The following is a 45,639-nucleotide window of genomic DNA, read 5'->3' on the forward strand; positions in this document are numbered from 1 at the left end:
CGCTGAGCAATTGCTCGACGCGATCTGCCGCGTGACGAATGTGGAAGAGAAGTACGCCGGCCTGCCGAGCGGCACCCGCGCCACGCAGTTGCCGAGCCCTGACGTTGACAATTACTTCCTCAAGGTCTTCGGCCAGCCGGCGCGCGAAACGGCCTGCGCCTGCGAGCGAGCCGGCGAGTCGAACTTGTCGCAAGCGCTGCAAATGATCAACGGGCCGCTCGTGCATGGAAAGATTCGCGACGCGAAAAATCGGGCCCGCACCTTGGTCACCGCCGGTAAGAAGTATCCGGAAGTGATCGGCGAATTATACGTCGCGGCGTTTTCGCGCAAGCCGAGCGAACCGGAACTGAAAGCCGCGCTCGACCATATCGCCCGCTCGGCCGATCCGCAGCGCGGCCTTGAAGACGTTTGCTGGGCGATACTGAATACGAACGAGTTTTTGTTTCAACACTAAACCGCACGACGCTCTCTCGCGAGCTCCTGCTTTTTCCGATTCCATGAGGTTGCTGATGTTCTCGAACCGTCGCACGATGGCTGCTTGGGCTTTCTCCGCAATGCTGGGCTGCGCTTCTTTTGCAAGCGCGCCGGTAGCCGCCGCGGACAAGCCGAAGGAAGAGAAGAAGCCCGAGGCAACGAGCCCCGCCGTGAAGCCGGCGGAAGTAAAGAAGGAAGCTCCGAAGCCGGATGCTGCAAAGAAGGAGCCGGCGAAGGTCGAACCTGCGAAGCCTATAGCGAAGCCGGAAGCTACGAAGCCCGCTGCCGTGGCAAACCCGGCTCCCGCGAAACCGCAAGCAGCTCCCGCGGTCGTCGAGAAGAAGGAAGCGCCGAAGGTCGAGCCGGCCAAGCCTGTCGCTGCAAAACCGGAAGCGACCAAGCCCGCACCCGCTAAGACGGAAGTTGCCAAACCTGCCGCGAAGCCTGAAGCGCCAAAATCCGAACCCCCGAAGCCGGCTGTCGTTGCCAAGCCTGAGGTGAAACCCGCCGCCGCACCCGCCGCGCCGACTACCGGCAATGCCAAGCTCGTCAGCTTCAAGGCCGAGATCGCGCCGCTGTTGGTGAAGAACTGTCTCGCTTGCCACGGCGCAAGTGATCCCAAGGGAGACTACCAACTCCACACGTTCGCGCTGTTGATGAAGGCCGGCTCGGGCTCCGAGCCGCTCGTCGCCGCGGGCAAGCCCGAGAAGAGTGAGTTCTTGCGGCTGCTTACGTCTAAGGAGAAGGAAGAACGGATGCCGAAAGACGGCGACCCGCTTCCGGCCGAGCAAATCGCGTTGATCACCCGTTGGATCGCGGAAGGGGCTAAGTACGACGGCGGCGACGCCAAGGCCGAGCTCGTCTCGATCGTTCCGCGCAAGGCTCACGCGGCCCCTCCCGAGGCCTATCGCATGGCCGTGCCGGTCACGTCGCTGGCGTTCGACCCGAGCGGCAAGGAACTGGCCGCCGGCGGATACCATGAGATCACGGTTTGGAATCCGGTCGACGGCAAGCTCGTGCGGCGCATCAAAGACGTCGAGCAGCGCGTCTTCGGCCTCGCCTATTCGACCGACGGCAAGCTCTTGGCCGCCGCCGCCGGAACTCCCGGCGTCTCGGGCGAAGCGGCGTTATACGATCCCGCCAAGGGAACGCTCGTGCGTCGGTTGGGCTCGATGAGCGATGTCGCACTCGGCGTCGCCTTCTCGCCCGACGGCAAGCGACTCGCCGTCTGTTCGGCCGATCGTTCGATTCGCCTCTACGACGTCGCCTCGGGTGCCGAAACGTTGCTCATCGAAGACCATGCCGATTGGGTCATGACGGTCGCCTGGAGCGCCGACGGCACGAAGCTCGTGTCCGGTTCGCGCGATAAGACTTCGAAGCTGTTCGACGTCAAAACCGGCGACTCGATCACCACCTATCCCGGCCACGGCGAGACGGTCCTCTCGGCCGCCTTCGCACCCGACGGCAAGAGCGTCTTGACCGGCGGCTCCGACAAGAAAATCCACATTTGGAGTCCGACCGACGGCAAGAAGATCAACCAAATCGCGAGCGGCGGCGATGTCTATCGTCTGCAAATCGCCGATGGCGAAATCTGGAGTTGCTCGGGCGATAAAACCGCCAAGCGCAACAAGCTGACCGACTACGCCGCGATCGCGAGCCTGACGGGCCACGCCGATTACGTCTTCAGCCTCGCCTTAAGCTCCGCCACGAAGCGGGTCGCCACCGGCGGCTTCGACGGGGAAGTGAAAATCTGGGACACGGAAACGAACAAGCCGGTCGTCAGCTTCAGCGCCGCGCCGGGTTTGGTCGTCGCCGTTGCAACACCGGCGGCGACTCCGGTTACCCCGGCCGCTAAGAAATAAGCGCTCGTCGATTATCCGGCGACGAAGAACGGGACCGTCGCGAGCGCGGCGGCCGCGAGCCACAGCGCTGCGCGGGAGCTTCGGCCGGCGAGCAGGTCGTCGACCCGCAGGCCGACATGCACGATCGCGAGGCCCCAGATCGCGAGCAGAAACGCGGCCGTCAGCTTCCAACCTCGAACCTGCGAGGTGTAAGCCTGAGCGATCCGAACCCATTCCGCTTGCAGGTGAGCATCGAACTTCAATTGCACGTGTAGGAAGATTCGATCGGCGCCATCGACTCGGACGCGCTCTTCCCATCGTTCGCCGATGATCCGCCGCGCGAGATCTTCGTCCTTGAGCTCGACCGCGGTCGGCACCGACCCGCCGGCGGTCGCTTCATTCAAACGTTCTAAGTATTCCTGCACGGCGCTTCTCACCGCCGGCAAGACTTGCTTCTCGCACTCTTCGCGCGTGCTTTCGGGTCCGACGATCGTTTGCGTCTCATAAACTCCGTCGCGCAAGCCGGCCGGCGCGTCGACCCACGCCGGGCGATCGGCGGCCGGGGCCGTCGGCAACATCAGCAGCAACGTGAAGAGCGCGTTCATGCGAAGGTTCGCCTCGCGATACGGACGCCGCTTTTACGCGGCAGCGGAAAGGCGAACGGCAGCAAGAGCGCCGAGCCGGCGGGAACGAGCATGCCCCACGGTTGCGGAAACGGAAAGACGAGTTGCACCACGCCTGCCCAGAAGACGGCGACGAACACATCTCCCACGCGCCATCGGCTCGTCCGCTTGGGCAACGTCATGCCCCACCAATCGACCAGCAGAAACGAGAAGCCGAAGTAGCCCATGTAAGCGGGGTACGAAGGGCGACCGGAAACGTAACACTCGGGCCAACTCTCCGGTTTCACGCCGATCAAGAGCGTGCGAAACGACCCGTCCTGAAATGGAATGCCGAAACCGAGATACTCGGCATAGCCCCACGAAGCCGCGCCGGTCGCGATGCCGACGAAGAAGAACATCAAGCGTCGGCTCGCAGACTCGCGGTCGAGATAACGGACTCCTTTAATGACGAGGGTCGTCAGCGCGACGGCCGTAAAAGTCGTGGCCGAAGCCCAGAGATAGGTCGTCGTTTCCGGCTGATCGACAAGCAGCAACAACAGCAAACGGACGACGATCAGCGACGCTCCGAACAAGAGCAAGAGAGAACCGGTCGCGTCGATGGCGAACGGACGGAGCGCCGGCCGGTCGTTCGCCTCGACCGGAACGATCACTTGCGTGACGCGCTCGTCGTCGGCGATGACGACGGCCCGCGCTTTCCGACCGATGGCGAGCGTGAGCCCGACGACCGCACCGATCGCAACGACGGAGACCACTCCGAGGGCCGCAAGTTTCCTGCCGGAGATCGATGGAGCGCTCGGCGTCGAGAGCTGCGGCAAGCGGGCGCGAGCCGGATCAAGCTTCACCAAAGCTTCGTATTCCGCTCGTTCGGCAATCGCGAGTTGCTTCGAGCGCTCCGCATTTCGGATCCCGACGAAGGTCATCATGAGCAGACATAACACGAAAGCGCACGCGGAAACGACGGCGATCGCTCGACGGCCGAAGCGGCCCGGCGCCTCCCGGCCCGGAAACGCCTCGGTGGCACGTAGCGATAAGCGCTTGCCGTCGGCGAGCCCTTCGCCGGAGGCATCGCTACGGCGTAAATGATTACGAACGAACAAGAAGGCCGATGCGCCCCCCGTCAACAGGACCGCCAGCGCCGCAATCGAGAAGAACCACGGCACCGATTGGAGCACATGCCCGAGCTTGAATACGCTGCCGAGGACGAGCGCCACGACGATCGCCGGCCCGATGCTTTTGCGCATAAATCGCTCGGGACCGGCGCTGCGCGGCCCAGGCTTCAGCATCGTCTCCAGAGACCTTCGCCGCGCCGGACGAGCTCCGAGCGAGGTCGGATCGGCCGCTAAGGATTTCTTCGGAGCGGTAGCGACGAGCGCGGCGGCATCCGTCGTCGGGTCGATCGAATGCAAAAACGCTTCGACCGTTTTCGGCCGTTGTTCCGGGTCTTTCTTCAACGCCGCGCCGATGGCCGAGCGATACGGTTCCGCCAGCGGCGTCAGGTCGGGCTCAGCGAGCAGATGCTTCATCAAGATCTCGCCGACGCTCTCGCCGTCGAACGGCAGCCGACCCGTCAACAACTCGTAGAAGAGAATGCCGAGTGCGTAGATATCGATCTGCTTGCCGTAGCGTCCGTTGGCGATCTCGGGAGCCATGTAGTGAACCGTGCCGACGCTTTCGGTCTGTCCGCTTCGCCGGCTCGAAGAGATGAACTTCGAGAGCCCGTAGTCGCCGATTTTGACGAAGCCGTTTTCGACGAAGATATTCGCGGGTTTCAAATCGCGATGCACGATCCCCGCTTGATGCAGATAGCCGACGCCGGCACCGATGCCCCGGAGGATCGCGATCGCTTCGGCCGGCGGCATCCCCTCGGCGGAGCGCTCGATGATGTCGGTCAGTCGCTCGCCGGCGACGTATTCCATGACGATCCAATGGTTCTCTTCGGCGTCGACTCGAACGTCGTACAATGCGATGAGGTTCGGATGCTTCACGTTCAAGCATTGCATCACGCCGCGCAATTCGACTTCCAGATTGCGGCGCACGAGCTTGAGCGCCACATCCTTGCCGGCATCGCTCACGGCATAGTAGACCTCGCCGAAGCCTCCCTGACCGAGCCCTCGTTTGATCACGTAGCCGGCCAGCACGCGCGAACCGGGGCCATGCGTATAGGCCGGCCCGCGCGCCGCGGGAGCGCGCGCGGTGAGATTGCGCGAAGCCGGATTCTGCGGCTCGTCGCGCGCTGCGGGATTCGAAGGATCGGGTTGCACGGGATTCATAACGGCAGCGAGCGGAAGAAGCGTTCGAAGCTACGAAACTCGACTACGGGAGCGGTTCCAATTGCAGCGAAAAGTCGTCGGCGCGGATCCGCGCCGCGTGGTGGATCGTGACGGTGCCCGACGTGCGAGCACCGTCGACATCATACGAACCGTCGGCGCGAAACACCAAGGAGCCGTCGGGCCTGCGGTGTAAGACCAACGTGCGAGGCCAAGCGGGAGCCGACAGATGCGCATCGTTTTCGGGTCCGATCAGGCAGGTATCGGCAAGCAGCAGAATGCCGTCGGCATGGGGTTGCAGACGGTGCGAGCTAGCCGGATCGAGCCGCGCCGTCAGACCGAACGATTGCGGAAAGCGAAACGTCCAGCGCGGGCCTCGTCCCGGCTCGTCGCCGAGTTCGAGCAGAGCGCCGTCGCCGACCCAAGTCGACTCTTGCACCACGGCCCCGTCGACGAAACAGCCCTTCTTCAACGGGCGGAAGCGATAATGCTCGCCGACGCGTGCGAGTTCGGCATGCCGACGAGAGACGTCGGCCATCACCGCGATATCGACCTCGCTCCGCTCGCTCGAAAGCGAGGTCACGGATGGCAAGAAGGGGCGAACCGTCGACGACGGCCGTCCGAAGACGACCGCCGCCCGTTCGCAAACCAAATAGCCCCCGACGCCGTCGATCCACAGCATGAAGCGAGCTGAAGTAGGGAGCACGGCATTCATGATCGCAGCGGCTCTCGAATCGACGGTAAAGGGTTCATACCCGATCTTAGCGCTTCGTAACCGCCGCTTCGGCCGGAGCTTCGGTCGGAGCATCTTCGAGCGAGATCGCGACGATGTCGGACTTCGCTTGAGCGGTTTGCGGAGCGTTGAAGTAGGCGGTCACTTGTTCGACGATATCGCGGCTCGCGATGTCGCCGAGGGGAATTTCGTCGAGCGGTTTCGTTTCCGCGGCGACGAGCCTCTCGGAGACATCGAGACGGGCTTTGAGTCCGGCGATCAATTGCTTCGTCCGGCTGAGGCGGCCGTCGTCGAGGCAAAGGCTGCTCGTCGTTTGGGCCGCTTCGACCATCTTCAAGCGCGAATCCAATTGCTCGATCTCGACTTCTAGTTGCTTCTTCGCGGCGAGCATGCCGTTCATCTTATCATGAGCCGCCCGCAAACTCTGCTCGCGAGCCGTGTGCATTTTACGCAAGTTGTCGAGCGTTTCGTCTCCCGTCTTACGCCGCTCGAAGCGGCGTGCGAGATCGGTCTTCACGGCCTCGGGCGTATACGACTTGCCGGCATACTTGAGCGGCGTCGTGCCGCCGGCGGCGAGATCGTTTTTCAAGCGGAGAATATCGGCCGCATCCTTCTCGCGAACTTTCTCTTGCCGCTGGATTTCGCTCGTCAGCTGACCGAGTGCCGCCTCTTCTTGCGCGATCGCGACCATGTTCTTGCGGACCTCGGGAATGAGATCGTTCAGCATGGTCCTGGCCCGACGAATCTCGAAGTCGAGCGGCACCGACGACTGCACGGACTCGCGCACTCCGTCGACCGATGTTTTGACGTAACTCCAACAGTTCTTTCCCAATACGCCGAAGGTCATCAGCGTGCCGACGACGAACATTCCGACAAACTTGTGGCTCATAAAATCCCTCGCCCGGTTGAATTCCCCATTTTGCCCCCGGCCGAACGAAATGCACGGCCCCGGAGAGTTGTTCGCCGGCGGGATGCCGATCTTGGAAAAAATTCGGAGAGAATTTTCAGCACGCTTTTTCAGCGTCGACGTGGGCGGTCCATCATGAACAGGCCGGCCACCATGAGGCCGACGCCGGCAATCAGCGCCGAAGTCGAGGGCTCGTGAAAATAGAAGACGCCGGCGAGGGCCGCCAGCGCCGTTTGCGAAGCATTCACCACGTTGACATACGCGACCGGGATCAGATGAAACGCCTTCGTCAGTAGAAAAAACGCCACGGCATTGAAGATGCCGGCCCAGAGCATGACCTGAAAATCGTGCGAGGAGGTCGCTAAGATCCCGTCGATGCCGAGCCGCGCGACGGAAAACCAGCCGAGGCTGGTAACTCCGGCAATGCTAATCACGAGCAACACCGGTGCCGAGGCGGCCCCGCCGGTCACCATGCGGCGAATGGCGACCCCGAGGACCGCGTAGGCGATGCCGGAAAAGCAGACGACGCCGATCGCCACGCCGACCCAAAACGGCGTATAAGCGACCGTCTCATCGGGCTGTCGCGCTCGCGCCGCCTCGGCATGCATTCCCAACAACACGATCGAGACGCAAAGCGTCGCGATTGCGACGACCGAGCGCGGAGTGATCCCTTCGCCGAGCCAGAAGCGCCCCAAGAGCGCCCCGCCGACTAAGATCATGCTGAACGTCAGCGGCACGGCCGCCGCCAGGCCGACGATTCCCAAGCCCCATTGAAACGCGACGTTGCCGCCGATGTGCGCGAGCAGGCCCGTGAGCGTGAGCCAGAACCAACTCTTAGCGCTCAGCGCCATCGGCCGTCCGCGAGTCCGATCCCAGCCGACGATCACGCCGGCGAGAACGAGCGTCGGCACCGCTTTGAGACAGGCGATCCAATAGGGATCGAGGTTCGATTCCGACGCCGCCTTCAAACACATGTTCGTCACGGTATAGAGGACCGCCGAGACGAGCGCGAGAATCGTGCCGAGCAGCACGTCGCGCGTGTGCCGCGCATGAGCGGCGGCTTCGATCTCGACGGCAGTCTCGGGCTCGTTGCGATTTCGTTCGGAGTTGCTCAAGAGAGCTCGTCCGGCTGCGGCCACGAGGGGTTCAAGAACCGGCCGTTTTCGCTGATGAGCTCGTCGTCGACGAAGATGCGGCCGCCGTGGCGCAGATCGCAAACCATGTCCCAATGCAGGCCCGAATCGTTCTTGCCGCCGGTCTCGGGATACGAACTGCCGACTGCGGCGTGGAACGTGCCGCCGATTTTTTCGTCGAACAGCGTGTTCTTCGTATACCGCTTCACCGAGTAGTTCGTGCCGATCGCGATCTCGCCGAGTACGCGTGCGCCGGGATCTTGATCGAGCATAGCGATAAGAAACTCCGCCCCCTTCGAGGCCGACGCGTCGACGACTTTGCCGCCGCGAAACGTCAGCCGGATGCCGTCGCACTCGCGGCCGCCGTGGACCGCGGGGAAGCTGTAGCAAATCGTTCCTTCGACGGCGTCTTCGATCGGACCGGTGAAGACTTCACCGTCGGGAAAGTTTTCGTGCCCATCGCAATTGACCCAGCGCCGACCTGCGACGGCGAGCCGGATATCGGTCCCTTGCGGCGTGACGAAGCGAATCTCTTTTTTATCTTGCAGGTAATCGGCCAGCCGCTGCTGCCGCTCGCTCACGGCGCGCCACGCGGCGGCCGGGTCGTCGAAATGCAGCAATCCGGCTGCGAAGACGAAGCGCTCGTACGCGGCCAGCGACATCTCGGCATCTTGCGCGGCGGCATGGCAAGGAAACTGCGTACCACACCAGCGCAGCTTCCCTTCGGCGGCGCGCTGAAAGAATTTCGCCATCATCGGCCTGCGGCTCTGCCCGGCGAGCGCTTGCCGCGAGGCATCGATCTCGCTCAACGCTTTCGTATTGTCCTCGCCCCATAAGCTGATCGACACGTCGATCGCGTCGACCATGAACAGCTCGACGGGATTGGCGAACAGCAATTGCTCGTCCGAGGCTTCAAGCAAGCGGGTCTCTTGGCATTCGTCGAACGTAACGTTGAAGAACGGATGCCCGCCGGCTTTCACGACGGCCCGATAGAGCGCAGCCAGCAGCGGCCGCCCGACGACCGGCCCGGCGAGGCGTACCAAGTCGCCGCGCTTCACCTGCGTGGAATAGTTGACGATGACGTCGGCGAGTTTGTCGTAGCGAGGGTCGGTCATGAGGTTCGTAAGGGAAAGAGCGCGCCGACGGCTACCTTGCGGGCGTGGCTCTCCCCCAAACGGGCGTGCATCTGCGGGTATCCACGATTTGACGATTCTCCCTGAGCGAACTAGGTTTGACTAGAGACCTTATTCGCCCCCCGACATGCCTGGAAGGAGTTCGGACCGATGCTTAGCTTGCTCCGAAACCTTCGCTCGCGCATCTTCCGCTCGCGCACGAACCGGCTCATTCACGACGAGCAGGGGGCGACCGCCGTAGAATACGCCGTGATGCTGGCGTTGATTCTGTTGACGTGCTTGGCGTCGATCGTCGCCGTCGGCAACGCAACTTCTAGTTCGTTGTCCAACACGAACACCCGACTGAACAACGTCGGCTTCGGTTCCTAAGCGCCGTTGCTTCGAAGCCTTGTGCTTACGGTCGGCGAAACCGATCGTAGAACAGCAGCGCCGCCACTGTCTTCGAGTCTTCGATCTCCCCCCGCTGGAGCATCGCCAGCGCTTCGTCCCAACCGACGACCCAATTCTCGATCTCCTCCCCCGCCTCCCGGTGGGCATCGCCGAGGGTTAGGTCGGTCGCGACGAAGACGTGCATCCGCTCGTTTTGAATCCCGGGCGACATAAAGAACTTCGTGAGCGGCTCCATCTTGCCGGCCGTGTAACCGGTTTCTTCGATGAGCTCGCGGCGCGCCGTCTCAAGCGGGGGTTCGTTCGGCTCCAAGGTCCCCGCCGGCACTTCGATCAACGTCTTTTCCACGGCCACGCGAAAGTTACGAATCAGACATACATGGTCCGCATCGACCATCGGGATGACCGCGACCGCGCCGGGATGCACGACCACTTCGCGCTCCAACTTCGCACCGGCAGCGGTCGTTTGCTTCCTTCGCACGACGCGAAATCGCCGACATTCGAGTAACAATTCGTCGTCTGCCATCGAATCACCTCTTTGTTTGATCGTCGCCGATTCTCTTGGTAGGATAGCTCTGACGAATCGGCTCTCCAAGCCGGTCAGGCCGATCCCCGTTTTCTCTTCAGACGCGGCGCCTCGTTCGCCGTGCGTTCAGCCATGCGTGATTTGCTGAGCTGGAACGTTTCGCTAGGCCGTTGGGCCGACGTACAGGTACGACTGCACGTTTCGTTCCTCGTGCTCATCGTCGCCGTGTTGCATCTCAGCACCGCGCCGAACGACGCACGCATCGCCGTACCGACCATCGCCGGCCTCACCGTGCTGCTGCTCAGCGTCATCGCTCACGAATGCGGCCACTGTCTCGCGGCCTGGAAGTCGGGCGGCCGGATCGATCATGTCTTGCTCGCTCCTTGGGGCGGGCTGACGTATCTATGCCCTTCGCGGAATTGGCGCGTCGAGCTTGCGATCGCCTTGGTGGGCCCGGCCGTCAACTTGGCGATTTGTCTTGCCGCGACTCTCACACTAGTCGGGCTCGGCGCACCCGTCGGTGCCAATTTCCATCCGTTCGCGCTGCCGCCGTTGCACGACGAGATGACGGCGATCGATCTCTTCTCGCTGATCGCTTGGATCAACTGGCTGATCTTGCTGGTGAATCTGTTGCCGGCGTACCCGCTCGATGGGGCTCGCGCGCTGCGCGCCGTGGTGCGGCCTCGCTTCGGCTTTCGTACGGCGGTCGTCTTGTCGTGGCGAACCGGTATTTTCACCTCGGCCTGTCTGATTCTCGCCGCTTGGGCCCTGCCCGTCTCGTTCGAGAAGGCTGCGCTCGCCTGTAGTTTGCTCGGTATCTTTTTGTATTTCAGTAGTCGTCAAGAAGCGCAACGCCTGCACGAGGCCGATGCCGGCGACGACGAAGATCCGTTCGGCGACGCCGTCGACGAGCATGGCCGAGGCGGCGGAATCGACAATCCGCTCCGTCGCTGGTTCGAGCGCCGGCGAAGGTTGCGCATCGCCCAGCGAGCCCGGCAAGAACGCGACGAAGAATCGCGAGCCGACGACATCTTGGCTCGGCTCCATACGCTGGGTCCGCAAGCTCTGAGCGCCGACGACAAGGCCATCCTGCAGCGCGTCAGCGAGCGTTATCGGCAGCGCCAACAAGGCTGATCGCGAAGGCGTGTGCCAAGCCTGGCCGCCCTGCATTCTCTTCGCGCGAAGATCGCTCGCGCGAGCGCTCCGCTTGTAACGACCGTAGCGATTATCGGCGATCGCCTGCTCGCCGATCGCTCAAGAAATCGGCATTCTTCAGGTTCCATTTCGCGTGTTGCGGAGTTCCGCTCATGACCTAGAGTTGCATGGTCCGTTCCCTATCTCTCGTCGAATGTCCTTTTGGGGCAGCAACTCGTGACAGCAACCGTCATCGACACCTTCGTTCCGGTCGAATCCGCTGCCGAACGTGCGAAGCGTTCGGAAGTAGAGCAACATCGTGCGCAGCAATACTGCGCCGATCTGGCGAAGCGCTTTCAATCGCAGTTCGACATCATCGACCTCGCGACCGGAGAAGTTTTCGCCGGCCGCGCGCTGATGACGGCTGCCTTCGACGAATGCGCCGAGCAATGCCGCCGCGCCGTCGCGCACGACCGCCCGGAGCTGGTCGGCCGTAACGAGAACGCTTGGCTCGTCATTTTGCCGCTCGGGCGACAAGGCCTCAACGACTGGATCGCGATCGGCGAAGCCTCTTCTTCCGACGAGCGACTGCTGACCGCGATGGCCGAGATGTTCGTCGAAAGCGTGCAAGCCCGCCGCCGCATGCACGACCTGCAAGAAGAGTCGCGCAAGCTTTCGGCGCATATCGGCGCTACGTTCGAAGAAATCACGCTCATCTACCGACTCACGCAGAGCCTCTCCATTTCGCATAGCCCGCAAGATATCGGCGCGCAGGCACTCGAACGATTGCACGAAGTGATCGCCGCCGAAGGGTTAGCCATTTACTACAACTTCGCGTTCGATGAAGAGCTCTTCAAACACGGCGGCGAAGAGCAACCGATCTTCATCGTGCAAGGGAACGTGCCGACTACGGTCGATCGGTTCACGAAGCTTTCGGCGATCGTCGGCGAGGCCGATTCGCTCCGTCCGTACATCGCTAACCACGGCATCCCCAACGACGACGGCTCGTTCGACGACGTGCGGCAGCTCGTCATGGTTCCGCTACGCGAAGGGGAGCGGCTGTTCGGATGGCTCGCGGCCTTCAATCACAAAGACTCGCGCGAGTTCGGCAGCTCCGAAGCGAACTTGCTCGCCTCGATCGGCACGATCCTCGGCATCCACAGCGGCAACATCGACTTGTACAAACAACAAGCCGACCTCTTCGCCGGCACCGTGCGCACGATGAGCTCCGCGATCGACGCGAAAGACCCGTACACGCGCGGCCATAGCGATCGCGTGGCCCGCGTCTCGGTGCGATTGGCGCAAGCGCTCGGCTGCGACGACACCACGCTCCGCACGCTGTACCTCGCCGGCCTGTTGCACGACGTCGGCAAGATCGGCATCGACGACGGCGTGCTGCGCAAGCCCGGCAAGCTTACCGACGGCGAATACGAACACATCAAGACCCACGTCGAGATCGGCTACCGCATCCTCCGCGGGCTCAAGAAGATGGGCCATCTGCTCCCCGTGGTCTTGCACCACCACGAATCTTGGGACGGCAAGGGCTACCCCTTCGGCCTCGCCGGCACGAACATCCCGTATCTCGCTCGGATCGTCGCCGTGGCCGATGCCTACGATGCGATGGCGAGCGACCGTCCGTATCGCAAAGGGATGGAAGACGAAAAGCTCGACGCGATCTTCCGCAACGGGGCCGGTAAGCAATGGGACCCGGACGTCGTCGATGCGTTCTTCCGCGTGCGTGAAGACATCCGTCAGATTTCCATGCGTAATCCCGACCCGATCGACACCCTCGCGGTAGAATGGCGCCATTAAGTTCTCCGGCGTTCGACGGCGAGGCACGACTCGGGCATGGCGCGTGAAGAAGAAGACAAAGAAGATCTCCTGCGCGAGGCGACCGCGCTGGTCGAGCGCGTCGAGTTGCTGGATGCCTCACACGAAGGGGAGCCGCACTCGATCGTCGTCGGCTTCCGTCGCGACGGTGCCGCGAGCTACTTCTTCGGTTCCGATCCGGTCTATCAGTTCAACACCCGTCGCGAGCTGCGCCGCGGTTTCCATTCCGGCAAGTTGCTCAAGGCCGAGCGGGGCCGGCTCGTCGAGCTGACCCGTACGCGCACCGAGACCGAAACGGGGTTGGAACGGCGCGAGCTTTCCGAAGAGCACATGGGCGAGCTTCTCGACGACATCCGCCTTCGCCTGAGCGCTTTGGTCGCCCACTGGCTGCGCAACGGCTACTCGCTCGTCGGCCAAGTTCCGGCGGGAACGGACGTGATGAAGCGCGTGATCGCCGAGACGGAAGCGATCTTGCTGGAGGATATCGTTGTGGCCGATTCGCCGGGACTGCGGTGAACTTGTTAGGCGTTCAATAAAAAAAGCCCCGGCAATTCGCCGAGGCCCTTTGGGCTATTTCGATTTCGTTTCGTGTCGGCGAGAGCTATGCCGCGCGGCGGCCTTTGCGAAAGAAGCCGATTCCTTCGAGCGATTTATAGACCTCTTCCAAAGTCTTTTCGCCGAAGTTGGAGATGCTCAATAGGTCGTCGCGCGTGCTGTTCAAGAGGTCGCGCACCGTGAAGATCCCCTTCTCTTCCAAGCAGTTGGTCGTCCGGACGGTGAGGCCGATTTCGGCCGTGCTCATTTCGAGCTTCTCTTGCATGCCGCGGGCTTCTTCTTCGGCGGCGCGGAGACGAATGCGTGTCATCTTAGGGGGTCCCTCCCGTGTGAAACGTGGCGTTGTTCTGTAGCGTGCGTCGGGGCCGATACTCCCTTGCCCGCGGCACAAGCGAAGTATAACGAAAGCGGTAGGAAAGCCGCGAGAAAACTTAAGTTTTTGCGTGCCGGCGACGCTAGCAGCGAATGCAAAAGTCAAAATGCAAAATGCAGAACGCCGGACTTCGCCGTTTTGCATTTTGCCTTCTCACTTCTAACTTTCTCAAAGCCCCGTCGCTAAACGCAACGCGACTCGGCACGCGCTCTGAAACGCTTCGATGTCGAGCCGTTCCTTATTCGTATGCACGTCCATCTGGCCGCAGCCCATCGTCACGGTCGGCACTCCGTGCAGCGTGAGCCAATTGGCGTCGAGGCCGCCGTTGCTGATCGCGCGCAGCGGCGTGAGCCCGACCGCGGCGACTGCCCGCTCGGCGGCCAACACGCAGGCTTCGTTCTCTTTCAACTCAAACGATTCGTAATCGAGCCGATGTTCGATCGCCACGCTGCCGCATGCCCCGTCGACGCTGCGCACTTCGTCGCAGGCGTTGCGAAAGGCTTCGCAGATCGTGTCGAGAATCAAGCGGCGGAACTTAGGATCGTGGCTCCGGCATTCGGCCCTGAGGTCGACGCGCTCGGTAATGACGTTCGTCGCGTCGCCGCCCCGCACGACCCCGACGTTGCTGGTGCCGCGATAGCCGTCGCGCTCGATGAGGCCGAGCCAACCGTGCTGATGGAGCTTGGCGATCGCCAACGCAGCGATCGTGATCGCGCTGACGCCTCGCTCCGGCGCGTTGCCCGCATGGGCGGCCAAGCCGGTAATCGCGATTTCCAAGCGAAACGCGCCGGTCGCGCCGATGGTAATCTTCGAGGCCGCCCCGCCGTCCCAGTTGAAAGCCAACTCCGGTTTCCCGAGCACGCCGAGATTGCAGTACCTGACGCCGAACAGGCCAACCTCTTCCTGCACCGGCCAGAAGAACGTCAGCGGCGGGTGCGGCAACTTGCGGCGCAAGATCTCGAGCGCGGCGGTCAACACGACGGCGCAACCTCCCCGATCGTCGGCTCCGAGACCGGTCGTCTTATCGGCCGACTCGACGAATTTGCCGACCACGGTCGGTTTGCAGCCGACGCACAGCGGCACCGTGTCCATGTGCGCCATCAACAGCCGTCGCGGACCGGGCGACGTGCCGGGCAAGCGGAAGACGAGATTGCCGACCTCTCCCCCGAGCGGCGAGCGAGTCGGAGCGTCGTCGGTTTCGATGTCGGCGGCATTCGCACCAGCGGCGATCAGCTCCGAGCGGATCAACTCGACGACCCGCCCTTCTTCGCCGCTCCGCCCTCGCAAAGCCATCAACCGCAGCACCAGTTCCAAAGCCTTGTTCGCATCCGGTTCGACGTTGCCGGTGGAAACTCGAGGGCCTGAATTCGAAGTAGACATGATTCACCGCCTGAGATCGAGAAGGTGCGAACGGGGTCTTACCGCAACCCCTGATTCTACCGGAATCGCCGGGTCGGCGAACGCTCGCCCCTAGGAATTTTCCCGCTCACCGTAAACAATGAAATCGTTGCGTGTGCGCCGTTCGCGGCTGGTTGCCGTTCGCCGTTCCCCCTTTCGCTTTGCGACTTCGATTTTGCTCCATCTTCTCGACCTCACCCTCGACGAACTCAAGGCTTGGCTTTCCGCTGCCGGATTGCCTGCGTATCGTGCCGCGCAGATTCGCAAATGGGTCTTCGAGAAACGCGCCGGTTCGTTCGAAGAAATGACCGACTTGCCGCGCGACCTGCGCGAGCGGCTCGCAGCCGAGTTCCAGATCTTCACGAGCACGATCGTCGCCCATCAACAGGCCGACGACGGCACCGAGAAGCTGTTGCTGCAATTCGGCGACTCGCAGCGCATCGAGTGCGTCTTGATTCGCGAAGGGTCGCGCCGCACGATCTGCATCAGCACGCAGGTCGGCTGTGCGATGGGGTGCGTCTTCTGTGCCAGCGGACTCGACGGCGTGGCCCGCAACCTCACGACCGGCGAGATCCTCGAACAAATGCTATTGCTCAACCGCGTGCAAGCGGCCGAAGAACGGCTGAGCAACATCGTGGTGATGGGCATGGGGGAGCCGCTCGCGAACCTCGACAAGCTCTTACCCGCCCTCGAGCTGGCGACGAAGCCGGAAGGGCTCGGCATCGGAGGTCGACATATCACGGTCTCGACCGTCGGCCTCCCCCCGGCGATGGACCGGCTCACGGCGATGCAGACCAACTACCATTTGGCAGTGTCGCTGCACGCCCCGGACGACGAGCTGCGCAACAAGATCGTGCCGGTGAATAAGAACATTTCGATCGCGGCGATCCTCGCTGCGGCCGATCGGTTCTTCTCCGAAAACGGCCGGCGACTGACGTTCGAATACGTTCTTTTAGGCGAACTCAACGATCGGCCCGAGCATGCGCGGAAGCTCGTCGAGTTGCTGCGCGGACGGACGGCGCTGTTGAACGTGATCCCCTACAATCCTGTCGCGGGACTGCCTTATAAGATGCCGTCGCAAAAGGCGCAGCAGCGCTTCTTGGAGATTCTCGCAGCCGGCGGAATCAACGTGCAGGTGCGCACGCGCAAGGGGGATCAGATCGACGCCGCCTGCGGTCAGCTACGCCGGAGTTTCCCGCAGCCGAACGTCGTCTCAATCGACCCGGTTGCCGTGCAAGCCGTGAAGCCCTAAGCGATTGAGCTTGAGAAACTCGATCGGCAAGGCGCTCCGGCCCGTCGTCGCTAAGTCGGCCAATGCTTCGCCGAGTACGCTGGTGAATTTGAACCCGTGCCCGGAGAGGCCCGCCGCGAAGACCACTTCCGGATGCTGCGGGTGGCGATCGACTAAGAAGTTTTCATCGGGCGACATCGTGTACATGCACGGCGCATGATCGTTGAGTACGTTCGAGATGCCCGGCAGATGCGCTTGCAGAAATCCCGCGACGCGGGCCAAGTCGTCCGGGTCGATCGCCTGCGGATTCTCCAGCGGGTTCGTGAGCTCGCGACCGCCGGAATGCTCGGCACATTTCAACCCCTCGGGCCCCACGACGGGAAACCCATAGAAGACCCCCGCGGGTGTTTCATACAAGAACGCCGGGGCACCCCGGTCGAGTCGGTAGTCGTCGGCCAGTGGATCGTCGGCGCGCGGTGCGAACCAATACTGCGGCTTCCGGCGGACGACGAGCGGCACCCCCAAGCCGGCCAGCAACTCACCGGCCCAAGCCCCCGCCGTGATGATGAGGCGCGCCGCCTCGTAGCGGCCCCGCTCCGTCTCGACAACGACATGCGATGCTCCGCCGGCCGACGCCGGCTCGACATGCCAACCGCGAACCGTCTCTTCGCACCGAAGCTCCGCACCGTGGCGAACCGCTTCGTCGAGATGGGCCTGCACGCATCCCTCGACCCGCAAGAAGCCGGCGCGGCGCTCGAAGACGCCGACCATCGACTCCGGCACACGGAAGCCGGGGAAGCGGCGCAGGCATTCCTCGCGCGAAAGCTCGTCGACCGCCAGGCTATGCAACCGAGCGCTCGCCAACACGCCGGGAACGACGACGCCCCCTTGCGCTGCCGAGGGGCCGATCTCTAATAGGCCCGTCTCTTCGTAAAGCTTGCGACCGGTCGCAGCTTCGAGCTCGGCCCACAGCGCATAAGCGCGGAGCACGAGCGGAACATAATCGGGATGCTCGAAGTAGGCCTGGCGGATCATCCGGGTCCGGCCATGCGAACTGCCGCGAGCGTGCGCGGGGGGAAAACGATCGAACCCCAAGACGCGCAAGCCGCGCCGAGCCAAGTGCATCAGCGCCGCACTACCGACCCCGCCGCAACCGAGAACCAGCACTTCGTGCATGGTGAAAACCAGAAACTAGAAAATGGAAACGAGAACTTCGGAGCCGCAAGAAGTTACCATGCTCCCTCTTCCGGTTTCTAGTTTCTGATTTCTAGTTTTCGCCTCAGCGCCAGTCTTCCCCTTCAGGCTCGCCGCCGTCGGTGCCGCCGCACCAGATTTCGAGCGCTTCGAGGAGTCCGTCTCGTTCTTCTTGATTACCCCAGATCGACTCGCCGTCTTCGAGGCGTACTTCGTAGTAGCCTTCGCGCATGCAATCTTCTTCGCCGCAATAGTGCGGCGTCTTGCCGATCCACAACACGCGGTAGAGCGGAATGAACTTGTCGTCGATGACAAACATGTTTCCGGACATGCTCGGTCACCCCAGGGCCATAGAGACGGATTAGAGAACTCACCGTTGTATTGTACGCACCACGAGTCGACAAGGCTCGAACTAACGCCGGCGGCAACGCCCTGTCGCCGAAAACCGCTCGAATTAGGAGGTTTTAAGGAGCCGGTAACGAAACGGAGCCTGCTCGGCAGCCACCGCACCAACCGCCGACCGCGAGACTACTTCTCCGGCGTGCTTCCGATTAAGATACCGGGCACTTCACGGTCCCGACCAGCGGTTAGCGTCAGCAAGCGGATCGACATGGCTCCGAAAGCAGCGAGCGATACCGAAACACCGGACGCGTCCCCCTCGTTTCGCGAAGCGCAGACCGCCCAGTATCTAACGGCCGGCGACGAAGCCTATCGCGAAGTCGAAGGGCGCTGGCGGACCTATCGCCGCAAGGGAGCTCAGGTGGCCGACGCGGCGCGCGCGGCGCTGCCCCAGGCCGACGATGCCGCGGTCGAAGTCGGCTGCGGCGGCGGGATCCTCACGCAACTCGTCGCCGAGGCCCTGCCCGAGCGGCGGATCGTCGGCACCGATTTCAGCCCCGTCATGCTCGAACAAGCCCGACGGAGGTGCGCCGCACGGCCGCGGGTCGAGTTTCGAGTGCAAGACGTCTACCAACCGTTTCCACAGGCCGAGGAGTTTGCATTCGGCTTCGGTTGCGACATCCTGCATCATCTCGACGATCCTTCCGCGGCCATGAGCAACTTGTTGCGCGCTCTGCGCCCCGGCGGAAGGATGCTGTTTCTGGAATCCAACCCGCGCAATCCGGTGCTTTGGCTGCGCGTGCGCAATCGTCCTGAAGAGCAACGGGTATTCTTAAACTGCGAAACCACGCTGGCCGAGTGGGCGCGCAACGCCGGCTTCACCGACGTCAAGGTAAGTCTCTTACCGTTTCATCTTCCGAACGGCCCGCGCATGCTCGAACCGTTCATGAACTTTCTCGAAGACCGAGTGCTGCACGCGCTGCCGCCGCTGCGCCACCGAGCGGCGCTGTTCGCGCTCAGCGCAACCCGGCCGGCATGATCGACGCGCCGGCCTTGAGCGGCATGACCGCCTAAGAGCTCTTACCGAGTTCCATCGCGCGTCGCGTCGCCGCTTCGACCGCCGCGATCAGATCGCCTCGTACGGCTCCTTGCTCCAATGCCTGGAGGCCGGCGATCGTCGTCCCGCCGGGGCTCGTTACTTGGTCTTTCAACACGCCGGGATGCTCGCCCGTTTCGAGGACCATCGCGGCGGCCCCGAGCACGGTCTGCGCGGCGAGGCCGGTGGCGATGTCGCGCGGCAAACCCATGCGCACTCCCCCGTCGCTCAGAGCCTCGATGATGACATAGACGAACGCCGGGCCGGAGCCGGAAAGCCCCGTGACGGCATCGAGCAATTTTTCGTCGAGCCGGTACGCTCGCCCGACGGCGTTGAGCAACCGATCGACGAGGGCGGCATCGTCGGCCGTGGCACCGGGACCGAGCGCGTAAGCGGAAGCTCCGCGGCCGACGAGGGCCGGCGTGTTCGGCATGACCCTTATATAGCGGGCCTTCGGGCCGAGCCCTGCCGCGAGGGCTGCGAGAGTCACGCCGGCGGCGATCGACACGACGAGCTTGCCGGCCGCGGCCTCACGTAGTTCTTGATACACGGCAGGCATCTGCTGCGGCTTCACGGCGAGGAACAACACTTCGGCCTCGCCGGCAACGGCGCGGTTCGAACCGACGAGCTTCGCGCCGGTGTTCTTCGTAAACGCTTCCCCCGCGGCAGCGACCGGATCGTAAGCGGCGATCGATTCCGCGGTCGCCAAGCCGGCTTCGATGAACCCGCGCGCTAAGGCTCCGGCCATCTTGCCGGCACCGACGAAACCAAGGCGTGGGGAAGTCATAAGCGTTGCCGGCGTGAACGAGAGAACGACGATCGAAACAAGAGGGGCCAGTGCCGCAATCAGGGAGCGCATCCGCAAGCGGTTCTATCTTAATTGCGAGCCGGGGATTGAGCAAACCGACATAGACGCGCCAACGACGTTTTGACACACTCCGCCCCCCTTCCCTTATTGCTCCTTCAGGGCTCTCCGATGAACCTCTTCTTGGGTCGCCGCCGGCAATGGTCGCTCTTCGTTGCAGCACTGTCGCTCGCGGTCTTTGCCGCTTCGACACAAGCCGAAGGCTGGAGTCTGTGGAAAAAAACGGAAACCCGATCCGATGACGGCGTGGGAGGCATGCCCTATGCCAACTCCTCGAAGGAAAACCGTTCGTCGCGCTCGTCGGGCTATGCACATCCCAGTACGCCTGCCGATTCAAGCTCTGGTTGGAACGTCGGCGCAGGAATGAGCAACGCGGGCAAGTCCGTCGTCAACGGCGCCACGACCGCGATGTCGAAGACCGCCTCGATCACGAAGAAAGCCGCCAAGAAGACCGTCGACATCGTCACGCTCAAGCCGCTCTGGGCTGCGAAGCCGGCGCCGAACCCGTTCCAGTTGGGCTCGCATCCCGATCCTCGTTCGCACAAGAACTCGAAGCCGGCCCTGTGGGGCGCTTCGTCGAAGACGAAGAGCGAGCCGCGCACGACCGGTCAGTTCTTCTCGCAACAACCGGTTCGCTAACGGCGTTTATCGATCGGATTCGCAACTAGATTCATCAAGCGGCTTAAGCGGATATTTCCATGACGATACGCACTCGTTCGATCGCAATGACGACGCTGGCTCTGGCCGTGCTTTGCTCCGGCTGCGCCCCGATGGGCACGGAGTCGTCGATGCGGAAGAAGATCACGTCGGAGCCCGACCCATCGTTCATGAAGCGCGTGAAGAACGATCCGTTCCCATCGGCCGGGCAACAAGCTCGAATGCCGGCCGCACAGGCCTCGGCTGCGCAAACGAATACGCAAACCGCCGCAGCGACGGCAACCGCCACGGATGAGGATGAGACCGCCACGGCCGCAACGGCGAAGGGAGCGGCACCGAAGGAAGTACCGTTGAAGGGAACGCCACTCAAAGCTGCGGCACCGAAAACGGCGGCATTGAGAACCGCCCCGCAGACCACGACCGGCAGCGGCAATAATAACCGAACTCGCAACGGCGTGAAGCCGGCGAATACGTCCGAGTAGAGCGGCTATGTTCGCAATAAGACGTTGCCGCTCGCTTCGCTCAACCGCCTGATTTCGGAAAGTGTTCCCGCACGTATTTCGCGGCTCCGCGCGAGAGCAGGTCTTCGTCCAATCGCGCAGGATCGTCGAAAAAGGCCGCCGCGCTTTCCGAATCCAGCAGATGCGTGCCGAGCAGGTTCAAGGCTTTGTCCGGATCGTATAGTGCTTCGGCATAAATGATCCGCGGCCCTTCCCCCGCCACCTCGAGCAGCGCCGCGAAGAGTTGCACGACTCGATGCCGGCGCCGCGGCATTTGCGAACCCGCGATGACGACCCTTAGCCGGTTCCATTGTTCGTCGCTCAGGTTCGCGCGCCAAGCCTCGACTTGCCGGCGATAGTGATCGAGCTCGATCGCCGCCGCCGCTTCCGCGTTGGCTTCTTGAAGTGGGCCCATGCGGCGCGTGAACTCGAGGAGCTGCTCGCGCGTCGGCGGCGCACCGGCCAAAGCGTCGTCGAAGATCCGCGCGCTCTCGGCGGCGAGCGACCGCTGCCGGGCTAACTCTTCCGCCGTGAATTCGTACGTCGGCAACTCGCGCTCGACCTCCGCGATCAGCTTGCGCAGCTGCGTCCAAGAAGCGAGGTTCTCGGCGGTCGGTTTCGTCGCAGGGTCGCGCAGCTCCAAGTATGCGGTGAACGGCAGGTGCGCCAGCGCTTTGAGCCGCTGATACTTGACGGGCAGCAGCGTTCCCGCTTGGCGGCGATCTCCTTCAACGAGCACGAGTTTCTCGCCGTCGAACAAAATGATCGGCGTGGTGCCTCGCAACACCTCGCCGCGCGCTCGCGCATACGCCCCGCGAAAACGAAGGTTCAGCTCACTCGCCGCATCGCTCTGGTTCGCCACCGCCGGCGGCGGCGGTGGCTGAGCGACGACTCGCGCAGGCAATGTCGCTATGAGTCCGAGCGCGGAGAGTAACAAACCGATTCGCATCGCGCTAGTAAGCGTAGACCGGCTGGCACGAAGCTCGTTCATAGATTCAGCCCTGGCATGGTTTTGACCTGAAATTCGCCCGTTCATCAGGCGATTTCTATGGGATCGTGAGAAGTATTTCCAAAGGTTTCCGCTAGCAGCGCCGGTTATGCAAGGAGGTCGGTGCCGCGAAGCTGTATCTCGTTATATCGCTTCTGTTTGGAAACGATGAGCAAATCGAAGCGAGCGCGTCTAACAAGCGATTTTTCCAGTGATCGAGCGGGCCTTCCCCCCGAAAACCAAGTGTCCGACGACTCGGCAAACAAGCCCCCACCTTCACTAATCCTACAAAAACATTAGGATGGTCTAGTTCCATTGAGGACTTCGATGCGTTTGCCCCACCCCTACCGACCCACCGCTCTGCGCTGCGCCCTGTTTCTCGGCGCGCTTGCCGCTGCGCTTCCCTGCGCTACGGCCGATGCGGATGCCGCGGGCTTCGGGCGCCGGTTTCATGTTTGGGGGCGCTTCCGGCCCGGCAGTTGGGTCGTGCTGCAGCAAGGGATCGAAACCCTCGGCGACGGCGGCAACGTCGTCTCGCGACATACGTGCGAAACCCGGATGACGCTCGCCTCGTCGAACGACACCGCGCTCACGCTCCAGGTGCAAGCCTCGCTCGAAGTCGGCGGCAAGAAGCTCGACACGGCACCGCAAGAGATGCGACAAGGAGTGCATGGCGAGACTCCCGAAGTGGCCGCCACGACGGAACTCGAACCGGAAGAACTCCAGATCGACGGCCGCGCCTACCGCTGCGAAGTCCATCGCTCCGAGGCCGAGGTCAACGGACGCCGGCTCATCACGAAGTCGTGGATCGCTCCGCAAACGACGCCGTTCGTGCTGCGCCGCCTGACGACGACGACCGACGTCGCCACGGGCAACCTGATCGGCGAAACGCTGAACGAAGTATTGTCTCTCTCGCAACTCAGGATCATGGCCCGCTCGCGCCAAGTCGCCGAAGTCCGGATCGTGCAGCGGCATCCGCGCGGCCAGACGACCTCGCGGGCCGTAAGTTGCCCGGAGATCCCCGGCGGCTTGGTCAGTCAGACCTCGGAAGAGTTCGATACCCAAGGCCGGCTGCTACGACGGACGAAGATGGAACTCGTCGACTTCGAGACGAAGTAACGACAAGATTCCACCACTCGCCACAGAACCCGCGCCCCAGATTCACGACTCTGGGCTCACGACTCTGGGCCTGCGAGCACCTCACTTCTTCCTCGGTTTCGGCTTCGGAACCGGTTTCGCCGAGGGCTTCGTCGCCGTTTTCGACAACTCAGTTTTCGGCAACTCGAACTCCGCCGGAAGCTTGTCTTTGCGCTTCTCCACGCCGGCCCGAGTCGTGATGAAGATCATGTCGGGCCCGCCGGGCGTCTTCGGCTTAATGATATAGACGAGCTTCTCCGACGGATCGGCCTTCTTGAGGATCTTGCGCAAGAGTTGCCCGGCCGGCTGATACTTCTCGTCGAGCCTGAGCGCTTGCACCTTCGTGATCCCCTCGGCTTGTAAGTCGGGTCCGATGAACTCGATCGGTACGCCGATTTCTTCCGAGACGATCGCGAGCGTCGCATCGAGCGCGTTGCGATCGAACGCCAGCGCCATCGGCTTCTTCAACGCTTCGGCGACACCGCCGGACGGCGCGTCCGCGGCCCGAGCGAAATCGCCGCCGCCGGTAAACCACACCGACACGACCAATGCCGGCGACAACCAGATGCTTCTTGTGTTCGTCTTCATTTCTCTGTTCCTTGTTCCTGAGGTTCCTGAGATCAAGACGTTTCTAAAATCCACCTCCTCACGACAATGTTTACCACGACATAACCAACACTCGACTCGACCACCTCGCAGAGTAGCCGAGTCGAGTAACTTTGAACTCCAATCATCGCACTAGGCCGATGCCGCGCGCGTTTCGACAAACAATCACGTCGAGTTCCCGACGTCTTCAACGTCTCAACGGCTATTTGCTTTCTTTCGCGGTAGCCGGCTTCGGACGTGTCTCGCGGTAGTCGACCACGCACACATCCTCGAGGCACGGCTTCACGATATCGACGAACGCCTTATGCGCCGGGTGCGGCAAGTAGGCATCGCGACCTTTTTCGTCGTCGAAGGTGACGAAGAAGCAGTGCGTAAACCCTTTCGAGAGGTTCTCGACGCTGACGTCGGTCCCCCACTCGAAGTCGCGAATCGCGTCGATCTTCGTCGGCAACTCGGCGAACGCGTCGGTGATTTCCTTGAGCTTCTCGGGGGTCGTGCCGGCTTTGAACTTAAAGAACACGACATGCCGCAGCCGCGCGGCCGGCGTAGTCACTGCATCATCCTTCGCCGTCGCGGGCTTCGAGCCGGCCCGATCTTCCGCCGGAGCGGGCTTACCGATCATGGCCACGCCAACCGAGGCGGCAAGCAGGAAAAACAACGACGTAAACATGGTCTTGGTTTTCACGTAATGGGTTCCCGTTCCGGCCTCGGCCGAAGAATTTCAGAAGGATCGAAAGCGTACCATCGTCATCCGACGGCACCACGCGTCGATCCTACAAGCCATGGCGCAGAGTTCAAGCGCCGCGTTTTGCGTTTCACGAAGATGTTCGTCGGTAGTCATCGCTACGGCCGAAACGGCAACTGCGATGAACCCAGACAACGAAAGCCGGCGAGCTAAACGACACGGCGATGCCGCGACCGTGAAAGTCGCGACATCGCCGCTGAATCCGCCTGACGAAAATGAGCTGTTTAGCCGAACGTCTCGACCAACAAGAGAAACGCTTGGCGCGTCTTCGTGCTGTTGCCGTCCGGGCTCAAGCGAGCAGCCTTATAGAGCGTGAGAGCCGCTTCGAGCGCAGAGGCGTTGCCGGCCGACGACGTCGTCGCGCCGCCGGTATCGGCACCACCGGACGACTTCTTGTTCTTACGAAAGCCCTTGACCTTCAGCTTGGCACGGATGATCGAAACGAGATTCGGCGAAACTTCGACCCCTTGCTCCTTCAAAGCCGCGACGATCTCTTTAGGCATCGCTCCCTTGTGGGCCGCCATGTAGCTCTTAATCGCCGCGGTCTTGCTGCCGCGGCCCGCACTTGCTGCGTCGCTGCTCGGGGCTGCTTTGGTACGTGCTTTCTTCGCCATGCTCTATAGTCCTGCAATAAAAATAGGGAGTCGGGACAAGTAATCAGGTTGAACGAGGGAATCGCATCGGGCTTGTTGTTGGCGCGATTGCCTAAATCCGCTCGGCAAACTTCATCACACGATGCCGGTAAAGTAACCGGCTTAATTGCTTAAACAACGTCACACACTAAACTTTGCCTACGCAATGTCAATCCCACCCTAAAGGATGGCGGCATCGTTTACGATAGTTGCGTCTCGCTCACTCTCCATTAAACATCACATCGTAAAACACGCTCTCCTATAATGGGCTCGGCGCTATCCTCTATTATCTTCGAATTACGATCGCGGCTTAAAAACCGGTAACGATATTCGCACCCAACTCGCAGCGGACTCTCTCTTTCATGAACCATCACAACGTCGCCGCGCTCAGCAGGATGATTTCCGGTTATGCCGTGTCGCAGGTCGTTTACGCGACGGCCAAGCTCGGCATCGCCGAGTTGCTCAGCGCGGGCCCTCGCCACGTCGACGATCTTGCCGCCGCCACGAAAACGCGACCGGAGCTGCTGTTCCGTATGTTGCGCGCGGCAGCGAGCATAGGCCTGTTTACGGAAGATGACACGGAAAGAAACGAACGCGTGTTTTCTCTCGCGCCGTTAGGCGAGTTGCTTCGTCCCGATGTCGAAAACTCACAACTGGCCTTCGCGCTGATGATGGGCGAGGAACACTATTACGTTTACGGACGATTGTTGGAAACATTACGAACGGGAGAGAACGCCTTCGAGCAGCTCTACGGAATGCCGATCTTTCAGTTCCTTTCCGAACATCCCGACAAGGGCCGCACGTTCGATAGCGCGATGACGTCGATCCACGGTCGAGAAACGGCCGCGGTGCTCGACGCTTACGACTTCTCCGGCATCGGCGTCTTGGCCGACGTCGGCGGCGGCAACGGCTCGAAACTCATCGCCATATTACAACGCCATCCGTCGCTGCGAGGAATTCTTTACGATCTACCGCAAGTCGTCGAACGGGCCGCTCCGCGCATCGCCGCGGCGGGGCTTAGCGATCGCTGTCGGCTCGTCAGCGGCGACTTCTTCCAAGACGTTCCGGCCGGTGCCGATGCGTATCTGATGCGGCATATCATTCACGATTGGGACGACGAAAAATCCCTCACGATCCTCCGCAATTGCCATCGCGCGATGCAGCCGGGAGGCAAGTTGTTGCTGGTCGAAAGCGTGATCCCAGCGGGCAACGAACCTTTCGGCGCGAAGTTCCTCGACCTGACGATGATGCTCATTCCCGGCGGCCTCGAACGGACCGAGCGGCAATTTCACGAACTGTACGCACAAGCCGGCTTCGAGCTCACGCGCATCGTGGCGACGCAAACGGAAATCTCGGTTCTCGAAGGGATCAAGAAATAATCCGTGCGGCGAGCCATCTTCTTCAGCTACGTCGCCGCGATGATTTGGTCGATCGGCAACGCGCTGACCAGCGGCATGCTCATCGTATTTCTCGCGCAAGAACTCGGGGCCGGCGGCAAGCAACTCAGCTACCTCCAAGCCGCCCCGGCCCTCTTGGGCCTGCTTCGCTTGTTCACCCCGGTCGCGATCCCGGCGCTCGGCGGCACCAAGCGCACTTGCTTGCTCTTGAGCACCGTCGCATACCTGCTGCTCTTCGCGGTGCCGGCGATCGTGAGCGTCGGCCGACACGAGATCGATCGTAGTGCCGCACTCGCGGCGCTGATCGGGCTGCTTTGCGTTCATCAGTTGTTGGAGCAAGTCGCGACGGTCGCCCTGTGGACATGGCTGGCCGATCTCATTCCGCGCCGCATCCGGGGCCGCTATTTCGCCCGTCGCAACATGCTGCAACTGGCGGTCATCATCCCCACGCTGCTTCTCTCCGGCGAACTTGCCGATCGGGCCACGACGGCCGATCGCAGCCAAACGGCCACGCTCTACGGAGCGCTCGTCGCCTGCGGCGCGGTCGTGCTCTTAATCTCTCTTTTGCCTCTCCTGGCGATGCCTGCCGCGCGTCCCAAGCAGCTCGCGCCGACGGCGGCGCATCTCCCGCGCTTCGCATTCCGCGCGTTGTTCGCCTCACTCTACGATCCCGCCTCGCGGCGATTGCTGTTCTACGGCTGTTGGTTTTCGTTCTTCAACGGGCTCTTCGCTATCGCTCAAAACATTCTTCCCAAAGGAGTGCTCGGGCTCGGGCTGGCGCCGATGAATCGCATGCAAACGGTCATGCGCCTCGGACAGATCGGCATCAGCGCGTGGGCCGGCCCTTGGAGCGATCGACACGGTAACCGACCGGTATTAGTGTTGTGCCAACTCGCGGTCGGCGCGGCTCCGCTCTTTTACTTCATCGCTTCTCCCGCGCAGCCCTATTGGCTCTACGGGGCATGGTTGTTGTGGTCGGCTTATGCGGGCATCAACATTTGTTTGCCGAACCTTACCATGCGGCTCGCCGGGCCCGAGCAACGTGCCGCACACCTCTCCGCTTACCACGCGCTGACGAGTCTCTTTCTCGTCGTCGGAACGCTCGCAGGAGGGTATCTGTTCGATCGTCTCGGTCGCGAGACTTTCTCCCTCTTCGGTTGGTCGCTGGATAAGTTTCACCTCTTCTTCTTGGCGGCGTTCATCATGCGTTCCGCGGGTGCGGCAATCGTCGCGACGGTGCCGGAACCGGGCGCCGACGCGTGGAGCAAACTCATCGCTCGCCGAGAAACGCCCGACGCTTCGCGTTGAAAGGCCTGAACTATTCCCGCATTAAACTGGGAATAAAATCGGCCGCGCTGCCTGAATAGCCTCTCGCTCCGACCATCGTCATCGTGATCAGCGCGAGGTTCCTTATGGGCATCGATTCTTTGACAGCGCACGCCTCCTCGGATACTGCACCTCTGACGGAAGAACTCGCGGTCGAAGAGCGTCCGATCGTCGGTCGCGGCATCGTCTGGAGCATCGCCGCCGGCGGCAGCAGCATGGTCGTGCATCTCGCCCTGCTGCTCATCCTCGGGCTGATCGTCAACGTCGCTCCTCCGCTATGTCCGCACGCCTGCCCCTTCGCCGTGATGGAAGATCTGCCCGATCCGATCGAGATCATCGAAAAACTGACGGAGTCGATCGTCCCCGCAACGCAGATCACGACCACGGGACCAGACTCTTTACCGCGGCATCTCGATCATTACGGCAACAACAATCCCCGCTTGCTTTCCGCCGGCCCCAAACTGAATTCTGCGGAGCAGCCGCAACGCAGCGCGACGACTCCCATCGAAGTCGGCGTCAACAACATCTATGCCATGTCGCGCGATGCGTTCGTCCAAACGGTGCCGTTCGGCACTCCCGGCAGTACGCAAAGCGCGCCGAGCTACACCGACGCGATGGACCGGATGACGCAGGAAATTCTCAACAAGCTCGCCAAGAGCAAGGTGCTCCTCGTGTGGGTCTTCGATCAATCCGAAAGCATGCAAGACGATCGAGCCGAGATCACGGCCCGCATCGATCGGGTTTACGTCGAGCTCGGGCTCTCGGCAGCCGTCAAGAACGACGCCCTGCTCACGGCCGTCACGAGCTACGGCGCGAACGTCGCCATGCACACGCCGCAGCCGACCTCGAACACCGAGCAGATCATGGCCGCGATTCAGGCCGTGCCGAACGACCCTTCGGGCGAAGAAAAGATGTGTCGTGCGGTCACGTTTTCGATCGACCAACATCAGCGTCTCGCACAGCAACAAAATCGGCAATTGATGTGCATCCTCGTTACCGACGAAAGCGGCGATCAGACTTCGAACTTCTCCGACCTCGAACGAACGATCGAAACCGCGACCGTCGCGAAGTGTCCGATCTACGTGCTCGGGCGCGAAGCGGTGTTCGGATATCCGTACGCGCACATTCGGTGGACCGATCCCGAAACGAAGTACGGCTGTTGGATCCGCATAGATCGGGGGCCGGAGAGTCCGTTTCCCGAACAGCTTCAAGTCGACGGCTTCCAGCGGCGCTACGATGCCCATCCGTCCGGCTTCGGGCCGTACGAGCAATCGCGCATGGCGCGGCAAACCGGCGGCGTCTTCTTCATGCTGCCGAGCCCCGAAGCGAATCTCGTCCGCCGCGAGGTGCGCGACTACGATCCCGACTCGCTGCGCACCTACATGCCCGACTTAAGCTCGCGCGAGGCTTATGCCGCCGAGCGCGACAAGCATCCGCTGCGGGCCATGCTCTGGAAAGTCATTACCGACTTGAACCCTTACGACAAGCAGCGCGAGGCCTTGATTCAAGTTCGGCTGCATGGCTGGCCGATCGAGCGCGCCGCGTATGCTCATGAAGCCGAAGCAAACATCAAGAAAGCGACGACGCTGATTCAATACTTCGCACAAGCGCAACAAGCGCTCGAAGGGGTCGCCCACCAGCGGGACCGCGACCCCAGCATTCGCTGGCGCGCGAACTTCGACGTCGCTTACGCACAGACGCTCGCCTATCAGGCCCGACTCCACGACTACATCGCTTATGTCGGCGCATTCGTGCGCAATCCTAAAGCGATCAAGAACGAGCTCGGCGAGAGCCGGCAGACCAACGCCTGGAATGCCGCGTTCGTACAGCGCACTCTCGCCAACGATCCGCAGACGACCGCGCTCCGCGAGCGTTCGGCCCTGCTCTATCGCAAGATCGTTCAAGACCACGCCGGCACTCCGTGGGGAGCGCGTGCCGAATATGAACTCACGCGGCCGTTCGGCATCGAGTTTCGCGAAAGCCATGAAGACCCGCGCGGCAAGTCGGTGAAAGTCCCCCATCAGTAAATCGCCGCTCGGAACAAAGAGTCGCGACGGCTGCGAAACGGGGTATGATGAACGTCGGCGTGAAAACAAACGGTCATCGACTTCGGCACCCGCAAGGTTCGCTGCTTGGACCCCTCGACGTTTCATCTCGAATTCGATCGACCCGTCTACCTATGGATGGCCGCGGCGCTGCCGCTCATCTGGTGGTTCGGTCGAAGTACGCTCACGTCGCTTGGGCGCGTGCGCGGGACCATCGCGTTCCTCATCCGCGGCGTGGTCTGGATGTTGCTCGTCGCGGCTTGCGCCGAGATGCAATGGGTCCGCACGGATGATCGCCTGACCGTGATCTACTTGCTCGACCGCTCGCTGAGCGTGCCCGAGGGGCAGCGGCGGGCGATGATCGAATACGTGAACCGCGCGATCGCCGAGCAACGAGGAGACCAAGACTCGGTCGGAGTGATCGCGTTCGGGCGCGAGGCGCGGGTCGAATCGCCGCCGCTCGACCGCAAGCTCCGACTCGGCGAAACGCTCGAAGCCACGGTCGATCCACAATACTCGAACATCGCCGAAGCCTTCAGCCTCGCGCAAGCGGCCTTTCCGGAAGATGCGGCGCAGCGCATCGTCGTCGTCACGGACGGCAACGCCAACCTCGGCGATGTCTATGCCGAAGCGCGCAGCGCGGTCGATCAAGGAATCGGCGTCGATGTGGTGCCGATCACTTATCGAACCGGCGGGGATATCCTCGTCGAAAAGGTTTCGCTGCCGGCGATCGCGCGCCGCGGCGAGCCGTTTCAAGTGCAAGTCTTATTGAACAACACGGCCTCGCCCGACGCCGACGCCAAAGCCATCGGCGGCAGCGTCGAACTGCTCCGTCGCCACGGCGACGACGTGACGGTGCTCAGCAAAGAACACGTCGAGCTTGCGCCGGGCAAGCGCTCGCTGACGATTCGCCAAACGCTCGAAGACGCCGACTTCTACGTTTACGAAGCGCGATTCACGCCCGACGACCCGCAAGTCGACGCGCAGGTGCTCAACAACAAATCGCTGAACTTCACGCAGGTCGAAGGGGCCGGCCGGGTCTTATTGATCGAAGACTTTCAACGCCGCGGCCGACACGAACGCCTCGTCGAAGCGCTCCGGCGCGAGAAGCTCGAGGTGGTGACGATGCCGACGAACCGGCTCTTCGCTTCGCCGGCCGAGTTGATCGGCTTCGACACCGTGATCCTCGCCGACGTTGCGCGTACCAGCGGCGACGGAGCGGACGACGTCGTCAACTTCTCCGACGAGCAGATCCGCATGCTCCAAGCCAACGTCCAAGAAATGGGCTGCGGGTTCGTGATGCTCGGCGGATCGAATTCGTTCGGCGCAGGGGGTTGGGCGAATACGCCGCTCGAAGAAATGATGCCGGTCGACTTCCAGATCAAGAACGTCGAGGTGGTGCCGAGCGGGGCGCTAATGCTCGTGCTGGATAGCTCCGGCTCGATGTCGGGCGAGAAATTGGAGATGTGTAAGACCGCGGCGGTCGCGGCGGTGAAAGTGCTCGGAGCGAAAGACTATGCGGGGGTCGTGTCGTTCGACTCCGAGGCGCATTGGATCGTGCCGATGCATCAATTCAAATCGGTCGGCGACGTGATCCGCAGAATGGACCGACTCTCGGCCGGCGGCGGTACGAACATGCGCCCCGGCATGGAAGCGGGCTACGAAGCGATTCAAGGAGTGCCGGCCGCGGTGAAGCATGTCATCGTGCTGACCGACGGACAAACCGCGGGCCAAGACTATGAACAACTCGCCGCGAATATGCGCAAGCAAGGGATCACGACCAGCTGCGTGGCGCTAGGGGCCGACTCCGCGACGACGCTCCTCGACGGCATCGCCCGCGCAGGAGGGGGCAAGTTCTATCTGGTGAACCATCCGCGCACGATCCCGCGCATCTTCATGAAGGAAGCGATGCGCATCGCACGACCGTTGATCTTCGAAAAGAAAGAGGGCTTCGCCGTGCAACGGGAATCGGCCGGGCACGAGGTGCTGCGCGGCATCGACGGCCCGTTGCCGCCGCTGACCGGCTTCGTACTGACGCGCACCAAGCGCAGCCCGCTGGTGCAGACGTTGATTACGAATCCTTCGTTCGCGGCCGAAGGGTCCGGAACCATTGCCGGAACTTGGACGTACGGGCTCGGCCGAACCGCCGTCTGGACGACCGACTGCGGCAAGTCTTGGGCCACGCAATGGGCAACGTGGCCGGAGTTCGATCGACTCCTCACCGGGCTCGTCCGTTGGACGATGCGACCTCCGACGGCCGGCGGGCGTTATGCCGTTCACGCCGACGCGCAAGACGGCCAAGGGCGCATCGTCGTCACGGCGGTCGACGAGCAAGGGGAGTATCTCAACTTGCTTGATCCGCAAGGTTCGGTGATCGGCCCCGACTTGAAACCGAGGCCGATCCAGCTCGAACAAGTCGCGCCGGGGCGCTACTCGGCCGCCTTCGATACGGACGAGATCGGGAGCTACTTCGTCGTCGTGCGACCGGGAGCGGGAAGGCCGACGTTGCGCACGGGCGTGAATGTTTCCTACTCGCCCGAGCTGCGCGACCGCGAGCCGAACCTCTCCCTGCTGACGAGCCTGGCGGCGCTGAAGCCGAAGGGTGGGGGCCCGGGCATGCTCGCGACGGCCCTCTCGAACGGGCTTACGACGACGGCCGCGCCGCTGGGGGTCGACTTCTTTCGGCATGATCTGGCGAAGGCATCCGGCCGGCGCGACCTATGGCCGGCGCTGGTGCTCGCGGCGGTGCTGCTGTTCGTCGCCGATGTGTTCATTCGCCGGGTCGCCTTCGAGAGCCGCTGGCTTTGGATCGGCTTCGTGTGGCTGCAAGCGCGCGTGCTGCGGCGCACGGCGCCGGCCGCGGCGCAACCGCACATGGAACGCTTGAAGCGCCGCAAGGAAGAGATCGCGCGGCAGGTAAACGAGCGCCGCGCGACGGCCGCCGCAGCACCCTCGGCGAACGAGCCACGCGTAGATCCCGTGCGCAACGTCGATTCTGCGCCGGCGAATCAGGGGACACTTGGGAACCGTGCGACCCCTTCGGCCTCGGTTCCGAATGCGACGCCGAATGCGGCTCCGGCCGAAGACTACACCTCGCGATTGCTGAGGGCGAAGCGTAAAGTATGGACCGAGCGCCGAGACGGCGATCCGCCTCCAAACTCGCCGCCGCAACCCGACGAACCGACACTCTAGCCCGCCGCAGCCCACCAAGGTATTCGCGAATGACGATCGCCGACACGATTCAGGACCGAGCCCAAAGCTTCTTGCGCGACTATCGTGCGGTGCGTGAACAGTTGAAGCGCGTGATCGTCGGACACGATGAAGTCGTCGACGGCGTGTTGACATGCTTATGCGTCGGCGGGCATTGCCTGCTCGAAGGAGTGCCGGGGCTCGGCAAGACGCTGCTCGTGCGGACGTTGTCGCAAGCGTTGCGATTGCAGTTTTCGCGAATTCAATTCACGCCCGACTTGATGCCCGCCGACATTCTCGGCACGAATATGTTCGTCGAATCGGAAGACGGCCGACGGGCCTTCGAGTTTCGTCGCGGCCCGATCTTCACGCAGGTGCTCTTGGCCGATGAAATCAATCGGGCCACGCCGAAGACGCAATCGGCCCTGCTCGAAACGATGCAAGAAGGTTCGGCGACGATCGGCGGCACGACCTTCCGCATGGAGCCGCCGTTCTTCGTATTGGCGACGCAGAACCCGATCGAGCAAGAAGGGACCTATCCGCTTCCCGAAGCACAGCTCGACCGGTTTTTCTTCAAGGTGCTGGCCGGCTACCCGACGCGGGAAGAGCTCAACACGGTTCTCGATCGCACGACCCGTTCGGTACACGACGAAGCGGAACCGGTGATCGACGGCCCGCGCATTCTGGAGATGCAGCGGCTCGTGCGCGAAGTCGTGATCGCGCCGCATGTGCAAGACTACGCCGTACGGTTGATCCTCGCGACGCACCCGCAAGGCCCGCACGCCGCCGAAGGGGCGAACAAATGGCTCCGGTTCGGGGCCGGCCCGCGCGGCGCTCAGGCCTTGGTGCTCGGCGCGAAAGTGAAGGCGCTCTTAAACGAGCGTTTCAACGTCAGCTACGACGATCTACGCAGCGTCGTGCTGCCCGCGCTGCGGCATCGTATCTTGCTCAACTTCGAAGCGCAGGCCGAGAACGTAGAGCCGGACGCGGTGTTGAAGGAACTCTTGGAGAAGGTGCCGCGGCAGAAGGAGGCGTGAGAGGGAAGTGGTCAGGGGTCGGTGGTCAGTGGCCGGTGAGAAATTTTCCGGCGAGCGTTCGGCTACGGCACGCGGAGCGTGCCTGCAACGTTGTAGGCACGCTCCGCGTGCCGTGACCATTGGCGCAAAGAAGCTCTTAGCGAGCGCGCGTAGAGAGGAAACCGAGCCCCGGCGAAGTTGCGGGCTGCTCTACTCGCTTTGCGGTTCGTCTTCCGCCGGGCGGAGATAATTGCTCTCTAAGATGCGGGCGTTCTGGTTGCACGATTGGCGGCGGTCGACGGCGTGCCAAGAGCTGACCCCCTTGAGCTCCGGCATCAGCTCGACGAGTTGGTTGACCAACGTCTGCCCGAGGCGCTGGACCGAGACTTGGCCGGTACGCTCCATGATCGCTTGCACCGTCTTCATCACGCGGACCATGCGGGCCCGTTGCAAGACGGGAGGCGAGAGCTCGCAGTCGGGCTCGACGAGCAGATCGGCCACGGGAACTTCACACAGCTTTTGCCAGGCAAAGAGTTGCGCGAGCGTGAGGTCGGCGGTCGGTTCTTCTTGGCGACGTGCTTCTTCGACCGAGATTTCCAAGTGCTGCGAAGCACGCTTGATCGAGATCCCCTGTTGGCGACGAACCTCGCGCACGCGGTGCATCTCGGATCCGGCCGACTTCGACGACCCGACGGCGTGCGCCGAACCGCTCTGTGTTGAATTGTTCTGGGCCGAATTGCTCAGTGCAGGACCATCGACGGCCCGCGCTACGGCCGACGACAAGCCGGTGCTCATCGAGCGTTCCGACTCCGTATGCAGTTGAGCGACTTCCGAGAGTGGCGCATTCAATTCCTTGCGCTCTGCTCTCTTGTGATCCACGACCGAGTCGCTTGGCGACGGCGGCGGATTACCCGCTGGCTCGTCGTGCGAAGCGTGTTCGCGCGAGCTCTGTTCTCGCGACGCTCCGGCAAGCATGCCGGGTTGCAGCGCAAGAGAAGGAGTGCGAGTTAGCAAATTGAAATCGATAATGCTCATGGGCAACTTGAAATGATCCGATGTGAGCGATCGCGGACGTCGTGACAGTAGACAGACACCTCGAACGAGCGCGCATTAAAAGACTGCGCACTGAGGAAGTGACTTGCCGCTCATCGCTTCGACCGAACTCCTCGCACTCGAATGACACTTGCCCTGTCACTCAAAAGAACGAACGTCGACTGAGCCGTAGGTGAGAATTCACCCGGTTGCCGACCCGAAAGATATGACGCCTCGGGCAGCACCCAAATAATAGCGCACTCCCCGTTTACAAACAAGAGAGAACGCCACGAACTTCAAGGATCGCGTCGCCGACCCGTGCTTCGAGCGAAGCCGGATCGGAAACTCGGAATGCGACAAACTGACGCGGCCTACTCAGGACAATCGTGGAGCGGGAAACGGTCTCATGCCCATCTCAACCCGGCACGACATGCCCCGTGTTTACTCGCCCCAGGTGAAGGCCCGCAACCGCGACATTAGGTAACTCGGGCCGCGCACTTGGGCACCGGTCGGCGAATCGATCTTAGTATGTTCACCACCGGAGGCCGGCGTGCGGCGGCCGGCGTTTTCCGCACGGCGAGCCGTAGCGCCGCTCGGTCGGGCCTGTAAACCGCGACGGATCCCCGCGGCCAAGGTAGCTAGGCTCGGTGCCCGGCTCCGGCGGCTGCGGATGGCTACCATCGGCATGGCGAAGCCGGAGGTGCGTAAATGCGTGAGCAGCCCTTGCCGATCGCCCGACTGTTGCCAGCCGAGCAGCAAGCGCCGGGGAACGAGCAAGAGGTCGGGCAGCGGCGATTCGGCGGCTTTCGCCCCCGGCTTCGTCGCGCTCGATTTGGCCGGCAGACGTGGAATCGTCCCGACTCCGCCGGATGTTTCGTACATCCCCGCCACGGCGACCGCGGACGTCAGGGAGCCCCAAACCTTGGCGAGCTCGTGCGGATCGAACTCGGCCGGGTCGCGGCAGACGAGCAGCGTTTCTCCTTGCGAGTAGCGCAGCGCGCTCCGCAGGGCTTCCTGCGCTCCGAGCTTCGTCGGGTGGACGAGCAACTGCACCTGAGGGAACTGGAGCGACAGTTCGTGAGCCGTGTCGATCGTGCCGTCGGTCGAACCGTCGTCGACCATCACGACATCGAAGCGGGGCGTCAGTTCCGGCAGGATCTCCAAGAGTTCGGTAAGTAGGGTCGGTAGCGACGACTCGACATTGTGCAGCGGCAGGACGACGGTTAGCGAGGGATTCAAAAGACGATTCCTAAGTGATTGCGAAACGTTTCCTGAGTGCTCCCGCATTTCCCGCGCGGTGGAGGCCATGTCGATCGGCCATAGCTTCGCACGGGATTCGACCCAGGCGAGAAAGGCAAACCGAAGGGCCCGCGGAACCGCAACTCCATCGACGGCGCCGCCCTGGAAGCGCGAAGCTTCCGCCTGATAGCATCGGCCGGACGCGGAACGGAACTCTAGTCTGCAAAACGACAAACGACCTCTGGCGACGATAGCGATCAGGCCCGAAATGCCGAAGGCGCGCCCCAGGGAGGGCGTCGCGCCCTCTGCCGGTTGTAAGAGGCGCGAGCGGGCCGATCCTGCCGATCGTACGCTGCTGGTAACCTTTTGCGGCGGGGCGTATCCTTGAGAAAGGTGTTCCCTCGTTCTTTTCCAGCGTGCTGGGTCGGAGTCGTCTCTTGTCGAAAGTACCCGCCGTTTTCCCCGACTTCTCCGCCGGCGACGGCCTGCTTCCGGCCGTGGCTCAAGACGAGGCGACCGGCGAGATCCTCATGCTCGCCTTCATGAACGCCGAGAGCTTCGCCGAAACGCTGGCGACCGGTCGGGCCGTGTATTACAGCCGGAGCCGACAACGCCTCTGGCGCAAAGGAGAAGAGAGCGGCCACTACCAGACGGTGAGCCAGATTCTCACCGATTGCGACGGCGACGCCCTCGTGCTCAAGGTGCGGCAACACGGCCGAGCCGCCTGCCACACGGGCCGGGTAAGCTGCTTCTTTCGCGAGATCACTCCGGCCGGAGTGCGGATCATCGCCGAGCCGATTTTCGACCCGGCCGAGGTCTATGGAAACAAAACTCTCCCATCTCCAGGATCGACCCCGACCCTTCTCCCGCCGGGGGCTTTGCACAAGAAGTCCTAGATTATAGCGACTTGTTGTGCAGGTGAAGTTCCTGCCCAAAAAGTCGTGTCGATTCCGAATTCGTGCGTCTCTTGGATCAGCACGTAAATGTTGTGGCAGACGATTTTGCAGAGCACTTCGTTGACCATCGCAGTGTCCGTCTTGCTCCGCACGTGATCGCGGAACTTTGCCTTGATCATGCTGAACGTCGATTCGACGTTGCTCCGCTTGTGATAGTGCGCTAGGAACTCACCACGACGGTATTGGAATTAGTGGTACATCTTCTTCCAGAGTCCATCGCCCTTGCCGTTGTGAGTCCTGTTCTTGAACGGTATGAACGGTGTCGCGCCCGTGGCTTCGATTGCATCGTAGTTCTTGTAGCTGCCGTATGCCTTATCGCCGGACACTTCCGCGATCTTGAAGCTCTTCGCGGTGGCTTTCACGAGATCGGGCATTAGGGGTGCGTCTTGCGCCAGTTTGTCGCGAATCTCCACGGCCGTGACGATGTTCGTCTTCACTCCGCACATCAGGTGGACCTTGACCCATTCGTGCTGCTGTCGCACGGTGCCGTATTTATGATCGAAACAGCGGATGAATCGCGAGGTTGAGAAACCCGACGAATCGGCAGCGAAGTCATGCTCGACTGACTTGAGTGGCAAACTGGTTTCCTCGATCATCGCCTTTAAGATCGGCGTTAGGTCGGGATTCTCCAACGAATTGAAAATCGTGTTGAAGTGCGGCAGCTTCTCAATGAACCCCTTTTCGTGCGCGGCACTTAGGTCGCTCATGAAACGCCGACCGGAAACCGTGCTGAAGATTTTGAAGCACGCGGCGAACACCGCGTCATTTAGCGGCAGGCGCGGACGACCGACCTTCGATCGCGCCGGCTCGACAATTCCAAGGCATAGGTCGCGCAGTAGGTCAAGGAACCTATCCTTCTCGTGGGTTTGCGCATGGTTGTATGCCGTCAAGTTTTGAGAGTAGATCTTGCGCTCTGCTTTCGGCGGAAGTGGGGCCGGCTCCTCCTTGTAGTCGAACAGCTCTCGTTGCATAAAGAACTCGACGGCGTAGATATGCTTGCATTTCCCGCCCGTCGTTTCGTGGTCGGAGCAGCTGCAATGCGGACTCGTGCCGCTCGGCGTAACCTTGTAGCGGCCATTCCCGGACTGACTTGGAACAAAGAACGAATCTCCCTGGCGATCAATCCTGAAAGTCGCGGCGATCGCCATGCCGCTCTGCTTGCGTGCATCCATGGACGGAACCATCCCGTTGTTTGGGCGGTATCGCGTGTTAGAATGCAATTGCTTAGGAGCATTCTGGCGCTAGCCGCCGGACTGGTCTTGCCCCGATGCGGCCTTGGCGGGCTGTATCGGGGTTTTTTCGTTTGGCTTGCGTATTCTAATGACCTAATGTTATTTGTCCACCCAAATAACAGGTCGCGTTGACATTTTATTTGGGTGGACGTAAAGTGTCCGGCATGAGTTCAAAAGAACCCAAGCCTAAACGTGGAAGACCGGCGACGGGAACGACGCCGAAGCGCTATTTCAGAATGGACGACGAGTCGTGGGCACTCGTCGAGAATGCCGCGCAAGCAGAAGGGAAGACAGTCTCCGACTTCATTCGCGAAGTGATACTGCGGGCTGCGAGACGGAAGGGCTAAGGCCGTTCAGCTGGCAGGACGCGCGACCACTTGCCAGACCGCGGCGTGCGCGAGTCGGATATTAAGAAGCGACGAATTGACTTGGCACTGTTTCCATGGTTTCAATGACAATGAACGAATGCTAGCGGTTCGCCGAACTAATGCGCGGCAATCCGCTCTTCTATAGAAGTCGGTTTTTGATACAGTTCCGCACCTTTTCTCGCACTGCAACGATTGCACTGACCTCGGCTTGATAAATGGCCAAATCATCGGAAACACGAACCGAAGGCGTGGCTCGCGAACTTTTAGAGATTCGCGGGTGGAATCTTTCGCGCCCACCAAAAGGGAACTTGCTCTGGAAAAACGAGTACCGAGATTACCCACATCTTCTGGAAGCACTGTCAGGCCGAGGCAAGAAGGGCCGAGGGGGCGACGGCTACCCGGATTTCTTAGTCGTAACCGCTGACTCGAATCCGATGCCGCTTATAGTCGGCGAGGCAAAGGCTTCCGAGGATTCGATCGACACCGCCGTTCATGAGGCGTGCAACTTTTACGGCGAAGCCTTCACCGACCACGGAATGAGGGTGCTGGCTGCCGGCATCGCCGGGAACGACCATTCGAATATCGCCGTTCAGGTAAGCAAGCGATCCTTCCGAAAGTGGCGACCGATTGAGTATCGCGAGCATCCGATTCAGTGGTTGCCGACGCCGGAGGAGACGAACCGCCTATTAACAAACGATGAACTGTATGATCTCCAGCCCCGCATTCCATCCGGCGAGGTCCTGGCAAGGCGAGCGGACGAGATCAATCGCATTCTTCGAGAGTGCAAGATCAAGGACGAATACCGGCCTGCAGTAACCGGCGCATTCATGCTGGCTCTTTGGCAATCCAAGGGGCAGATTCGCATGCATCCCGAGCATATCCTTACGGATATCAATAGCGCCTGCAAAAAGGCGTTCATTCGTTCCGGAAAGATCGAGCTAGCCGAAAGCATTTTGGTCCCGGAGGCCAATGAAAAGCTGGCCGTTAAGGCCCCTCGTATTTGCTACATCCTCCGACTGCTTAACGTTACGACGCTCACGGCAGAGCACGACTATCTCGGCCAGCTCTATGAAACGTTTTTCCGATTCACCGGCGGAAATACGATCGGGCAGTTCTTTACGCCGCGGCACGTTACTCGATTTGTCGTTGATCTATGCGAGGTAAATAAGAACGACGTCGTGGTCGATCCGACGTGCGGTACGGGTGGGTTCCTAATCGCCGCTCTCTATAAAATGATGGGCGATCGCCACCTTACCCATGATCAAATAAGCGACCTTGTTCGCGGGCATCTTGCCGGTTTTGAAAGCGAGCCGATCACTGCTGCGCTGTGCGTCGCAAACATGATTCTTCGTGGCGATGGCACGACCGGAATCTACAAGGGTGATTGCTTCAGTCATCCCAGTTATCCGACCGGCAAAGCCAATGTCGTTGTGGGAAATCCGCCGTTTCCGCACAAGAAAACCGACGAACCTTCAGAGCGGTTCGTTGATCGAGCCCTAGAGGCGCTGGATGCCCGGGGAACGCTAGCGATGATCGTTCCCGAATCGCTCTTAGTAAAGCCATCGAAGCGGAAATGGCGGAAGAAGACGCTCGCGGGGAACTCGTTACGTGCGGTAATGACGCTTCCGGGCGAACTTTTTCAGCCGTACGCGGCCGCCACGACTGCAATTCTCATCTTAGAGAAAGGAGTCCCACACAACGCGAAACGGCCGACCTTTTTCTGTCGGATAACCAATGACGGCTACCGCCTGCAAAAAAACGTTCGTCTAGAGCGTGCGGGTGAGCAGTTGTCGGAAGCCATGGACGCCTACCGAAAGAATAAGTCCATTGCGGGATTTTGCGTTTGGGGATCTGTGGACGGCACCGAGTGGTCTCCGGGAAATTATATCGAAGGCATTTCGCAAACGCCGGAGATGATCCAATCGGAGGTTGACGTCGTAATCCGTAGTCAAGCAGCATTCCATGCAACATTTGCCCCGCAATTAAGCGCATTTAGAGCTTTGATCAGCAGCGGAGAAGTGGCACCTAAGTCGTATGCGGAACTAATCAAGAAGAAGAAGGCGAAAAAGACGAAGGAGTCAAACAAAAAGGCTGATACGCCCGCGCCGGCAGCTGGCACGATCGGTGAGATGTTTGACATCTACTACGGCCAAGGCGCGCTGGAAAGCAAGAGAAACTTGCTTCCCGGTGCGGTGCCGATCATCTCATCAGCAGGGTCCAATAACGGATGCTACGGATTTTTCGAATTCTCGCAGGTAGCCAACGCAATCGCCCCGTCCTTTGTTACCGTTCCGAAAACTGGAAGCATCGGCGAAGCGTTTGTTCAGGAGTGGCCGTGCGGGGTTACTTCGGACTGCTTGCTGTTAATGCCGAAAAATGGAACGGACCAGATTGATTTGTATATCGCGGCAGCAATGGTTCGGCTGGAAAAATGGCGGTTTAATTACGGTAGAAAAATCACGCCGACTCGGGTATCAAAGATTGCCTTTCCGCGCACCGCAGAATTGCGGGAGTGGGTGGCGACTAAATTAAGATCACTGCGGCCGATCGTCAGCGTAACTTTGCATGGCCTGAGCGGACTTGAGGATGCATCAGCACGATTTAAAGGTCTCGCGGACGAATGGCGACGTGGGCGCGGGCATAAGTCAACCGTTGCAAAGCTCGTCGTTCATCCCGCGTATCAGCAAATTATCGGAATGGGCGAGGCTGTCGTTCCTCTTCTTCTCAGGGAAATGGAACTTCGGCCGTCGCATTGGTCGTGGGCGCTGAGAGCGATTACCGGAACGGACCCTGTGCCGGAGTCTGCTCGCGGGAAGCTTGATCAAATGGCAACATCATGGGTTAACTGGGGCAAAGAACAGGGGTACATCTGGTGAGCTTGCCTGTAAGCGAGTTTCCAAATCTCAAGCCGAACGAATTCGAGCCGACGAGTCCGGAGAACGAATTCTACAACTGCATTGCCTGGGCCGCCGGAGTGCACAATGAATGGTGGGAGCCATCAGTGGATGGCGTCTGGCCTTCTGGCGTCCCGCTTGACCCCACAATCGAAAACCTTTCTCTCGTCTTCGCAGGGCTCGGTTACGAGTCCTGCGAATCAGCCGACCTGGAGTCCGGCTTTGAGAAGATCGCGTTTTACGGCACCCACAACGAATACGAGCATGCCGCTCGGCAGCTAGATGACGGTCGCTGGACCAGCAAAATGGGCGCTGGAATTGATATCCGTCACGTGAACCTTGACTGCATCGGCGGCGGCCTTTACGGGGCTGTCGTATCGATTATGCGACGGCCCAAGCGGTAGCCACTACCGACTCCTTTTTGTGCAGCCTCCCGACTTCTTGTGCAGGAGGGCTTTTATGTGCAAAGCTCCCGCCGGGAGAAGGTGGCGGCGCAGCCGGCGGATGAGGGGCCATCGCAACCCCTTCCACCACGAACTACGAACCAAGAACAAAGAACCACGAACTCAAAAATGCCGCATCGCATTTCCCTAGTCGCCGCACTACTCGTTCCGCTTTTATTCGTCGGCGCGGCCTCGGCAGAACTCCCGCTCGTTTTCGAAGACGACTTCGAGCAAGGCTCGGAGCAGCTTGCGAAGCGTTGGAAGCCGACCGACGCCGCGGCTTGGAAGCTCGTCGATGGGAAGTCGGGCAAGGCTTACAGCTTGTTTCAGCAGAGCAACTACAAGCCGCCGTTTCGTAGCCCGGTGAATATCTCGCTGGTCGACGACGTCGCCGTGACCGACTTCCGGCTCGAGGCCGATGTCTTATCGACGAAGGCCGACTACCCGCACCGGTCGATGATCATGGTGTTCGGCTATCAAGATCCGGCGCATTTCTATTATGTCCATTTCGGAAAGAAGATGGACGACCATGCGAACCAGATCTTTATCGTCGATGGTGCGGCTCGCTTGAAAATCTCGACGAAGACGACCGACGGTACGAACTGGGACGACGCTTGGCATCATGTGAAGATCGAGCGCAATGCCGCTTCCGGCGACATCAAAATCTTCTTCGACGACATGCAAGCCCCGGTCATGACGGCCGTGGACAAGAAGTTCACCTGGGGCCAAGTCGGCCTCGGCTCGTTCGACGACATCGGCGACTGGGACAACGTGAAGCTGTGGGGGACGAAGAAGTAAGGGCCGTGCAGTAACCCTTCTCCTGCCGGGAGAAGGTGCCCGAAGGGCGGATGAGGGGCAGCCCTCGCAGAACCGAATCGTCGCCAGGGTCCGCAATCAAATGACGAATACTCGAACGGCTCGACGAGTCGACAAAGGGCCGTTGTGGATCCTCGGTTGCAGCGGGGTGTTTTTCCTGCTGTTATTGTCGCCGTTCCTCGCAATGTCCGTCTTCGATAACTATCTGCGCATCTGGAGCATCTCGGTCAGCAACGGCACCGGCAAATCGCTTTCGATCATCCTCACGTTCGACGGTGTGCCCGATCGCGCGATCCGCATCGATGGTGTGAGAGCAGACGCGATCTTCGGAAGCTATCTGTATTCGGAACGCCGCGATGCGACGCTTAGGTCGATTTGTGTGATCGAGGGTCAGCGAGAACGAACGACGACGCTATCGAAAAGCATCGATGTCGGGTGCGATCTACGGGTCGACATCGATCCCGACCTCAGCGTGCGCACTTCACTCGATCAAGACGCCCACTAGTAGCGGCGCCCCGCTCACTTACTCGTTCTGCTTCGTCCAAACCAAGTAGCCCGGCTTTCCTTTGTTCGTTACGAAGTCGATTCCCTTGGCGAGTGTGGCGCTGGCGAGGCCGATGTGGCCGACTGCGAAGTCGCCTTTCGTGCCCGACGCCGCGATCAGCACCGAATTCCCTTCGCCGGTCTTGATCTTCGCGGCGACACCGGGGATCTTCGTCGCGCCGAAGTTCCAGGTGATCTGGTAGAGGTCGAACAGGTCCGATTCGTTGCCGCCGACCGGTTTGTACGGCTTGAGCGTCACGGTGCCCGCGTATTTTGCGCCGGCGTTCGGGGCCTGCGCTGCGACGATCTTAAACTCGCCGCTGAGCGAAGCAGGGCCTTCGAGCGTTTCGTTGCCGAGCGTTTCCTGGCCGTCTTTCGCGGCGTTGATCGGCACCCATTTGCCGGTTAGTTTCCCGCCGTCGATGTCATACACCGCCAGGGCCACGCTTCCTTCCGGCGCGAACGCGATCCATAGCTCGCCCGCCGCTCCGCCGGTTCCCTTCACGCCGATCCCCAGGAGCTCCGCCCCCTTGAGCTTCATGTCGAGATAGTGGAAGCCGTCTTTACCGGCCATGGTCGTGACGACCCCTCCGCCCCACCCCGGGACGCTGGAGTTCAACACGTCGAACTTGCCGAGCAATACGGTGCTCATCGCCGCTTCCCCTTCGGCTCGGGCCGCGGCCATCGCCCCCTTCAATGTCGCGATCTCTTCCGGCGTGAGCTTGAAGAGGTCGGGCATCAACACATAGAGGGCCGCCAGGAGTTGCTTCTTGTCGACCTTGCCGTCGACGAACAGCAACCGCTTGCCGCCGAACGAGTCGCGAATGTCGTCGCCATCGAGATAGAGGAGCGACTTCGCCCCCGGCTTACGACGCAAATCGTAGTCGTCGACCATCAAGATGCGATAGCCGCCGAACTCGTTGCGGACGTCGTCGTCGTCGAAGTAGAGGAGTGCCTTACCGCCCGGCGCGTCGCGGAGCACGTTATCGTCGATGAAGAGGAGGCGTTTGCCCCCCGGCTCGGAGCGGATGTCATCGCCGTCGATGAACAGCAACCGCTTGCCACCCGGCTCGGGCCGGATATCGGCGCCGTCGGCAAATGCCGAAGAGGCGGTCGAGCAGAAGGCGAGAACGAGTAAAGTCGCGTAGTACGGTCGCATCGCGGGAACTCCGAACCGTTTTAGGGAAGCCGGGTTCTCATTATATCGCAACCCTCGCGGCATCCCAATCGCTTGAGATCGGGCGCGGCTGAATGATCGCCGCGCGTCTGCCGTTGCAGCCGGAAAGATCCGTGACTGCTTACCGTGGGTGCGGTTTTGCTTGCAGGTCGTCCGTGCCGGGAAGTTGAGTTTCCGTAGTTTGAGCAAGCGTGTTCGGCAAGGCGTGATCGATCAGAAAGCGCTCGAGCTCTTCATGCGGGATGCGACGAAATCTGCTGCCTGGTACTCGATACCCTTTGAGTGCGCCGGAATCGAACAGGCGAATGATCGTGGTCTGGCTCAAGTTGCAAATATGCGCCGCTTCACCGGTCGTGTAGGCGGATTTGATTCGCATGGTTCAGTTCCTCGGAAATCTTTCACTCGTAGGCCGGCGAACCGCAGACGTCTCAACTGAAATAAGAAGTGAGTTGAGATTCGGTCTTTACCGATGTCGGAAGAAATTCTTCCGAAGGAACACCGGCATGTTCAGGTTCGTCCAGCTATTCGATAGTAATTAGAGGGCGTTTCAAAACTTGGTTTGCTAGCTAAACAGGATCGTATTGGTTTGCGTATGGATGACTATCAGGAGGTCATCGATGTCGCAAGCTTTACCGTTCGAAGCGACGTGCGTTTCGGCGGGT

43 protein-coding genes and 1 pseudogene are annotated in these 45,639 nt (G+C 61.3%); 22 read left to right on the top strand and 22 right to left on the bottom strand.

The features are described from left to right. Together K8U03_25100 and K8U03_25105 are read left to right on the top strand one after the other, a co-directional pair. The coding region (locus tag K8U03_25100) for a DUF1553 domain-containing protein (GenBank protein ID MCE9608176.1) at positions 1-454 on the top strand (454 nt) is incomplete at its 5' end. Between the two features lie 76 nt (positions 455-530). Next, entirely contained in the window at positions 531-2,336 is a 1,806-nt protein-coding gene (locus K8U03_25105) for a hypothetical protein (GenBank protein ID MCE9608177.1), read from the top strand. An 11-nt stretch (positions 2,337-2,347) separates the two neighbouring features. On the opposite strand, the gene K8U03_25110 is transcribed toward K8U03_25105, so the two are convergent. The 6 genes from K8U03_25110 to K8U03_25135 all read right to left on the bottom strand — a co-directional run bounded on the left by K8U03_25110 (position 2,348) and on the right by K8U03_25135 (position 9,093). Then, the gene (locus K8U03_25110; protein ID MCE9608178.1) at positions 2,348-2,920 is read right to left on the bottom strand and encodes a hypothetical protein; all 573 of its coding nucleotides are present in this window, start codon (positions 2,918-2,920) and stop codon (positions 2,348-2,350) included. Next, positions 2,917-5,208 carry a serine/threonine protein kinase gene (locus tag K8U03_25115; GenBank protein MCE9608179.1) on the bottom strand — a complete coding sequence of 764 codons (2,292 nt, stop codon included), beginning with the start codon at positions 5,206-5,208 and terminating at the stop codon, positions 2,917-2,919. The genes K8U03_25110 and K8U03_25115 overlap by 4 nt, the downstream gene beginning before the upstream one ends. A gap of 43 nt (positions 5,209-5,251) precedes the next feature. After that, a complete protein-coding gene (locus K8U03_25120; protein MCE9608180.1) occupies positions 5,252-5,920 on the bottom strand; it encodes a hypothetical protein in 669 nt (222 codons plus the stop codon). 46 nt (positions 5,921-5,966) lie between these two features. Beyond that, on the bottom strand, positions 5,967-6,827 hold the full coding sequence (locus K8U03_25125; protein MCE9608181.1) for a hypothetical protein: 861 nt from the start codon (positions 6,825-6,827) through the stop codon (positions 5,967-5,969). 128 nt (positions 6,828-6,955) lie between these two features. Then, positions 6,956-7,960, bottom strand: a complete 1,005-nt coding sequence (locus tag K8U03_25130; protein MCE9608182.1) for a DMT family transporter — start codon at positions 7,958-7,960, stop codon at positions 6,956-6,958. Then, positions 7,957-9,093, bottom strand: a complete 1,137-nt coding sequence (locus K8U03_25135; GenBank protein ID MCE9608183.1) for an aminopeptidase — start codon at positions 9,091-9,093, stop codon at positions 7,957-7,959. Before K8U03_25135 ends, K8U03_25130 begins: the two co-directional genes overlap by 4 nt. Positions 9,094-9,294: 201 nt before the next feature. On the opposite strand from K8U03_25135, the gene K8U03_25140 reads away from it, so the two are divergent. Then, the gene (locus K8U03_25140) at positions 9,295-9,480 is read left to right on the top strand and encodes a Flp family type IVb pilin (GenBank protein MCE9608184.1); all 186 of its coding nucleotides are present in this window, start codon (positions 9,295-9,297) and stop codon (positions 9,478-9,480) included. 25 nt (positions 9,481-9,505) lie between these two features. On the opposite strand, the gene K8U03_25145 is transcribed toward K8U03_25140, so the two are convergent. Then, positions 9,506-10,024 carry an NUDIX hydrolase gene (locus tag K8U03_25145; GenBank protein MCE9608185.1) on the bottom strand — a complete coding sequence of 173 codons (519 nt, stop codon included), beginning with the start codon at positions 10,022-10,024 and terminating at the stop codon, positions 9,506-9,508. 132 nt (positions 10,025-10,156) lie between these two features. Between K8U03_25145 and K8U03_25150 the strand changes: the two genes are divergently transcribed. The 3 genes from K8U03_25150 to K8U03_25160 all read left to right on the top strand — a co-directional run bounded on the left by K8U03_25150 (position 10,157) and on the right by K8U03_25160 (position 13,504). Next, complete coding sequence (locus K8U03_25150; GenBank protein ID MCE9608186.1) at positions 10,157-11,158, top strand: hypothetical protein; 1,002 nt, start codon at positions 10,157-10,159, stop codon at positions 11,156-11,158. Between the two features lie 237 nt (positions 11,159-11,395). After that, complete coding sequence (locus tag K8U03_25155) at positions 11,396-12,970, top strand: HD domain-containing protein (GenBank protein ID MCE9608187.1); 1,575 nt, start codon at positions 11,396-11,398, stop codon at positions 12,968-12,970. Positions 12,971-13,006: 36 nt separating this feature from the next. Then, the gene (locus tag K8U03_25160) at positions 13,007-13,504 is read left to right on the top strand and encodes a hypothetical protein (GenBank protein MCE9608188.1); all 498 of its coding nucleotides are present in this window, start codon (positions 13,007-13,009) and stop codon (positions 13,502-13,504) included. 85 nt (positions 13,505-13,589) lie between these two features. Here the strand turns inward: K8U03_25160 and K8U03_25165 are convergent, their stop codons facing one another. Both K8U03_25165 and K8U03_25170 read right to left on the bottom strand, forming a co-directional pair. Beyond that, complete coding sequence (locus K8U03_25165; protein MCE9608189.1) at positions 13,590-13,853, bottom strand: DNA-directed RNA polymerase subunit alpha; 264 nt, start codon at positions 13,851-13,853, stop codon at positions 13,590-13,592. 231 nt (positions 13,854-14,084) lie between these two features. Beyond that, the gene (locus K8U03_25170; GenBank protein MCE9608190.1) at positions 14,085-15,296 is read right to left on the bottom strand and encodes a M20/M25/M40 family metallo-hydrolase; all 1,212 of its coding nucleotides are present in this window, start codon (positions 15,294-15,296) and stop codon (positions 14,085-14,087) included. Between the two features lie 118 nt (positions 15,297-15,414). On the opposite strand from K8U03_25170, the gene rlmN reads away from it, so the two are divergent. Next, entirely contained in the window at positions 15,415-16,566 is a 1,152-nt protein-coding gene (gene rlmN, locus K8U03_25175) for a 23S rRNA (adenine(2503)-C(2))-methyltransferase RlmN (protein ID MCE9608191.1), read from the top strand. Here rlmN and solA read toward each other — a convergent pair. Both solA and K8U03_25185 read right to left on the bottom strand, forming a co-directional pair. After that, positions 16,528-17,721 carry an N-methyl-L-tryptophan oxidase gene (gene solA / locus K8U03_25180; GenBank protein MCE9608192.1) on the bottom strand — a complete coding sequence of 398 codons (1,194 nt, stop codon included), beginning with the start codon at positions 17,719-17,721 and terminating at the stop codon, positions 16,528-16,530. The two genes, rlmN and solA, sit on opposite strands and share 39 nt — an antisense overlap. 103 nt (positions 17,722-17,824) lie before the next feature. After that, the gene (locus tag K8U03_25185; GenBank protein ID MCE9608193.1) at positions 17,825-18,070 is read right to left on the bottom strand and encodes a hypothetical protein; all 246 of its coding nucleotides are present in this window, start codon (positions 18,068-18,070) and stop codon (positions 17,825-17,827) included. A 279-nt stretch (positions 18,071-18,349) separates the two neighbouring features. Here K8U03_25185 and K8U03_25190 point away from each other — a divergent pair, with 279 nt between their 5' ends. After that, the gene (locus K8U03_25190; protein ID MCE9608194.1) at positions 18,350-19,117 is read left to right on the top strand and encodes a class I SAM-dependent methyltransferase; all 768 of its coding nucleotides are present in this window, start codon (positions 18,350-18,352) and stop codon (positions 19,115-19,117) included. Between the two features lie 31 nt (positions 19,118-19,148). Here K8U03_25190 and proC read toward each other — a convergent pair whose 3' ends face one another. After that, complete coding sequence (gene proC / locus K8U03_25195) at positions 19,149-19,961, bottom strand: pyrroline-5-carboxylate reductase (protein MCE9608195.1); 813 nt, start codon at positions 19,959-19,961, stop codon at positions 19,149-19,151. A gap of 189 nt (positions 19,962-20,150) precedes the next feature. Here proC and K8U03_25200 point away from each other — a divergent pair, with 189 nt between their 5' ends. After that, entirely contained in the window at positions 20,151-20,678 is a 528-nt protein-coding gene (locus K8U03_25200) for a hypothetical protein (protein ID MCE9608196.1), read from the top strand. Between the two features lie 59 nt (positions 20,679-20,737). Next, a complete protein-coding gene (locus K8U03_25205; GenBank protein ID MCE9608197.1) occupies positions 20,738-21,178 on the top strand; it encodes a hypothetical protein in 441 nt (146 codons plus the stop codon). Between the two features lie 40 nt (positions 21,179-21,218). On the opposite strand, the gene K8U03_25210 is transcribed toward K8U03_25205, so the two are convergent. Beyond that, positions 21,219-22,145 carry a hypothetical protein gene (locus K8U03_25210; protein MCE9608198.1) on the bottom strand — a complete coding sequence of 309 codons (927 nt, stop codon included), beginning with the start codon at positions 22,143-22,145 and terminating at the stop codon, positions 21,219-21,221. Between the two features lie 366 nt (positions 22,146-22,511). On the opposite strand from K8U03_25210, the gene K8U03_25215 reads away from it, so the two are divergent. Beyond that, positions 22,512-23,303: a hypothetical protein gene (locus K8U03_25215; GenBank protein ID MCE9608199.1), complete on the top strand. Its 792-nt coding sequence runs from the start codon at positions 22,512-22,514 to the stop codon at positions 23,301-23,303. An 81-nt stretch (positions 23,304-23,384) separates the two neighbouring features. On the opposite strand, the gene K8U03_25220 is transcribed toward K8U03_25215, so the two are convergent. The 3 genes from K8U03_25220 to K8U03_25230 form a co-directional block, all read right to left on the bottom strand. Then, a complete protein-coding gene (locus tag K8U03_25220; protein MCE9608200.1) occupies positions 23,385-23,909 on the bottom strand; it encodes a hypothetical protein in 525 nt (174 codons plus the stop codon). Between the two features lie 220 nt (positions 23,910-24,129). Continuing rightward, positions 24,130-24,549 carry a Dabb family protein gene (locus K8U03_25225; protein MCE9608201.1) on the bottom strand — a complete coding sequence of 140 codons (420 nt, stop codon included), beginning with the start codon at positions 24,547-24,549 and terminating at the stop codon, positions 24,130-24,132. Between the two features lie 347 nt (positions 24,550-24,896). Next, positions 24,897-25,286 carry a hypothetical protein gene (locus K8U03_25230; GenBank protein ID MCE9608202.1) on the bottom strand — a complete coding sequence of 130 codons (390 nt, stop codon included), beginning with the start codon at positions 25,284-25,286 and terminating at the stop codon, positions 24,897-24,899. A gap of 380 nt (positions 25,287-25,666) precedes the next feature. Here K8U03_25230 and K8U03_25235 point away from each other — a divergent pair, with 380 nt between their 5' ends. From K8U03_25235 to K8U03_25255, 5 genes are all read left to right on the top strand, one after another. Continuing rightward, positions 25,667-26,683: a methyltransferase gene (locus K8U03_25235; protein MCE9608203.1), complete on the top strand. Its 1,017-nt coding sequence runs from the start codon at positions 25,667-25,669 to the stop codon at positions 26,681-26,683. Between the two features lie 3 nt (positions 26,684-26,686). Continuing rightward, a complete protein-coding gene (locus K8U03_25240; GenBank protein ID MCE9608204.1) occupies positions 26,687-28,009 on the top strand; it encodes an MFS transporter in 1,323 nt (440 codons plus the stop codon). A 104-nt stretch (positions 28,010-28,113) separates the two neighbouring features. Then, positions 28,114-30,054: a VWA domain-containing protein gene (locus K8U03_25245; GenBank protein ID MCE9608205.1), complete on the top strand. Its 1,941-nt coding sequence runs from the start codon at positions 28,114-28,116 to the stop codon at positions 30,052-30,054. 105 nt (positions 30,055-30,159) lie between these two features. Then, positions 30,160-33,264, top strand: a complete 3,105-nt coding sequence (locus K8U03_25250) for a VWA domain-containing protein (protein ID MCE9608206.1) — start codon at positions 30,160-30,162, stop codon at positions 33,262-33,264. A gap of 29 nt (positions 33,265-33,293) precedes the next feature. Further along, a complete protein-coding gene (locus K8U03_25255; protein ID MCE9608207.1) occupies positions 33,294-34,298 on the top strand; it encodes a MoxR family ATPase in 1,005 nt (334 codons plus the stop codon). A gap of 189 nt (positions 34,299-34,487) precedes the next feature. Here K8U03_25255 and K8U03_25260 read toward each other — a convergent pair whose 3' ends face one another. Beyond that, positions 34,488-35,312, bottom strand: coding sequence for a hypothetical protein (locus tag K8U03_25260; GenBank protein ID MCE9608208.1), 825 nt, complete (start codon positions 35,310-35,312; stop codon positions 34,488-34,490). Between the two features lie 438 nt (positions 35,313-35,750). After that, positions 35,751-36,548 carry a glycosyltransferase family 2 protein gene (locus K8U03_25265; GenBank protein MCE9608209.1) on the bottom strand — a complete coding sequence of 266 codons (798 nt, stop codon included), beginning with the start codon at positions 36,546-36,548 and terminating at the stop codon, positions 35,751-35,753. A 437-nt stretch (positions 36,549-36,985) separates the two neighbouring features. Between K8U03_25265 and hisI the strand changes: the two genes are divergently transcribed. Beyond that, positions 36,986-37,444, top strand: a complete 459-nt coding sequence (gene hisI, locus K8U03_25270; GenBank protein MCE9608210.1) for a phosphoribosyl-AMP cyclohydrolase — start codon at positions 36,986-36,988, stop codon at positions 37,442-37,444. Here hisI and K8U03_25275 read toward each other — a convergent pair. Continuing rightward, positions 37,441-37,674, bottom strand: a pseudogene (locus K8U03_25275) (transposase). The gene hisI and the pseudogene K8U03_25275 overlap by 4 nt on opposite strands. An 18-nt stretch (positions 37,675-37,692) precedes the next feature. Then, positions 37,693-38,652 carry a transposase gene (locus tag K8U03_25280; protein MCE9608211.1) on the bottom strand — a complete coding sequence of 320 codons (960 nt, stop codon included), beginning with the start codon at positions 38,650-38,652 and terminating at the stop codon, positions 37,693-37,695. A gap of 212 nt (positions 38,653-38,864) precedes the next feature. Between K8U03_25280 and K8U03_25285 the strand changes: the two genes are divergently transcribed. The 5 genes from K8U03_25285 (at position 38,865) to K8U03_25305 (ending at position 43,762) form a co-directional block, all read left to right on the top strand. Continuing rightward, the gene (locus K8U03_25285; GenBank protein MCE9608212.1) at positions 38,865-39,083 is read left to right on the top strand and encodes a DUF1778 domain-containing protein; all 219 of its coding nucleotides are present in this window, start codon (positions 38,865-38,867) and stop codon (positions 39,081-39,083) included. A 236-nt stretch (positions 39,084-39,319) separates the two neighbouring features. Next, the gene (locus K8U03_25290) at positions 39,320-41,980 is read left to right on the top strand and encodes an N-6 DNA methylase (protein ID MCE9608213.1); all 2,661 of its coding nucleotides are present in this window, start codon (positions 39,320-39,322) and stop codon (positions 41,978-41,980) included. Beyond that, a complete protein-coding gene (locus K8U03_25295; GenBank protein ID MCE9608214.1) occupies positions 41,977-42,402 on the top strand; it encodes a hypothetical protein in 426 nt (141 codons plus the stop codon). The genes K8U03_25290 and K8U03_25295 overlap by 4 nt, the downstream gene beginning before the upstream one ends. Positions 42,403-42,570: 168 nt before the next feature. Further along, positions 42,571-43,239 (top strand): hypothetical protein, encoded by a 669-nt coding sequence (locus K8U03_25300; protein MCE9608215.1) that lies wholly within the window; start codon positions 42,571-42,573, stop codon positions 43,237-43,239. A 100-nt stretch (positions 43,240-43,339) separates the two neighbouring features. Next, the gene (locus K8U03_25305) at positions 43,340-43,762 is read left to right on the top strand and encodes a hypothetical protein (GenBank protein ID MCE9608216.1); all 423 of its coding nucleotides are present in this window, start codon (positions 43,340-43,342) and stop codon (positions 43,760-43,762) included. A gap of 18 nt (positions 43,763-43,780) precedes the next feature. Here the strand turns inward: K8U03_25305 and K8U03_25310 are convergent, their stop codons facing one another. Both K8U03_25310 and K8U03_25315 read right to left on the bottom strand, forming a co-directional pair. Continuing rightward, positions 43,781-44,959: a hypothetical protein gene (locus K8U03_25310; GenBank protein MCE9608217.1), complete on the bottom strand. Its 1,179-nt coding sequence runs from the start codon at positions 44,957-44,959 to the stop codon at positions 43,781-43,783. A 139-nt stretch (positions 44,960-45,098) separates the two neighbouring features. Further along, positions 45,099-45,353 carry a helix-turn-helix domain-containing protein gene (locus tag K8U03_25315; protein MCE9608218.1) on the bottom strand — a complete coding sequence of 85 codons (255 nt, stop codon included), beginning with the start codon at positions 45,351-45,353 and terminating at the stop codon, positions 45,099-45,101. Positions 45,354-45,639: the final 286 nt, after the last annotated feature.

Source organism: Planctomycetia bacterium (assembly GCA_021413845.1).
Taxonomy (GTDB): Bacteria; Planctomycetota; Planctomycetia; order Pirellulales; family PNKZ01; genus PNKZ01.

Excerpts from the sequence above, each read along its gene's own strand:
- K8U03_25205 (MCE9608197.1), top strand. The coding sequence starts at position 20,738 with ATGACGATACGCACTCGTTCGATCGCAATGACGACGCTGGCTCTGGCC.
- K8U03_25200 (MCE9608196.1), top strand. The coding sequence starts at position 20,151 with ATGAACCTCTTCTTGGGTCGCCGCCGGCAATGGTCGCTCTTCGTTGCA.
- K8U03_25170 (MCE9608190.1), bottom strand. The coding sequence starts at position 15,296 with ATGTCTACTTCGAATTCAGGCCCTCGAGTTTCCACCGGCAACGTCGAA.
- K8U03_25260 (MCE9608208.1), bottom strand. The coding sequence starts at position 35,312 with ATGAGCATTATCGATTTCAATTTGCTAACTCGCACTCCTTCTCTTGCG.
- K8U03_25120 (MCE9608180.1), bottom strand. The coding sequence starts at position 5,920 with ATGAATGCCGTGCTCCCTACTTCAGCTCGCTTCATGCTGTGGATCGAC.
- K8U03_25315 (MCE9608218.1), bottom strand. The coding sequence starts at position 45,353 with ATGCGAATCAAATCCGCCTACACGACCGGTGAAGCGGCGCATATTTGC.
- K8U03_25165 (MCE9608189.1), bottom strand. The coding sequence starts at position 13,853 with ATGACACGCATTCGTCTCCGCGCCGCCGAAGAAGAAGCCCGCGGCATG.
- K8U03_25135 (MCE9608183.1), bottom strand. The coding sequence starts at position 9,093 with ATGACCGACCCTCGCTACGACAAACTCGCCGACGTCATCGTCAACTAT.
- K8U03_25305 (MCE9608216.1), top strand. The coding sequence starts at position 43,340 with ATGACGAATACTCGAACGGCTCGACGAGTCGACAAAGGGCCGTTGTGG.
- K8U03_25115 (MCE9608179.1), bottom strand. The coding sequence starts at position 5,208 with ATGAATCCCGTGCAACCCGATCCTTCGAATCCCGCAGCGCGCGACGAG.
- rlmN (MCE9608191.1), top strand. The coding sequence starts at position 15,415 with ATGAAATCGTTGCGTGTGCGCCGTTCGCGGCTGGTTGCCGTTCGCCGT.
- K8U03_25235 (MCE9608203.1), top strand. The coding sequence starts at position 25,667 with ATGAACCATCACAACGTCGCCGCGCTCAGCAGGATGATTTCCGGTTAT.
- K8U03_25150 (MCE9608186.1), top strand. The coding sequence starts at position 10,157 with ATGCGTGATTTGCTGAGCTGGAACGTTTCGCTAGGCCGTTGGGCCGAC.
- K8U03_25190 (MCE9608194.1), top strand. The coding sequence starts at position 18,350 with ATGGCTCCGAAAGCAGCGAGCGATACCGAAACACCGGACGCGTCCCCC.
- K8U03_25210 (MCE9608198.1), bottom strand. The coding sequence starts at position 22,145 with ATGCGAATCGGTTTGTTACTCTCCGCGCTCGGACTCATAGCGACATTG.
- K8U03_25220 (MCE9608200.1), bottom strand. The coding sequence starts at position 23,909 with ATGAAGACGAACACAAGAAGCATCTGGTTGTCGCCGGCATTGGTCGTG.
- K8U03_25215 (MCE9608199.1), top strand. The coding sequence starts at position 22,512 with ATGCGTTTGCCCCACCCCTACCGACCCACCGCTCTGCGCTGCGCCCTG.
- K8U03_25160 (MCE9608188.1), top strand. The coding sequence starts at position 13,007 with ATGGCGCGTGAAGAAGAAGACAAAGAAGATCTCCTGCGCGAGGCGACC.
- K8U03_25185 (MCE9608193.1), bottom strand. The coding sequence starts at position 18,070 with ATGTCCGGAAACATGTTTGTCATCGACGACAAGTTCATTCCGCTCTAC.
- K8U03_25145 (MCE9608185.1), bottom strand. The coding sequence starts at position 10,024 with ATGGCAGACGACGAATTGTTACTCGAATGTCGGCGATTTCGCGTCGTG.
- K8U03_25245 (MCE9608205.1), top strand. The coding sequence starts at position 28,114 with ATGGGCATCGATTCTTTGACAGCGCACGCCTCCTCGGATACTGCACCT.
- K8U03_25290 (MCE9608213.1), top strand. The coding sequence starts at position 39,320 with ATGGCCAAATCATCGGAAACACGAACCGAAGGCGTGGCTCGCGAACTT.
- K8U03_25125 (MCE9608181.1), bottom strand. The coding sequence starts at position 6,827 with ATGAGCCACAAGTTTGTCGGAATGTTCGTCGTCGGCACGCTGATGACC.
- solA (MCE9608192.1), bottom strand. The coding sequence starts at position 17,721 with ATGCACGAAGTGCTGGTTCTCGGTTGCGGCGGGGTCGGTAGTGCGGCG.
- proC (MCE9608195.1), bottom strand. The coding sequence starts at position 19,961 with ATGACTTCCCCACGCCTTGGTTTCGTCGGTGCCGGCAAGATGGCCGGA.
- K8U03_25230 (MCE9608202.1), bottom strand. The coding sequence starts at position 25,286 with ATGGCGAAGAAAGCACGTACCAAAGCAGCCCCGAGCAGCGACGCAGCA.
- K8U03_25280 (MCE9608211.1), bottom strand. The coding sequence starts at position 38,652 with ATGGCGATCGCCGCGACTTTCAGGATTGATCGCCAGGGAGATTCGTTC.
- K8U03_25110 (MCE9608178.1), bottom strand. The coding sequence starts at position 2,920 with ATGAACGCGCTCTTCACGTTGCTGCTGATGTTGCCGACGGCCCCGGCC.
- K8U03_25255 (MCE9608207.1), top strand. The coding sequence starts at position 33,294 with ATGACGATCGCCGACACGATTCAGGACCGAGCCCAAAGCTTCTTGCGC.
- K8U03_25310 (MCE9608217.1), bottom strand. The coding sequence starts at position 44,959 with ATGCGACCGTACTACGCGACTTTACTCGTTCTCGCCTTCTGCTCGACC.
- K8U03_25225 (MCE9608201.1), bottom strand. The coding sequence starts at position 24,549 with ATGATCGGTAAGCCCGCTCCGGCGGAAGATCGGGCCGGCTCGAAGCCC.
- K8U03_25105 (MCE9608177.1), top strand. The coding sequence starts at position 531 with ATGGCTGCTTGGGCTTTCTCCGCAATGCTGGGCTGCGCTTCTTTTGCA.
- K8U03_25300 (MCE9608215.1), top strand. The coding sequence starts at position 42,571 with ATGCCGCATCGCATTTCCCTAGTCGCCGCACTACTCGTTCCGCTTTTA.